The sequence below is a fragment of the Pragia fontium genome, assembly GCF_900638655.1.
Classification (GTDB): domain Bacteria; phylum Pseudomonadota; class Gammaproteobacteria; order Enterobacterales; family Enterobacteriaceae; genus Pragia; species Pragia fontium.
Window position 1 is genome coordinate 115,344 of record NZ_LR134531.1, and the last position, 57,671, is coordinate 173,014.

The following is a 57,671-nucleotide window of genomic DNA, read 5'->3' on the forward strand; positions in this document are numbered from 1 at the left end:
AGGATAATGCAGCAAAACAAAACACCACCGCCGCCAAACAACTGCTGGAGCTGAAGGCACAACTGACGGCTGAGAAAGCTCGAGCTGAGCAGCAACTTGCCCGAGCCGATCGGTTAGCGAAACAACATAGCGATGCGGAGCAGCAGCTAAAGGCTTTGGAGGCGCAGCAGAAGGATAATGCGGCAAAACAAAACACCACCGCTGCCAAACAACTGCTGGAACTGAAGGCGCAACTGGCGGCTGAGAAAACTCGAACTGAGCAGCAACTTGCCCGAGCCGATCGATTAGCGAAACAGCATAGCGATGCGGAGCAACAGCTAAAGGCTTTGGAGGCGCAGCAGAAGGATAATGCGGCAAAACAAAACACCACAGCTGCCAAACAACTGCTGGAACTGAAGGCACAACTGGCGGCTGAGAAAACTCTCAGTGAACAGCAGCAAAGCCGTATTGATAAGTTAGCTAAACAACATAGTGATGCCGTACAGCAGCAGGTAGATCTGAAGGCTCAATTGGCTATTGAGAAAACTCGCATTGGGCAGCAGCAAAGCCGGGCTGATAAGTTAGCTAAGCAACATAGCGATGCAGAGCAGCAGTTAAAAGCTTTGGAAACACAGAACAAGGAACAGGCGGCACAACAACATGCCGCGGCAGCCAAACAATTGGCAGAGCTGAATACACAGCTGACGGCGGAGAAAGCCCGTAGTGAGCAACAGCAAAGCCGAGCTAATCAGTTAGCCAAACAACATAGCGATGCAGAACAACAGCGGATCACGCTGGCGCAGCAGTTAAAAACTTTAGAGACGAAGCAAAAAGAACAGTCGTCGCAACAAAATGCCGCCGCAGCCAAACAACTGGCGGAGCTAAATACGCAGCTGACGGCTGAAAAAGCCCGTGCTGAGCAACTAGCTAAACGACACAATGATGCAAATCAACAGTTAAAAGTTTTAGAAGCGAAGCAAAAAGAACAGGCCGTACAACAACATGCCGCAGCAGCCAAGCAGTTGGCAGAGTTGAATACACAGCTGACCGCTGAAAAAGCGCGAGCTGAGCAGTTGGCTAAACAGAATGGTGATGCTGAGCAGCAGCGGATCACGCTGGCACAGCAGCTAACAGCTTTAGAGATGAAGCAAAAAGAACAGTCGGCACAACAACATGCCGCAGCAGCTAAGCAACTGGCGGAGCTAAATACACAACTGACGGCCGAGAAAGCCCGCGCTGAGCAGTTAGCCAAGCAAAAAGAACAGTCGTCGCAACAAAATACCGCAGCAGCCAAACAGCTGGCAGAATTGAATACACAGCTGACCGCTGAAAAAGCGCGAGCTGAACAGTTAGCCAAGCAGAATAGTGATGCCGAACAGCAGCGGGTCACGCTGGCGCAGCAGTTAAAAGCCTTAGAGGCGAAGCAAAAAGAACAAGCGGCACAACAAAATGCCGCGACAGCCAAGCAGCTGGCAGAATTGAATACACAGCTGACCGCTGAAAAAGCGCGAGCTGAACAGTTAGCTAAGCAGAATAGTGATGCCGAACAGCAGCGGGTCACGCTGGCGCAGCAGTTAAAAGCCTTAGAGGCGAAGCAAAAAGAACAAGCGGCACAACAAAATGCCGTAGCAGCCAAACAGCTGGCAGAATTGAATACACAACTGACCGCCGAGAAAGCGCGAGCTGAACAGTTAGCCAAGCAGAATAGTGATGCCGAACAGCAGCAGGTCACGCTGGCGCAGCAGTTAAAAGCCTTAGAGGCGAAGCAAAAAGAACAGGCCGCACAACAAAATGCCGCCGTCACCAAACAACTGGCAGAGCTAAATACGCAACTGACAGCCGAGAAAGCGCGAGCTGAACAGTTAGCCAAGCAGAGTAGCGATGCAAATCAACAGTTAAAAGCCTTAGAGGCGAAGCAAAAAGAACAGTCGGCACAACAACATGCCGCAGCAGCTAAGCAACTGGCGGAGCTAAATACACAGCTGACGGCCGAGAAAGCCCGCGCTGAGCAGTTAGCCAAGCAAAAAGAACAGTCGTCGCAACAAAATACCGCAGCAGCCAAACAACTGGCAGAGCTGAATACCCAGCTGACGGCTGAAAAAGCCCGAGCTGAACAGTTAGCCAAGCAGAATAGTGATGCCGAACAGCAGCGGGTCACGCTGGCACAGCAGTTAAAAGCCTTAGAGGCGAAGCAAAAAGAACAAGCGGCACAACAAAATGCCGCCGCCACCAAACAACTGGCAGAGCTGAATACCCAGCTGACGGCTGAAAAAGCCCGAGCTGAACAGTTAGCCAAGCAGAATAGTGATGCCGAACAGCAGCGGGTCACGCTGGCACAGCAGTTAAAAGCCTTAGAAGCGAAGCAAAAAGAACAAGCGGCACAACAAAATGCCGCGACAGCCAAGCAGTTGGCAGAATTGAATACACAGCTGACCGCTGAAAAAGCCCGTGCTGAACAGTTAGCCAAGCAGAATAGTGATGCCGAGCAGCAGCGAGTCACTCTGGCTCAGCAGTTAAAAGCCTTAGAGGCAAAGCAAAAAGAACAAGCGGCACAACAAAATGCCGCGACAGCCAAGCAGCTGGCAGAATTGAATACACAGCTGACCGCTGAAAAAGCGAGAGCTGAGCAGTTAGCCAAACAACACAGCGATGCAAATCAACAGCTAAAAGCTTTAGAGGCGAAGCAAAAAGAACAAGCGGCACAACAAAATGCCGCGACAGCCAAGCAACTGGCGGAGCTGAATACACAGCTGACGGCTGAAAAAGCGCGAGCTGAGCAGTTAGCCAAACAACACAGCGATGCAAATCAACAGCTAAAAGCTTTAGAGACGAAGCAAAAAGAGCAGGCGGCACAACAAAATGCCGCGACAGCCAAGCAACTGGCGGAGTTGAATACACAGCTGGCGGCCGAGAAAGCCCGCGCTGAGCAGTTAGCTAAGCAGAATAGTGATGCCGAACAGCAGCGGGTCACGCTGGCGCAGCAGTTAAAAGCCTTAGAGGCGAAGCAAAAAGAGCAGGCGGCACAACAAAATGCCACAGCAGCCAAGCAACTGGCGGAGCTGAATACACAGCTGACGGCTGAAAAAGCGCGAGCTGAGCAGTTAGCCAAGCAATATGGTGATGCCGAACAGCAGCGAGTTACGCTGGCACAGCAATTAAAAGCTTTAGAAGTGAAGGAAAAAGAACAGGCGACACAACAAAATACCGTGGCAGCTAAACAACTGGCGGAGCTGAATACACAGCTGACGGCGGAGAAAGAGCGCGCCGAGCAGCTAGCTAAACAGCGTAGCGATGTGGAGCAGCAACTAAAAGCTTTAGCAGAGAAGCAAAAAGAACAGGCGACACAACAACATGACGCAGCAGCCAAGCAACTGGCAGAGCTAAATACACAGCTAACGGCTGAGAAAGCCCGCGCTGAGCAGTTAGCCAAGCAACATAGCGATGCAGAACAACAGCGTAGTGAGCTGGCGCAGCAGCTAAAAGCCTTGGAAACTCAACACAGGGAGCAGTTGGCACGACACAATGCCGCCGCAGCCAAACAACGGGCGGAGTTGAATACACAATTGACGGCCGAGAAAGCCCAAGCCGTTTGGTTAACGGCTCGCACTGAGAAGTTATCTCAACAACATGGCGATACAGAGCAACAGCGAGGAGCGTTAGCACAGCAGATAAAAGCTTTGGAAACGCAGCACAAGGAGCAAACGGCACAACAACAGGCTGAGGCAGCTAAACAACAGGCAGAGCTGAATACACAGCTGGCAGCTGAGAAAACTCGAGCCGAGCAGTTAGCCAAGCAGCATAATGATGCGGAACAAAAGCTCAAAGCTCTGGCGATGCAGCACAAAGAGCAGGTGGCACAACAACAGGCAGAGGCAGCTAAACAACAGACAGAACTGAATACACAGCTGACGGCGGAGAAAACCCGAGCTGAGCAACTGGAAAAGCAGTTAGCTGAGGAAAAAACCAGCAGACAGCAGGAACAGTCACGCTCTGACGGCTTGGTTAAACGACAGGCTGAACGTGAACATCAGATAGATAAACTGGCTGAGCAACTTGAAGAAACTCAACAACAGTTGAAAACGACGGATGAACAATTAACCAAGTTGGAGAAAACCAAGGCTCAGTCTGGTGCAGTAGCCTCGGATCTTTCGATCGCTAAAGTACCGCACAAGGCTGTTGAAATTCGTGACTATGCCATTGGCACCCAGTTGGGTGAAAAAGTGCAGGCTAGTCTGTTAGAAAACCAATCTTTTGGCGTGCGTAGTGAATCAGAATGGGTATTGAGGGGTATTCACGATAGCGTTATGCAATCGTTGCAGGTTGAACGAGAAGTGTTACTCAAAAAATTGTATGAGACTTACTCCGAATTGCATCAGAAATCACAGAAGTTAAAAAGTGAAGCAGAGGCCGCCGGTAAACGTTATCAAATCGCGTTTTCCCGTAAGCCAGAAGTAAAGAAAGATCCGATGGGTTTCTATTACCAGGTAGATTATCAAGGTGATAATGCGATTGCTGAAAATAGCGACGTTATTCTTTCAGTAAAAGAGAGTTTGATAGATGGTACTGTCATTGATGATACGGATGTTTCGGGTCATTTTATTACTCAGCCATTAGCCAGTTATCCACCGGTATTTAAAGCGGCTCTGGCTAATTTGAAGAATCATGGCAGTATCACGCTGGTGGTACCACCAGCCTTGGCTTATGGTGAGCAAGGAAGACTGCCGGATATTTTACCGGGTTCAACCATTATTTATCATATCCGCGTTGTTGATGCCGTTACTCGGAATTAATCACCATTCAGCGTAGTTCCCTTTAGATAGCGAGAAATCCTTATGGGTTTCTCGCTATTATTGGCCGGAATTTAAAGCATCCCTTAGTCGGTTTAAATATCGGTGTGGATTCCTAATCTGAGACGGATTCAGCCGATATCGCTCATTGGATTATCTTAATATCAACGTTATGATGCCCTTAATCATGATTGAGCAAAGGGTATGCTATGTTACTGAAAACGGTTTATGTCACTACCAGAGATCGGGTTCGATTAAAGGAAATAGGGCAGGTGTTGTTGAGCTACGGCCTGCAAGACTTAATTCGTATTTTGGGACTAAGCACTTTACTGGGCAACCCGCTTAATCCACAAAAGCCGGTTGAAAATCAGCCTCAGCAGTTGCGTAGAGCGCTGGAATCGTTAGGGCCGACGTTTGTCAAACTAGGACAGATTCTGGCTACGCGCGCCGATCTTTTAGATGAACGCTGGACCAGCGAGCTTGAAAAGTTGCATAGCAATGTGGCAACTCTACCGTGGCAGGATATTTGCCAGCGGGTCTCTGATTCCCTTGGCGCATCTCCCGATGAAGTATTCGCAGAGTTTTGCACTACGCCGTTGGCTGCTGCATCAATGGCGCAGGTTTATCGTGCCCGGTTACATAGCGGCGAAGAGGTGGTGATCAAAGTTCTGCGCCCCGGGCTGGAGAAAACCATCAATGCCGATTTGCGTTTATTAGCTTGGCTGGCGGAGGTTATCGAACAGCAGAGTCCAGAGTTGGCGCGCTTTCATCCATTACAGCTGGTACGACAGCTCTCGACTGCGTTGCATCATGAGCTGGATCTCAATCACGAAGCTTCTAATACCCAATATTTTGCCCAGAATTTTGAGCAGCGTCCGAATATTGTCATTCCACGCATTTGGCCTGAATACTCTTCTTCCTGCCTATTGGTTCAGGAATATATTCCCGGTATCAAACCGAGCAGTGCTGAACAGTTGGCTCAGTCTGGTTTTGACGGCCCGCTTTTGGCTAAGCGAGGTGCTGAGGCGTTTATGCAGATGGTGTTTGAAGATAGGCTATACCACGCCGATCCTCATGCCGGTAATCTGATGGCTATTGGGGATAACCAAGTTGCTTTTATTGATTTTGGTATGGTGGGACAGCTGTCTGCCCGCCGGCGTAATCAACTGCTGATGATGCTACGGGCGCTGGCTGAACGCGAGAGTGAAGGATTGGTGAGTACGCTGATTGGCTGGAGTGATGAAGGCGTACCGGATGCGGCCGTGCTGGAACTGGCGGCTCAGGACTTTTTTGATCGGCTCGGCCCCGGCGAGCTGCAACTGGGGAAAGCGCTGCTGACTATGTTGTCCACGGCTCGAGAGTATCAGCTTAATCTGCCGCCGGATTTAGTGTTGTTGTTTAAAGCGTTGATTACTGCTGATGGCGTGCTACATCGCCTCGACCCAGACTTCGATATTATTCAGACGCTGGAACCGTTTTTGCGTAAAGAGATGGTGAAACATTACGGTTTAAAAGCTTCCCGTCAGCGAATGCGTAAAATCGGTCTGGGAATGATTGATGCCAGCGAAGACTTCCCTCAAACCTTAAGTTTACTGCTGCGTCGTTTACGACACGGTAAACCAAACGTTGATATTAACGTGAGTAATTTGCAGAGTTTGGCAAACTCGCTGGAGCGTAGTGCGATAACGTTAGCGATAGCCGTGGTGACGGGCGCTTTTGCGCTGGGAATTTCTCCGTGGCTGATTAGTTCATCGTGGACTATTTTTGGTATTCCGATATTTCAAACCGTGAGTATGCTGCTGGTGGCGGCGGGTATTTTTCTGCTGGTATTGAGGCTGCGGAAGTAGCATACCGATAACGGCATTTACCGTTATCGGTTAGTTTAATTAATCCACCAGAATGCGCTGATTGGTAGCGCCCCAAAGTATCGACATTTCGGTAAATAGTGCACCGCTAATGTCTTCGACTTCGGTTGCGGTGATTTCCGCTTGGTTCTGCTTGCCAAAAAATACTACTTCATCACCGGGCTGGACATTTTTTAGGTCGGTAACATCAACCATAACGGTATTCATCGAGGTTTTACCGACAACGGGTACCCGCTGGCCCTGAATAAGCACATGGCCTGCATTGCTAAAGACGCGACGATAGCCATCGGCATAGCCAACCGGGATATTCGCTAACACAGAATCACGCTTTAGGGTGTAAGTGCGATCGTAGCCAACGGTATTTCCTTTAGGGTAGTGATTCAGGGCGGCGATGTTGGACTTAAAGGTCATCACGCGCAGATAGTCGGTACTGGCAATAGTGTCACCATAGAACACCCCGCCGACGCGCACCGCATCAAGCCAGGATTCTGGCACAGTTAAAGTAGCAAACGTGTTAGCGACGTGTAGCGTCACGTCATTACGTTTAAGGCCGGTAATATCCAGAACCTGTTGCGCCTGAACCTTGAAGCGAGCGAGATCTTTACGCACTGCGGCCGGATCTTCCTCAGGGTAATGCGACATAATACCGACAATTTTCAAATGGCTTAACTGTGAGATAGTTCGGGATTGATTAAGTCCATTGGCGTTGCCGACCTCTAGTCCATTACGTGACATACCGCCGGAGTTGAGTGCCAAGTGAATGCGCAGCGTTTTGCCCTGTTGGGCGGCGATGGCATCCAGGCGTTTTGCCATATCCAGATTGCCGATCAGTTCTTCTACATCGTAGCTTGTTGCCTGCTTCATTTCTTCTTCGGTGGCAATTCTAACGCGCATCAGACGGCCGGTGAAACCCAGATCGCGTACGGTTTTCAGCTCCTGATTGCTCGCTACCCCAATACACTGCACATTGTTTTTCAGCATAATTGGCGTGACCAGTGAAATATCGTGTCCGTAGGCATCCCCTTTCAGAATGGCACACAGGGTCGATTTATTGCCCAGTAACTTTTGTACTTTCTGGATGTTGTATTCCAAAGCGCGCTGTGAAATTTCAATTCTGGCATTACTCACGACGGTGGAGGAGTCTTGAGTGCTTGCTGAAGATAACTGAGTGGGTGTGACGCTGGTGGTCTGATGACAGGCAACCAGCGTTAATAGCGGTATTAACGCTAAATGGCGTAAACGCAACGACATGCTAACTCCTTAGCAAAGATAAAAGTGGAACCAATAGTATTTTGAATCTCATTATTCAGTTTGGACTGATGATAGATGCTTGCGCCGACGGATGTTGTCGTGACGTTTTCATATGTCAGCGCCATTCAATAAATGATAAATGGATCGCATTGTCAATCAGCCGATAGTAATAATCGTGAGAGGGGATAACTTGCTGAATTGAGAGGATTCACCTTAGTTAATATCTTTATGCTGCGGCTTGAGATAACCGGCTCGGGCTTATGCTACCGGCCGGAAGAATCTCAGAAGATTACAGGGTTACCCCTGATTTAAAGATGGCGAGTTCACGGATATTATTTACTTCATTGCGAGCCGGTTCACCTCGTGCAATTCGACTCAGCAATAAGAAAAATGCCGCAACTTGTTGGTCCATGGTGACGTCTTGCTGCAATATTTTACCGGCATCAAAGTCAATCCAGTGTTTTTTTCTGCTTGCCAGATCGCTGTTGGTGGCAATTTTTACCGTTGGCACAAATCCACCGTAGGGTGTTCCTCTGCCGGTGGTAAACAGAACCATATGGCAGCCGGCTCCGGCTAAGGCACTGGTTGCAACTGCGTCATTCCCCGGTGCACTAAGAAGGTTTAATCCTTTTTTAGTTAAGCGTGCACCGTATGGTAAAACGTCGACCACCTGACTTTGACCCGCCTTTTGAGTACACCCTAACGATTTTTCCTCTAATGTGGTAATTCCGCCGACCTTATTTCCCGGAGAAGGGTTTTCATAGATAGGCTGGTTATGGGCAATAAAATATTGTTTGAACTGATTAATCATGGCGACGGTTTTATCAAAGGTCTGTTCATCCCGGCAGTGGCTCATTAATATTTGTTCCGCGCCAAACATTTCCGGGACTTCTGTTAATACCGTGGTTCCACCGTGCTTGATGATTTGATCTGAAAATACGCCCAGCAGAGGATTCGCCGTAATACCGGAAAAACCATCGGAGCCGCCGCATTCCAGACCAAAGCGTAATTCACTTAACTTTCCTGAGGTTCTTTTATCATGGCGCATCGCTTCATATAATTGGTGTAATAGCCTGACGCCTTCTTCAATTTCATCATCGAATTTCTGGCTAATCATAAAGGCAACCCGCTGGGGATCGTAATCTCCTAGCGTTGCCTGAAATTCTTCCACCTGATTATTTTCACAGCCGAGCCCAATCACCAAGACTGCGCCCGCATGGGGGTGATGTACCATATTTTGCAGCAGTGTGCGGGTGTTTTGGTGGTCTTGCCCTAACTGGGAGCAGCCGTAAGGGTGGGTAAAAAGGTGTACGCCATCAATATCCGTCGCGCCGTGACTTTCCTGTAAAAAACGCTGCAATATTTGTTGGGCGATGCCGTTGACGCATCCTACTGTGGGTAAAATCCAGAGTTCATTACGGATAGCAACGTCTCCATTCTCCCGTCGATAAAGCGTTATGGCGTAGTCATCTGAGCGCTGAGGGATTTCAGCCACGTTTGGCTGATATTGATAGTTATCGATTTCACCAAGGCCGGTAATCAGATTATGGCTATGGACGTGTTCTCCCGGATGGATTGTCTGGCGCGCATGTCCAATTGGGTGACCATATTTGAATACCGTATCGCCTTCGGCAAGTTCTTGCAGGGCAAATTTGTGACCAAGGGAAATCGCCTGTTTTAAGATCAGGTTGTTACCGTCTATCTCCAATTGCTCCCCTTCTACCAGATTGCACAGTGCGACAGCAACGCTGTCCTGCCGATGAATTTTCATAAAACGCTGCATATTCACTTTATTATTCCTTGATTATCAATAATACATCTGGTCATGACAGGTCGGCGCTACGGTTCCTATTTGATACATTTTCTGCTTATGTTGTTATACCAATTAAGTGAGTTTAGATCATGTGCATTGTGCTGGCAATGGCGTATATAACCTGTTTCTTTTTCTGTCAATGTCTTGGTATCAGCCTCTCCTTTGGTTATTAACGTCATTTTTATATTATTTCTATATCGAGAATTATATTGTGAGGTATGTCAACTTTATTATTGGTATGACAAGTTATGATGATTTTTCCGTTTGATGGTCGATGACTTTTTCATGGCAAGGGGAAAAGCGCGCTCATTGGTTAGGAACGGGACACTACATTCATTCTGAGTCTGTTTCAGCACAAGAAATGTCACCAATAGGGCGCTGTCCTACCTTTGAGGGAAGAGAAGATGGTAAGAAAAAAAAAGAGTAAGGTTCGGTTTCATATCGCCATCCTGATGTTAATGGCGACGGTAGTAAATTATCTGGATCGTACCGTTATGTCTGCCGCCGCTCCGGTTATTGAAAAAGATTTACAGCTCAGCGCTGAAGCGATGGGGTGGATTATGTCCGCTTTCTTTTTCAGCTACGCCTTGTTCCAGATTCCGTCTGGTTTTCTGGCAGACCGTATTGGACAAAGAAAAACGCTGGCGGCATCCGTTGTCTGGTGGTCACTGGCAACCATGGCAACAGGATTAGCCAGAACGCCGTTTGCGTTTATTTCCGCTCGAATTTTTATGGGGATTGGTGAAGCAGGTGCTTATCCTTGTAACAGCGGGATTACGGCTAAGTGGTTTCCCGATCGGGAACGAGGCCGCGTTACGGCGCTGTTTGATAGTGGCTCCAAATTTGGTACCGCGTTCGCGATGCCGATCGTTGTCTGGGCTATCGCCACTTGGGGTTGGCATGCCGCTTTTTACATTTGTGGCGGATTGGGACTACTGTGGACCGTTTGGTGGTTAGCGGTATACCGTGAGCCGGAAGACCATCCGACCATTAGCGAGGAAGAACTTAACTATATTCGTGACGGTCAGGCGAAGAAAGAGGGTATCGATAAGAGTATGCCAATGAAGTGGTATAAGCTGTTCGGCTACCGCAACGTTATTGCAATGTGCTCCGGTTTCTTTATGTTGAACTACGCCATCTTCTTTTTCATCACTTGGTTCCCGAGCTATTTGATGAACGAACGAGGGATGAGTCTGGCAGAAATGGGATTTGCCGCGATGTTACCGCCGTTGGCCGGTATCTTCGGTCAATATCTGGGTGGATGGTTTACCGATTTCGTGTACAACAAAACCAATAATCTCAATATGGCACGTAAAATTAATCTGGTCGGCGGAATGCTGTTAGCCACCAGTATTTCTTTTGCCGGTTTGGTTGAGTCCACCTCGGTCATGCTAGGGTTGCTGTGCCTTTCTTATGCGGCATTGGCGTTCGCCGCATCAGCACTATGGTGCCTGCCTGGTGATGTTGCTCCTCGTAATATGACTTCTCTGCTGGGTGGAATGCAAAATGCGGTCGCTAACTGCGGTGGTATTCTGGGGCCGATTGTGACCGGTTATATTATCTCCAGTACCGGTTCTTTTGTTCCTGCTCTGGTGGTGTCTGGCGGTGCTTGTTTATTGGGTGCCTTGATCTATCTCTTCGTCCTCAAAGACATTAAGCCTATCGTGGTTGAAGAGTAAACTTGCTGGGCAAAGTGGCTGCTCGCTGGAAAGAAGCCGCCACTTTTGCCACTGACCCGCCTTTTATTTCATCATTCCTTTGCCTAATGACCGTTAATTGTTTAATCATCAATACTATTTATTTTTACTGTAGCGTTCGGAAAACAGATATACTCCAGCTGTTAGTGTACCGTTTTAATTGGCGGTATTTGTCATCTGTATGGAGAGTTGTTGGTGGAAGTCAATGAGTCGCCCCGTCTGTATCAGCAAATTGCTGCGGAGTTAAAAAAGCGTCTGGAGCACGGAATTTATCACATTGGCGATAAGTTACCCGCAGAGCGCCTGCTTTCTGAAGAGATGAACGTCAGCAGAACCGTGGTTCGGGAAGCGCTCATTATGCTGGAAGTGGAAGGCTATGTGGATGTACGTAAAGGATCGGGCATTCATGTTATTGCTAATCAGCCGAAAAAGGTGCTTGAATCCGCCTCTCCTCTGGAATTTGCCCGTTTTGGCCCATTTGAACTGTTGCAGGCTCGTCAACTGATTGAGAGCAATATTGCCGAGTTTGCCGCTACTCAAGTGACTCGTCAGGACATTGTGGATTTAGTCGAAATACAGCAACAGGCACAGAAAGAAGATCGCTTTCGTGATTCTGAGTGGGATTTTCAGTTTCACGTCAGAATTGCCAGGATTACCCACAATAATGCCTTGATCAGTATTGTTGAAAGGATGTGGAGTCAGCGCTTACAGAATCCTTATTGGTTAAAACTCCATGAGCATGTTCAGGTTGATGCAATCAACAGCTGGTGTGAAGACCATGAAAAAATTTTGCAGGCGTTAATCAATCAAAATCCGGCAGAATGTAAGCTGGCCATGTGGCAACATTTGGAAAATACCAAGCAGATGTTGTTTGATGCCACGGCAAATGATTTTGAGTTTAATGTCGATCGCTTTATGTTTGCTGAAAACCCAGTGGTTTATCGAGATTTTTCCCCGCTGAAAAAATAAGCGCGATGTTTTTTAACTGCACCTTGTATAGCATCTGAAAACGTTGCGTTTAACTTATGGGCAAGGCAGTAACCGAATGGCTGACGTTGATGGATTAAGTTCCAGCCGTTTAAGGGATTATTTGAGCTAGTTTGCGTCTGTCTTCCGTTAACCCTGACGGGCGCTTTACTTTCAAAACTTGGGCGGAACTCAATCGCGCCTATTTACATTCAGCTCAGGTTTATCATCAGCTGAATAGCGTTAGTCGGCTTTCTGTCACACTCTAGTCATACATCACTTATAATCGCTTATGATGTCGAATGATCTCATTAAATATCCATGTATTATAACCATTTATGGTGTATTCCAGATAACCCTCATCGGTTTTATATTTGCTAAATATTTTCCCCTGCATGTAAATATTGACATTAAAACTGAATATTTTGGTTTTAATCGGATTATTGATTTTATTGATAATATTGGTTATCTCAATCGATTCATTAGAGTTAAACCAGCAGGTTGATATGATTTTACTCTGTAGTTTTTCTAGTGTGATGCGGCCATCATAGAGGGTACGCGATCGCGGTAGCTCTATTTTTTGTAAATTCAGGTTATCAATAAAAAATTCAATAAGGGGAAGATTGCGCCATTGGTCGCTGATCAGCGTTAATTCTATATTTGTTTCTCTTTCCGGGGATTTTATAATAAACGTTCGGTCAGATTTTAGGTACTGAGTAAACATATTCGACGGCGTATCTTGGCTATTCGGACCAGACCGCTTTTGGTTGATAATATGTTCATCGTTGGTCAGTTCTATGACGTTTGAGTGTCGTAGAGAGACTTGAGCATGCTCAAAGTCTCTATAACCTGATTGTTGGGCTGCTTTATCTAATGCGTCATATTGTGGAGTATGACAATCGGTTTCGATGGTTTGGGCCAAGCGCTGAATGCCGGCCAATGTCGTCAGTTTGCTGGATATCATAGTTTTTTCCTTTACTTTAACGAATATCAGCTTTCTTTTGATCCCAAGTATGTGCTGGCATAACAATGGGTTGTTGGTTTAGTGCATTCATGCTTGGCGGTGAATCAATATTGGGTTAACTGTTCATGTTCATACGAGAAAAGCCCTCATCTAAGTCTTTTTTCAGATCGTCCATATCTTCTAATCCAATTTGCAGACGTAAGCTAAAGCCCTCCGGTTTCCATTGAGTGACTGTTCGATAGTCCGTGCAGTTAAATGGAATAATTAAACTTTCATATCCGCCCCATGAGAATCCCATGCTGAAAACGGACATGTTATCTAACATGTTAGCGACATCTGATTTAGTGAACTGCTCGTTGAGGATGATGGAAAATAGGCCGGAGGAGCCAAGAAAATCCCGTTTCCAGTTCTGGTGTCCGGGGCAATCTTCAAAAGCCGGGTGGAGCACTTTTTGGACTTCTGGCCGAGCTTTCAGCCAAGCTGCCATTTCGAGGCCGCGTCTCTCTGCTTCTTTTAAGCGCAAATGCATGGTACGCAGGCCGCGCAGAGCGAGAATACAGTCGTCAGCGCCGGGTAACATCGCCATATAGTCATAGGTGGCACGTAAGTCTGGCCAGCTCGCCTCATTAGCAGAAACCATGCCTAATAGGATGTCGGAATGTCCACCGAGATATTTTGTGCCAGCTTCCACAGAGAGGTCGATACCGTGCTCGTGTGCTTTGAAAAAGATCGGCGTTGCCCAGGTATTATCAATAATGGTTTTAATGCCGTGCTTTTTCGCGACTTTGACAATCGCGGGAACATCCTGTACTTCAAAACTCTGTGAGCCGGGGGCTTCCAGGAAGATAGTACTGGTATTGGGCTTAATCAGTTTTTCAATATCGGCACCTATCATCGGGTCGTAGTAGGTTGTTTCAACACCATATTTTGCCAGCATGTTGTTACAAAAATTACGGGTTGGGCGGTAGGTGCAGTCAGGCATCAGCAGATGATCCCCGGCTTTGGTGGTGGTAAAGATCGCAAGTGTGATGGCACCAAGTCCTGATGGTGACATCACTGTACCGGCCGCGCCTGCCAGTTGAGTCCAGGCGTTTTCCAGATTGGCAATCGTTGGTGAGCCGGTGGTGCCATAGGAAAAGCGGGCGCGTTTCTGTTCAATATCTTCCAGCGTATTATAAATAATGGTTGAGCCTTTATAGAGCGGAGCATTGACGAATCCATATTGCTCAGCGGGATCTCTTCCTAGCTGAGTGAGCTGGGTGCTGATGTTAAACTTAGAAATATCCTTATTAGATGTCATGATCTTCTCCAAAACTCAGGGTTATTGTTATTTTCGAGTTAAACTTTTTCGGGATAACATTTTGCTATCCCGTAGTTGCTAGGACTTGCCGATACTATTCGAAAAATTTAAAGAACGGGGATGCACACAGCATTAAACCGATCAGTATGATGTAGTAGATACCAAGACCTTTATATTTTCGCAGAGCGGGTACCCGGTACACCAGGTAACATGGGATAAGGCAAGATACGATGCCGTATACCGGCGCACCAATCTGCTGGAGCAGTAAAATTGGGAAGCGGGTCGACACCCAAGCCCATAACAGCAGAATAATAAAGATAGATACGCCGATGGTCAGAACTTTTGCATTAATCTTTTCTTTCGCAATAAAGCGGGTAGCAATGTTGACGATAATGCCTTTAATAGCTTCCTGAAAGCCGAGGAAAATGCCAAAGAATGCAGTCAGAATAGCGAAGATGTTAAGCACCGCCGTCATGATTTTTACCACATTGCCAGGAATGACCTGAGCAGCAATTGCCATTGCTGAAATATTATTACGCGCTGCTTCAACGGCCTGTTCATGGCTCAGAGAGAAAGTGAATGAAAAAGCAAAAAAGATCACCGAGACGGCTAAAATTATGTAAGCAATTCGATTGGTACGAATAGCGCGATAGGTGGCTCGTCGTGGGTCAGATTCTACCTTACGATAAGCAATATTCATTGGGCTAAGTATCTGAACAAACAAAATAGAGAACAGGGTAAATGGTAGCGTTAATACCGCATCCCTGAGTAGTGGCAATATATCAGGGAAAGCGCCAATATTGTTAAAGTCCCAATAGGGGATCATGACAAATCCAAGCAGAACAACAATGGCAAGCTTAACGATGACCATTGGCCCGGAGATTCTAAACAGCAGTTTTTCGCCTTGTGAAGCGATAATCACCAAGATGGTGAGTACCAGAAGTCCATACCAAAGGTAGTCTGATAGCAGAACGGAGCTTAAGCCGTAGGTTTGAAAGTAGGAGGCACTATCAAAGGTGACGGCGAGCGAATAGGTCAGCATTCCTTTCAATAGCATAATGAAGTAGGCAATGCCGAGAAACACCCCCCAGTTGGCACCTAAATACTGCGTAATAACGCTTGAGTAATCTTCACATTCAGGACTTTCAGATAACGTTTTTAAATATAATTCTTGTAGTAAATAAATTGCTGGATAGGCAAGAATTAGCGATAAGGTAAATACCCAAATTCCTTTTAGGCCAATTTGTACAGGTAAAAAAACAATTCCTCCACCTATAGCCATACCAATACATAAAATAACCCATCCCATATCATATTTAGTAAAGGGAATAGTGCGAAAATCATTATTATTATTGTTGTGTTGTTCCTGCCTTGTAATATTTTTATCCATGATTCATCCCTAATTTTACAACTAAGTTTTATTTTTATAGTTGTATTGAAATCGCGATAGTTTCTATATTGCTTGTGTTATTAATAGAATAATATGAACATTTTAATCATGATGTATGACGTAATTCACAAAAGCAGCGAAAATTGCGCTGCTTTATAGTGATAGTATCTATTTTACTTTGATTACAACGTGATCTCTATGCATTGCCAAAGGATATTTATTAAAAACAGTTGTGAGGGAAAGTAAAATATGAATCCGAATATTTCTTTAAAGCAGCTGCAAATTTTCACCAAGGTGGTCTATTACGGTGGAATATCTGAAGCGGCAGCGAAAATGAATTTATCGGCCTCAGCCGTCAGTAAAAGCTTGAGCTTGCTGGAGGCTAATCTGGGGGTACAGCTAATACAGAGAACCACCAGGAATACCAGCACCACAAAGGTCGGTGATGAATTTTATGCAAAAATAGTAAAAATACTGGCAGATCTGGAAGATTCAGTCGACACCGTGAGTTACGACAATAATGAACCTCGTGGTGAGATAAGGGTAACCTGTTCTTTGGCGTTGGGTACGGCTCATTTGATGCATATATTCTCTGAATATCGTAAGAAATATTCGAAAGTCAGGCTGATTGTTGATTTGAGCGATAAGTTCGTTAACCTGAATGAAGGCCAGTTCGATTTGGCATTAAGAATAGTTAAAAGACCGCCAGAAAACTATGCTATGCGTGAATTAGCGCCAATTAATTGGGTGTATTGCGCCAGCGCTGAGTATTTGAAAAAACGAGGGGTTCCGGCCAGTATCAGAGATTTAAAAGACCATGATTGTCTGGTTTATCCAGGGATTGAGTCTGCTTGGTATTATCTTGATGATAACGGCGAAAAACAGCTGGTAAAGAGCCAGCAGGAGCCAATACAGGCTAATAGTAGCCTGGTATTGCTTGAAGCGGCGTTACGTTCACAAGGCATTGCCTATTTGCCCACTTATTTATTGGGTAAACATATTGAAAATGGTGATTTAATTCCGCTACTTAAACCTAATTTAGGGAATGGGGGGCATCATCTTTATGCACTTTATGTCCCATGTCGATATGTGGATTATAATATCAGAACGTTCGTTGATTTTATTTACGATTGGGTGAACCCCGTTCCTTGGGATAACTGGACATCGGTAAATAAGAGATAGGCGTGTCTTTTTAATGGCTTTCTAAATTAATTATTAGGTATTACTTTGTTTTTTCTTGTTTTATATAAATAGAGACTGTGGATGCTCCTAATTTTATAGGGAGAATAATAATCGGGGGCTGGTGTTAATTTTCTAACACCTGATTTTCTTTTAAAATATGATACTAAAGTATTAAATTAGTCGTTGAGTTGAGTTTTAAAATGGGTGGGTGGTTGTTATTTTTATCTCCAGTTGGTTAAGTTGGCTATCCAGTTAATCAAATTAAAATTTTTGATTGTTGATTAATTATTGGCTATCCAATTTAATGAATGTGAATGATGCTTTATAAGCGTGTTATTGTCGATAAAGGAGTTAATTTTCGTGCTTACTATTTAATTTAATATGAAATCTATTCTTATATTTCATCATCCAATGTCAGATATTTTTTAATATCACCGACTTTTCGCAGATTCTTGGTTAGGCTCAGCCAGAATAACGCTTCTGGGGACATGATGTTGTGATGTCTTTTAAATCGACCAACTGCATTTTCTCTTGCATAAGTATTGCCCTATGTTTCGATCTCAACATCACCAACACTTTTTATCTGATTTATTTCGTTCGCCGAAAAAGTTACTCTGGCTATCAAATTGGGCAGATATCGTTTTTACCCGTCGCGGTACGGCCAATTTCTGGTATCGTAAATTGACTGGCACGACGGTTTTATTCCTACTTTTCACCCTTTCTCTGATGTTTTGTGTTGATTTTGCATGATAAAAAAATTTCAGCAGAGGTGGTTAGAAAAAAACGGGCAGTTATCGTTATAATATTTTAATTATGATGGTAAATTTGAATGTATTGCTTATTTAATTAGCTAATCCGGAGATAAAAGTTTGCTGGTAAAGCGTTCGCTAACAATTAAACAGATGTCGTTGGTAACGATTGTTGCCATGGCGACAATCTGTATTTTTGTTGTAATACAAATGTTTGATTTTGTTCAGCAACGCAAACAGGATTACTTGACTCAGTTGGATAATATCGGTTATTCGGTTGCAGAGCCGCTGGAAAGAGACCTGTGGAATCGCAATCTGCAAGAGATACAGAACACACTGGATGGCTTGATTGATATTGGCTGGCTTAGTAAAGCGAATCTGCTAGTCAACGGAGAGATCATTCATTTATATAGTTTTCGAAAGTCGAATGACCGTGTTCCCACGTTCTTTGCCTCGATGTTGGGATTACCCATTAGCGCGCGGATGCCTCTTTATTCCTCTGAATATCACTCGATAAATCCCAAACCCATGGGGTATTTGATATTAGAGGCGGATTCTTACCAGCTGTATCAAGCTTCTCTGCATAAATTTGCTACCGTATTGGTGACCTATTTATTACTTGCTCTGATGCTTTCCATTGCGATTAGCTGGTGCCTCAATCGCTTATTGGTCTATCCACTACGGGCCATTGCCGGAGACTTACGTACTTTGCCATCCGGCGTTCTCCAGTACCACCAACTGACATTACCTCTGCGGCATCAGGATGATGAATTGGGGATGCTGGTGCGAAATTATAATCGTAATCAGCAGGCGTTGGCTAAAGCGCATAATCAGTTAAGCCGTCTAAGTACTCGAGATCCAGTCACGGATTTACCTAATTACACGCTGTTTCAAGAACTACTTAAACAACAGATAGCCAATAGCGGCCTGACTAAAACCTCATTCAGCCTGTTGTTTATTAATCTGGATTCTCTTAAGGATATATTTCAGGCATTAGGCCCGGAGCGGGCTAACCAGCATCTGGTGGAGATTATTGGGCGTATCCAGCCATTGTTAAGTCATCACACAGTATTGGCAAGACTGCATGGTGAAGAACTGGCGATATTAAGTAAATTCAGTACAGCGCCTATGCAGGCGATGCAACTGGCTAAACGTCTGGTAGAGTTTATTACGTTACCCATTGATATTGAAGAGTTTCACTTATTACCACAGATTAGTATTGGTATTGTTCAATATCCGAGTGATGGTGAAGATGCGGATGAACTGCTTAGCCATGCTCAGTCGGCAATGTTATTGGCTCAGCGGCGAGGGAAAAACCAAATTCAGTTCTTTGAACCTAATATGACCAATGAGGTTCAGCAGCGTTTAAAGATGAAAGGGGAAATTCTTCGCGGCCTTAAGGAGAATCAGTTTCAGCTTTATTTACAACCTCAGGTTGATATTGCTACTGGCATTCCCTATGGTGCCGAAGCATTACTTCGCTGGCATTATTCTGCGGATGAGATCCGTTATCCGTTGGAGTTTATTCCTCTGGCAGAAGAGGCTGAATTGATCTTACCTTTAGGGCGATGGGTGCTGGAAGAGGCCTGTAGCATATTGAGCCGTTGGACGCAGCAGGGTATTTCTCTGAGCTTGTCGGTTAATCTCTCGGCTCTTCAATTGCAACAGACCGATCTTATTGAACAACTGAAAGCGTTAATTGAGCGTTACGATTTTGAACCAGCTAAGCTCACGCTGGAATTAACGGAAACCGCGCATATTTACGATTTAGCGGAAGTGCTGCCAACGTTGATGAAAATACGTGAGTTAGGCATATCTATCGCACTGGATGATTTTGGTACTGGCTACAGTAATTTGAATTACTTGCGGCATTTACCGGTCGATGAGCTTAAAATTGATAAAAGTTTTATTGATGCCCTGCCTGAAGAGGGTGAGCTGGTTAAAATTGTCAGTTCTGTTGCTCAGGTTCTATCCCTAAAGCTGGTGGTCGAGGGCGTAGAAACTCAGGCTCAAGCTGATTGGTTATTGGCTCATGATATTCATATTGCTCAAGGATATCTATTTTCCCCAGCTATACCCTATACAAAGTTTCAGGAAAAATACCTGTCAGCTTACGCTGAGTCTCCGACCGATATTCTCTGAATCAAGCGGTATATCAGCGATTCCCCAGTAAATAGCCTGGAAGTTAATCGATTGCTTATGTGGTAATGAAATAACCAAGTTTTGGTCATAAAGTACCTAAAGCCCGCGTCTGTGATGCGATCCAGTTCATATTTCTGATTTTTCCCTATTGTTTCTTTAATAATTTAATATCCATAGTGTTAATTGGGTGTTATTTTCCTGCGCCTGTACCGTGTTGCTAATAAAAATAAGGAAGCATCATGAAATTGAGTATTTTTAAATCGCTATATATTCAGGTTTTATTTGCAATAACGGTTGGGGTACTGTTGGGGCACTTTTATCCTGAGATTGGCGCATCAATGAAGCCGTTAGGTGATGGTTTCATTAAATTAATTAAAATGATTATCGCACCAATTATCTTTTGTACCGTGGTGACGGGTATTGCGGGTATGGAGAACATGAAAGCGGTCGGTCGTACCGGCGGCATCGCGTTACTCTATTTTGAGATTGTCAGTACATTAGCGTTGCTGATTGGTTTAATCGTGGTTAACGTGGTGAAGCCTGGGGCAGGCATGAACGTTGACGCAAGCCAGTTAGATGCTAGTGCGGTAGCGGCTTATGCCGATGCGGCTAAGTCTCAGGGCATTATACCGTTCTTACTGGATATCATTCCCGGTAGCGTGATCGGTGCGTTTGCCAGCGGCAATATTCTTCAGGTGTTGCTGTTTGCTGTGCTGTTTGGTTTTGCTCTGCATCGTTTGGGTGAGAAAGGCCAAATGGTGTTTAACGTGATCGATAGCTTCTCCCGCGTCATTTTCGGCATTATCAATATGATTATGCGTTTGGCGCCTATTGGTGCATTCGGGGCAATGGCCTTTACCATCGGTAAATATGGTGTCGGTTCTCTGGTGCAGTTAGGGCAACTGATTCTGTGCTTCTACTTAACCTGCGTGTTGTTTATTGTGTTTGTGGTGGGCGCTATCGCCAGAGGCTTCGGTTTCAATATCTTTAAATTTATCCGCTATATCAAAGAAGAGTTGCTCATCGTTCTGGGAACCTCTTCTTCTGAGTCCGTTCTGCCAAGAATGTTGGATAAGATGGAGCGTTTAGGCTGTAAGAAATCTGTTGTGGGTCTGGTTATTCCAACCGGCTACTCTTTCAACCTTGATGGCACGTCGATTTATTTGACCATGGCCGCGATATTTATCGCGCAGGCGACCAATACAGAGATGAGCATACTCAACCAGATTACGCTGCTGGTGGTGTTATTGCTGTCATCGAAAGGGGCTGCTGGCGTTACAGGAAGTGGCTTTATCGTTCTGGCAGCAACCATTTCCGCGGTGGGCCATCTGCCATTAGCCGGATTGGCATTAATCTTGGGTATTGACCGCTTTATGTCAGAAGCTCGGGCATTAACCAATCTGATTGGTAATGGTGTAGCAACTGTTGTTGTAGCTAAGTGGTGTCGTCAGTTGGATGAAGAGAAACTCCAGTCCGAACTGAATAATCCAGGAAAAGAGGCTTAATAGACCGTTGTATAACTAGAATCGTTCAATTTATAACCATCTGTTCCTCCATTATATCCCGGTAGCTTGCCGCTGCCGGGATTCTCTGCATAATGTCACTATTGCAAGTTAGCCATCAGTTTTATCATTAAAATAGTAGTAGCATCACGTGATATCTCGACAGCCTGCTTTTTCAATAAAAAAACGTACAAAGATGCAAATATTCGCTGTCAGGCAATCATCATGATTCCCGTCCGGCTGATTTAAGCAGTAAATGAGGTTCCATTATGCAGTTTAAGTATTTACTCTCCGCGTTGAGCGGAGTCATGTTTATGTGGGTGGGGAGCGCGGCGCAAGCCGAAGCGTTAAAAGCCGATCCTGCCTGGCAGGAAGGGAAACTGGAAAACGGTTTCAAGTGGCAGATTCTGGCTACGCCGCATCGCCCGAGTGATAAAATTGAAGTTCGGTTAGAGGTTCATGCCGGTTCTTTACAGGAAGGCATACAGCAGACGGGGTTCTCCTATTTGCTTCCTCATCTCGCGATGGAAAAAACCGACAGTTATGAGTCGGACGAAATTCAAAGCTTACTACCGCTGATCACACCAGAAACCGAGCCTAAATCGCTGGTTGAGGTTTCTTACGATTACACCCGCTACAACCTGAGTTTACCGACCAACAAACCAGAACTATTAAAAGAGGCATTCGGTTGGTTATCTGAGGCGGTCAGTCCTCCGACGGCAAGCAATGGTTTAATTCAGCTGATGAGTAACGATCCGCTTTCTCCACTGATTACCTTTCCGGCAGGCGTTAATGATGCCTGGTGGCACTATCGGATTAAAAATTCCCCATTGGTGGGTCATGAACCAGGAAGAGCTGTCGCAGAAGGTGCAACGGCTGAGCGGCTTAACGAATTCTACCTGAAATGGTATACCCCTGATTCAATGACGCTATATGTGGTGGGTAATGTTGACCGCCGTGCGATGGTTGAACAAATTAATAAGTCATTTGGTGGATTAAGCGGTAAGCGATTGACGCCAGCCACCATTGCAGCATTGAGCGCATTGCCCGCAACGCCGGTCAATTTTTTATCTCAGGGCGTGGAAAAAGATCGCCTGAAGCTGGTCTGGGACGATCCATGGCATCCGATAGTCACGAAATTATCTCTGGAACGTCAGTGGCTGAGTATGATAGCTAACGATATGATCGCAAATCGACTGAACCAGAAGATGGGCCGCGGCTCAGCAAAAAATGCGGCTCTGGATTTCGCATGCCAGATCCAGTTCCAGCGCTATCATTGCGATCTGACAATAGATACTCCGCTGGCAGCGATGAAAAATAATCTGAAGTTGGTTGCCGCTGAACTGGTGAAACTGGAGAAGGAAGGCGTTACTGACGCTGAGTTTAATACGCTGTTAGCAGAGCAGAAAGAACAGCTGGCTCAGATCATTTCTACTTATGCCAAGACGGATACTGCTCAAATTATGGCACAGCGACTGCTGGCTGAGAAAAGTGGTTCGATTACGGTTTCTCCCGAATCTTATCAGGAGTTACGCCAAAAGTTTCTTGATGGCTTAGACCTGATGACGGTGAATACGCGCATTAATCGGTTATTAACGATTAAGCCAACGTTGGTTCTGACTCAGCCTGCCGGGGAGCCGGAAGAGAATGTGCGGGTGTTGTCCGAACAGCTCGAGGCGATTATGGCACCTAAGGCTGACGAAGCTAAGTAAGCGCTAGTCTGGTGGATAAAAAATACCCCGGCCTGTTTTCAGCATCGGGGTATTTTTATTGAAGGGCTTTATACGACAGGCATGGCTGCGAGAGGAATAATTGCGCCACGGTATTGAATCACGGTGCTGGCGGTTAGATGACCGCGGATTGCTGCATCAACCACACTTCCCCCCTGTAAACGCACTGACAGATAGCCGGCGCTGAATGAGTCACCGGCGGCGGTGGTATCCACCACTTTTTCTTTTGGCAGTTTGACTGCCGGAATGACTTCCAACCCTTCATCGGTAGCAACAAGGCAAGAATCTGCCCCGCGCTTAATGACAATTTCACTAACGCCCAGCGCCTTGGTACGGGCAATTACGTTCTCATAAGGCTCTTCACCCCAGAGTAAGTCTTCATCATCCAGCGTCAGGAAGGCGATATCAGTGCAGGATAATACGTCATGATAAACCTGCTGAGTTTCTTCACGGCTTTGCCACAGGCGTGGACGATAGTTGTTATCAAAAATAACTTTACCGCCGTTTTTACGACATTCCATCAGTAGCTTTATCAGCTTTTCACGGCTTTGTTTATCGAGAATAGCCACGCTGATACCGCTTAAATAAAGGTAATCAAACTGAGCCAACTGCTGGCAAATGTGTGCAGAATCTTCACGCAGTAGCCAATAGCGGGCTGCCGCGTCATTACGCCAGTAATAGAATTGACGCTCGCCGGTATCATCAGTTTCTATGTAGTAAAGGCCCGGCATTTTATCGGCAAATTGTTGAATCAGATCGGTGTTGAGGTGTTCTTGTTGCCAGGATGCCAGCATTTGCTCACTAAAGGAATCGGTTCCCAGCGCGGTGACATAGTGCACGGCTAAGTTGTTAGTCGGCACCTGACGAGCAATATAAACGGAAGTATTTAAAGTATCACCGCCAAATCCGCGGCTGACGTTATTTCCTTTTTCCGACAGTTCAATCATGCACTCGCCAATAATGGCAATTCTTTTTGTTGTCATGATACGGCATCCCAATCTTAACTCGATAGATAATTGGGATTAGTTTTATAACTTACGGAACGATAGTCAAGGTAAAATAAAACATTGTTTCAATTATTTTACGGTAAGCATTATTAAGCTGACGATTTGTTTTGGTTTTCATCTGCGGTGGCAATCCATGCGGCGCAGAACAACGTTAGGCGGGCGAAGAAATAGAAGAAAGCCAGCAACCCGATAATAGAACCAAAGGCCGCCCCGGAAGGTGATTTTGCCAGCTGCGGTAGGGTGATAGTCATAATGAATTTGATAATTTCAAAACCGATAGCCGCCAGAAGTGTGCCTTTCATCAGTGCTTTTATATTGGAGCGTTGTTTTGGCAGCGCCCAGAAAATCCACAGGAACATAAAGTAATTAGCGGTAATGGATACCGCCAGAGCAATGGATGTCATTACCGGTCTTAACCAAGTGATATCATTTAAACCCAAAGCATCGATAATAGCCTGTTGAGCTGAACCGGCAACGGAGGTTAAGGCTATGGTGAACAACAGAGCCAGTATCAAGCCAGTTAGGGAAATGAAGTCTTTAATATATTTGAAATAGATTTTTTCCTGATCTTCCGGATTACGTTCCCAGACGTCGCGAGTTTGTGCCCGCACGGCTTCCCGCAGATTACCCATCCAGCTAATGCCGGAATAGAGGGCAACCAACAGGCCAGTAAGGCCAACGGTGGTACGCTGCTTGATGGCGGTGTTCACGGTATTTTCAAGGGTAATGGCCAGATTGGGATCGGAAACGCTGGTAACGATTTTATTGATCAGTCCGGCCAGCAGTTCAGGGTTAGAAGCTAGAATAAAACCGGCTGCCGCAAAAGAGACCATCAAAATAGGAATCAGGGATAAGAATGAAAAGTAAGTAATCGCTGCCCCAAACTGACTCCCCATACGATCGTTAAAACGTTCGGTTGCTCGCAATAAATGGGCAACGCTGGGAATAGCTTTAATTCTTTGTACTAGTCGGGAGGCAGTTTTTACGGTGTTCTTCATCAGAAAATTCTTTTGTTGTTGATCCGGATGGGCGATGGGAGAAAGTGGAAATCAAATCGCTCGCGGGTATACCGGTAATAGTAACAAAGTTTGTTGTTATGACCAAAAGGGGTAAGGGGAGTACTTATCCGCGAAGTTTTATGCCCGCGAAAGTTTCGTCCACTATGTATTGATGGTGGACGAAACTTTCACTGTTATTAAACTCAACTGACAAACATTAGCCAGATCGATTCCTTACCGTAAATCTTCACATAATAAAAAACCCGAATACCTAAACAGTACCCGGGTTTAAGATGACTGATAACCGTTATGCTTAACGCATGGTCACAAACTCTTCCGCAGCGGTTGGGTGGATAGCCACGGTGTTGTCGAAGTCTTTCTTGGTTGCGCCCATTTTAACGGCCACCGCGAAGCCCTGAAGGATTTCATCCATACCAAAGCCAATACCGTGGATACCGACAACTTTTTCCTCTTTACCCGCGCAAACCAGCTTCATGCGGCATGGCTGGCGATGAGAGGTGACTGCGGTATACATCGCGGTAAAAGATGATTTGTACACCTTCACTTGGTCGTCACCGTACTGCTGACGAGCCTGATCTTCCGTCAGACCGATGGTGCCGATAGGTGGATGGCTGAATACCACGGTAGGAATATTGCTGTAGTCCAGATGTTCATCAGGTTTGTTGTTAAACAGACGCTCGGATAAACGGCGGCCTGCGGCAACGGCAACCGGGGTGAGCTCTACTGCGCCGGTGTTATCACCAACAGCATAGATGCCCGCAACGTTAGTATTCTGGAATTTATCAACCGGGATATACCCTTTCTCATTGGTTTTTACGCCAGCAGCGGCCAGATTAATATTATCCGTTGCTGGTTCACGGCCGATAGCCCAAATCAGGCAGTCAGTGGTGTGTTCTGTACCGTCTTCCAGCGCCAGCGTCAGGCTGCCATCTGCATTTTTACTGATGGCTTTTGGTATGGCATGGGTGTGTAACGTAGGGCCTTCTGCTGCCATAACTTCCAGCAAGGTTTCCACAATCATCGGATCAAACGTGCGTAATGGCGCATGTTGACGTACAAACAGATGTGCATCAGCACCCAAACCATTCATTACGCCAGCAATTTCTACCGCGATATAACCTGCACCAACAATGGCAACGCGTTTAGGCATGGCATCCAGTGCGAAGAAACCATCGGAATTGATACCATACTCAGCACCGGGAATTGATGGCACTGAAGGACGACCGCCGGTGGCGATCAGAATATGGTCGGCGGTGATTTTTTCACCATTGACTTCAACGGTATGTGCATCGACAAAACGAGCGAAGCCATGAATGACGTCAACCTTGTTGTTGCCTAATACCCGATCGTAAGACTGATGGATACGATCGATATACGCGGTACGGCTCTCGATGAGTTTCTGCCAGTCGAAATGGTTTACCGTAGTATCAAAGCCATAGTCAGAACCATAAAGATGGATGGCCTCGGCGATTTGTGCCGCATGCCACATCACTTTTTTAGGCACACAGCCAACGTTTACACAGGTTCCACCGAGATATTTAGCTTCGATAATGGCACATTTTTTGCCATAGGATGCTGCACGGTTAATTGAAGCGATGCCGCCGCTACCACCACCGATAGCGATATAGTCGTAATGTTTAGTCATGATAATGCCTACTGCTCTCTGATAGCCTAGAGGGGATTATGAAAGGTTCTCATAACCCGGTGGAGAATAAAAGATCCGTGGTCAGCTGAACGATTACATTTCCGCATAGACTGACTGGCAGGGATCGCTGTTGGTATTTAACCACTGATCGGGGATAGGTACCGATAATGTATCGGACATATCCTGTAAATTTTCACTTAGCCACTCGTTAGCCTGACGCATCAGTTCGAGTTCTTCTTTACTGTTTTTATTGGCATCTATTGCCGGTAAATCATCCAGCTGTTTAGATTCAACCACTTTGCCGTTCTGATACTTTTCATAAGACCAGCGACGGTTGGGGAGGAGTTTGTACTGAGTGCCATCAATCATTTTTTGATGGCGATAGCGAACCGGTACGGCTTTGCCCGCCAGATTATCAAATTTCCAGCCAATAAAATCACCGGGTACCGCAGGATCGGCATAAGTCCAGAAGCTGATGCCGCGACCAAGCTGTACATTCAACTCTGCCGGTGTACCGCCTTCATCAATATATTGCACCTGAACGCTTTGCGGATTGCTGTCTTGAAACCGGGTAATGCTGATTTTTTCGTTCCCTGATTTTACTACCAAGGAACATTGTCTAGCGCCGCTCCAAAACGTGAGTAAGGCTCCATCACCTTTAGGAATCGCGGGTTTGTTTTCAGGCTTACCGGTCGCACTATCTTTGGCTGGAGAATAGGTATAGCCCCGAACTTCAGAAGGTTTTTCACCATAGAAAACCCACTGAGCAATCGGAGATGGGAAGATAAATTGCCAGACCAGCCAGCCGCCCAGAACTACTACGGCGACAGCTGAAAGGCTAATGCCAATCAACTTGTCTTTTTTCATCACAATTCCCAATGATAGCTATTCATAAATGAGCGCTTACTCCGGCGTAATCCAGCTCACTTTGGTATGTCCGATGCCCTCAGGCACTAAGACTTTATGTATCCATGGTAAAACCGCATTCATCTGCTGTTCCAGTTTCCACGGTGGATTAATCACAATCATTCCCGATGCCGTCATGCCACGGCGCTCGTTATCAGGCTGAACTGCCAGCTCAATTTGTAGTATGCGGCGAATGCCGGTTTCTTCCAGTTCTTTGACCATACGTTTGATTTGCTGACGAAGCACCACAGGATACCACAAGGCATAAACTCCGGTAGCGAAGCGTTTGTAACCTTCCTGAATTCCCTGAACCACTGCCTGATAATCGGTTTTCATTTCATATGGAGGATCAATCAAAACCAAACCGCGGCGTGAAGCGGGAGGAAGCTGAGACTTCAGCTGTTGATAACCGTCGGCGCGCAGAACTTTACAGCGCGGATCTTTTAGAAATTCATGGCGCAGCAGAGGGTAATCCGTTGGATGTAGCTCGGTAACGTGCAGGCGGTCATATTCACGCAGCAATTGAGCGGCAATCAGTGGTGAACCGGGATAGTATTTTAGCTGCCCACTCTTATTATAGGCGCGGACCGCGGAAAGATAGGGTTCAAGTTCAGCAGGAATATCATCACGTTGCCAGATACGGGCAATACCTTCCAGATATTCACCGGTTTTTTCCGCGTGTTCGCTACCTAAAAAATAGCGACCGGCTCCGGCATGCGTATCAAGATAAAGAAAAGGTTTCTCTTTTTCTTTCAGCGCTTCAATGATCAGGCTCTGGACCGTGTGTTTCACAACATCGGCATGGTTGCCGGCATGGAAGCTGTGGCGATAACTTAACATAATGTTTTAGACTTTCCTGTGAATAAATTATTCTTAATTAACTGAATTAATTAAAAATTAAGATGATTATCGTCTCAGTGTTATCCGCCAGAGAACCAACTAAAAAGCGTTTGTCCTGAAAACGGGCGGCACGTTGCGTTATGGGGCACAGTATAAACTGTCTGGTTGATAAAAAGTGAAAATCATTGTTGGCTTTATTCTATCAATGGAATTGAAGAAGCCGATAGTGTTGCTGTCAGTATAAGGCTGAGGTTATCCCTTAGTGAGTTAATGGATCGAACCATTGGAGTAAGAAGTAAAGAGAATATCTATTAATAGGATTTGTATCACCAGCCATTGATTTCGACCATAATAGTCCTCATGTTAGTTTTATCGCCAAATTTAAGGACCGTTTTTTATGACTAACCCATTGTTAGCTTTTCAAGGTTTACCACCATTCTCTTCCATTACGCCTGCTGACGTTGTTCCGGCAGTCAAATCAGCGCTGGCGGACTGTCAGGCTGAGGTCGAGAAAGTTGTTGCTCAACCGGGCCCGTTTACCTGGGAAAATCTGTGCCAGCCTCTGGCAGAAGTTGACGATCGGTTAGGCAGAATTTGGTCACCGGTCAGTCATCTGAATTCGGTTAAGAACAGTGCGGAACTGCGTGAGGCTTACGAACAGTCGTTACCGCTGCTGTCTGAATACGGTACTTGGGTTGGTCAGCATAAAGGGTTATATGAGGCTTACCGCAATTTAAGAAACGGTGAAGCGTTTAATCAACTGACTAAAGCACAGAAAAAATCGGTAGAAAATGCGCTGCGTGATTTCGAACTGTCCGGGATTGGTCTGGATGCGGAAAAACAAAAGCGTTATGGCGAAATCGTCTCTCGCCTGTCTGAACTGGGTTCAACCTACAGCAATAATGTGTTGGATGCCACCATGGGCTGGAGCAAATTAATTACCGATAAATCTGAACTGGCAGGTTTGCCGGAGAGCGCGCTAGACGCGGCTCACGAAATGGCAAAAGCCAAAGAACAAGATGGCTGGTTATTAACGCTGGATATGCCAAGTTATTTACCGGTTATGACCTATGCCGATAACCGCGAACTGCGCCACGAAATGTATCAGGCATTTACCACACGTGCTTCCGATCAGGGGCCGAATGCCGGTAAGTGGGATAATAGCGACATCATGGCTGAAACGCTGGCGCTGCGCTACGAGCTGGCTCAATTACTCGGGTTCAACACTTACGCGGATAAATCTCTGGCAACCAAGATGGCGGAAAACCCGCAGCAGGTGCTGGATTTCCTTAACGATCTGGCTAAACGTGCTCGTCATCAGGGGGAGCAGGAGCTGGCGGATTTACGTACCTTTGCCGAGCAGAACTTTGGCAAAACCGAGTTTGAACCTTGGGATGTTAGCTACTACAGCGAAAAACAGAAGCAGCATCTGTATTCCATCAGCGATGAGCAGTTAAGACCGTATTTTCCTGAGCAGCGTGTAGTAGAAGGGCTGTTTGAGGTGGTTAAGCGGGTATTCGGTATTACCGCCAAAGAGCGCAAGGATATAGATGTTTGGCATCCGGAAGTGCGTTTCTTTGAACTGTATGACGCCAGCGGTGAATTACGCGGTAGTTTCTATCTGGACTTATACGCCCGTGAACATAAACGCGGTGGAGCCTGGATGGATGATTGCATTGGCAGCCTGCGTTATGCCGATGGTCATTTACAAAAACCTGTGGCTTATCTGACCTGTAACTTTAACCGTCCGATCGGTGATAAACCGGCGCTGTTTACTCATGATGAAGTGACGACCCTGTTCCATGAATTTGGTCACGGTATTCACCATATGTTGACCAAAATCGATGCGGCGGGCGTATCCGGAATTAATGGCGTACCGTGGGATGCAGTGGAGTTACCGAGCCAGTTCTTGGAAAACTGGTGCTGGCAGCCTGAGGCATTAGCCTTTATCTCTGGTCATTATCAAACCGGCGAGCCGCTGCCTCAGGAGATGCTGGATAAACTTCTGGCGGCTAAAAACTATCAGGCGGCGCTGTTTATTCTGCGTCAACTTGAATTCGGTCTGTTTGATTTCCGTTTGCACTATGAATATCAGCCTTCAGAAGGCGCGAAGATTATGCAAACCTTGGCGGAAGTGAAAAAACTGGTGGCGGTTATGCCTGCGCCATCTTGGGGACGCTTCCCGCATGCCTTTAGCCATATTTTTGCTGGTGGCTATGCCGCTGGCTACTACAGCTACCTGTGGGCAGAAGTTCTGTCTGCGGACGCGTTCTCGCGTTTTGAAGAGGAAGGTATCTTTAACCCGCAAACCGGTCGTTCATTCCTCGATAATATCCTGTCTCAGGGTGGTTCAGATGAGCCTATGACGTTGTTTAAAAACTTCCGTGGCCGTGCGCCTCAGTTGGATGCGATGCTGCGTCATTATGGCATTAAAGGATAACGCTGAGGGTGTCAGTCTATTTAATCTGTGAAACAGGCGCCGATTCCGGCGCCTTATCCGTTTTAGCCGAACGCTGGGGCTTGGTTAGTGATGAGCAGTCGGTGATGGCACTGGTGTTAACGCCGGAACGTCTGGAGCTGCGAAAACGAGATGAGCCTAAGCTAGGGGCGATTTACGTTGATTTTGTTGCCGGAGCAATGGCACACCGGCGCAAGTTTGGCGGTGGTCGCGGTGAGGCAGTGGCTAAAGCGGTTGGCATCAAGGGCAGTTATTTGCCCGATGTGGTTGATGCTACCGCCGGTTTAGGCCGAGACGCGTTTGTATTGGCCTCCGTGGGATGCAAAGTGCGGATGCTGGAGCGCAATCCCGTGGTTGCTGCTTTATTGGATGATGGCTTACAGCGGGCTTATGCGGATGCCGAGATAGGTGGCTGGCTGAAGGAGCGTTTGACGTTGCTGCACGCGTCGAGTTTGACCGCGCTATCAGACATTCAACCAGCGCCTGACGTGGTATATCTGGATCCTATGTTTCCTCACCGGCAAAAAAGCGCACTGGTCAAAAAGGAAATGCGGGTATTCCAGTCATTGGTTGGTGAAGACTTAGATGCGGATGGATTGTTGGAACCAGCTTGTCAGATAGCCAAAAAGCGCGTGGTGGTTAAGCGACCTGATTATGCTCCACCATTGGCAAATCGCCAGCCTCAGGCATCAATCAATACCAAAAATCACCGTTTCGATTTGTACGTCACGCTATAAATCATACCCGTTTAGTTTCCGCGGGTTGATGCGGATCCTGCCATTAAATCTAGCGATAGCGCAGCTTGCACTATCGCCGTCAGCCTATTTTTATAACACGCCTTGACCTAACATGGCATCTGCGACTTTGACAAAGCCGGCAATATTGGCACCGCTGACGTAGTCCGTCTGGGCTTTGTTGCCGCCATAGTTTACGCAAGCCTCATGGATATCATGCATGATGTGCTGTAAGCGTAGATCGACTTTCTCTGCTCTCCAGCTAACGCGACCGGCGTTTTGCGCCATTTCCAGACCGGAAGTGGCTACGCCACCGGCGTTGGCTGCTTTACCTGGTGCAAACAGCACGTTAGCCGCCATTAGCGCTTCGGTTGCATCAATGGTGGTTGGCATGTTGGCCCCTTCAGCGACCGCTTGAACGCCATTTTGAATAAGCAGTTTGGCATCGGCTAACTCTAATTCATTCTGGGTAGCGCAAGGCAGGGCGATATCGGTCGGTACGCCCCATGGACGCTGACCTTCAAGATAGGTTAAACCACGCTCGCTCGCGTAGTCCTTCATGCGGCCATAGCGGCTGTTTTTAATATCGATCAGGTGAGCGAGTTTATCGGTGGTGAAGCCTTCCTCATCAACGATAGAACCGCCGGAGTCGGAAGCGGTAATGACTTTTGCTCCCAGTTCCATAGCCTTCTCAATGGTGTATTGAGCCACGTTACCTGAACCAGAAACCGCAACGCGTTTGCCTTCAAAACCTGAACCATGACGTTTTAGCATGGCTTCAGTGAAATAAACCAGACCATAACCAGTGGCTTCCGGGCGGATAAGACTACCGCCAAACGAAATGCCTTTACCGGTGAAAACACAAGCGGTGTTGTTCGACAGTTTCTTCATCATACCGGCCATATAGCCGACTTCACGACCGCCAACGCCGATATCACCTGCCGGAACATCGGTATCTGAACCTAAATGACGATATAATTCGGTCATTAACGCTTGGCAGAAACGCATGATTTCAGCGTTACTTTTGCCTTTCGGATCGAAATCAGAACCGCCTTTACCGCCGCCCATTGGCAGAGTAGTCAGCGCATTTTTAAAGGTTTGTTCAAATCCCAGAAATTTAAGAATAGACAGGTTTACTGAAGGGTGAAAACGCATACCGCCTTTGAACGGACCAATGGCTGAGCTGAATTGAACCCGCCATGCACGGTTAACTTGAACGATGCCTTGGTCATTCATCCAGGAAACGCGAAATTGAATAACGCGCTCAGGTTCGACTAAACGTTCCAGCAGCCCTAGTTCGGTATAACGCGGGTTTTCCTGTAGGAAAGGCCAAAGGGAAGTAAATACTTCGCGAACGGCCTGCAGAAATTCTGGCTGATGGCCGTCGCGTTTTTGCAGCATGACGAGAAAATCGTCCACAGTGGCATAATGATTCATTGATGTGATTCCTGTTGTCTTTTTTATTTTTTCCACGAAAAAACGCTATTCAGCATGGTGAATATTAGCGGGCTTCATGATCTGTGATGTATGTTCTTTCTGACTATAACACTAAATTATAGTGACAAAGCAAGCCGTTTTTTTAAGAGAATTAATAGAATGAAACGATAGAGGCGGGAATATTAGAATCAATCATTATGCAATTTCAACAATTAATAAATCTAATTCGGATTTAATTCGACCTCTCTAATCTACTGATTTATATTTAAATTATAATTAATAAAATAGACTCGTTACGGATTTTGGCGTGATTGAATCTATAATATTCGAAGAAACCAGTATATTTCTCTTATTCTTAATCACAGATTAGCGCTAATAGTTAGGCGGAGATTTATCTTTTATTGGGGAAGGGCGGAGGAATAATTTATTTCTATTGGTATTTTTATTAAACAAACGTCCGCATAAGCGGACGTTATATTATTTAAGCGAGAAATTATTCTTCGTCTCGCAAAGGAACAATCAGCATATCAATGTGCACGGTATTAATCAGCTGGCGGGCAGAAGACATCAGCTTGCTCCAAAAATCCTGATGATGGCCGCACAGCACAAGATCTATATCATACTTTTTAATTGCATCGACGAGCACTTGGCCGAGGTCGCCGCTACCGCTGAGCGTTTCGGCAATAGGATAACCGGCATTGGTTGCCAATTCGGTCAGTGCATTGTGGGTTTCTTCAGAGATGCGTTTTTGCATGTCACCCATATTGACATCGATTAACCCGGTATACAGATCGGAGTAATTGACATCTACGTGGATCAACGAAACTTTAGCGTTATACGGCCTAGCCATAGACACTGCTTTTTCTACCAGTACGCTGCTTTCCGGAGATAGGTCAACTGCAATCAAAATGTGTTTATATGACATAGGATAACTCCTTCTATAGGATCCGCTAACTTAGTTAAATAATAGCACTAATACGTGTAACTAAAGTGGTATATCGATCACATGATGTAAGCTTTTATCGCCGAATAATCTTGCTCTCGATTCTGGTTAAGCATCATTACCTTAATGACTATAAAATAACGACAGGCTATTGGCTATAGTCCAATTTTATTCAGACCTTAATCATAGTGTGTTATTAGGGCTTCGGGTAATAAAAAACCCGTGGTGTTCATCACACCACGGGTTTTTATTCACCATTGACTGATGATTAGATAAGTTTAAGCGCAATCCAATACAGAGAACCGGACAGCAACACCGCAACAGGTAGGGTTAGCGCCCATGCCAGAAAGATGTTCTTAACCGTTTTGCTCTGCACACCGCCACCGTCAACCAACATGGTACCTGCAACGGCAGAAGACAGAACTTGTGTGGTGGAAACCGGCATGCCGGTATAGCTGGCTACCCCGATGGACAGTGCGGCAGTAATTTGAGCAGAAACGCCTTGGGCGTAGGTCATGCCTTTTTTACCGATCTTTTCACCGATGGTCACCGCAACGCGTCTCCAGCCCACCATGGTGCCTAATGCTAAGGCTAAGGCGACCGAGATAATAATCCAGATAGGTGCATACTCAACGGTGATTAACAGATCTTCACGCAGCTCTTTGATATAGCGCTTATCTTGTGATGACGTTTCCGGTAGCTTGGTGACTTTAGCGGCCGTATCAGCAACGCATAAGAGTAAACGACGCAGTTGGCCACGTTGCTCTGGTGCCAGTTGATCATAGCTGGTTAAACCCGCCAGCATTTGCTGTGAGTGACCAATAGCGACCAAGGCTCGGGAGTTATCGCAGTGATACTCGCTGTTGGAGCTGATCATTGGCAGCGGATCCGCATTGTTTTGCCCAACGATATGAGGAATGGCTTCACGGTGATTTTGATAATACTGCTCAAGGTGGCCAATCGCATCACGAGTACGCGCGATATCATAACCGCTGGCACTCATATCGACGACGAAACCAGCAGGAGCCACGCCAATCAGCACCAACATTAACAAACCAATGCCTTTCTGGCCGTCGTTGGCGCCGTGAGAGAAGCTAACGCCAATCGCGGACAAAATCAGCATGATACGCGTCCAGAATGGCGGTTTACGTTTACCGTCTTTCTTTTCACGTTCTGCTGGTGTTAAGTGAATTCGCTGACGCTTTTTGCTGCCGCTCCAGAAACGACGCAGCATAAAAATCATCGCGCCGGCCAGAATCAGGCCAACTAACGGTGACAAAATCAGCGACAGGAAGATTTGAATCATCTTCGGCAGATTGAGCGCATCGACGATAGATGAATCGGTAACGATAGCGTTAGTCAGGCCGACACCAATGATAGAACCGATTAGCGTATGTGAACTGGAGGCTGGAATACCAAAATACCAGGTTCCCAAGTTCCAAATAATCGCCGCCAATAGGACTGAGAACATCATCGCTAAACCATGGGTTGAGCTGATATTGAGCAGTAAATCAGTGGGAAGTAGATGCACGATCGCATAGGCAACGCTTAGGCCGCCTAGCAAAACGCCCAAAAAGTTGAATACACCCGCCATAACAACAGCAAGCTGTTCACGCATGGCGCGGGTATAAATAACGGTAGCTACTGCGTTGGCTGTATCGTGGAAGCCATTAATTGCTTCGTAAAACAGCACGAACAGTAACGCGAGACCCAGCATTAGGGCAGTATGAAATTCTAGTCCTGCAAATATGTTTAGCATAAACCTTACTGTCAGTAATGGAGGTGGACGGGCGCATTATCAGCACAATTCTCCTGTTGGAAAAGGGGTAATTCACTTTTTTTTTGTTTCTGCAAAGTTGTTTACACTCTTTTACAAATCTAACTAATTGTTATTTAATGAATAAATCGCCATATAAAATTAATATCATTCTGATAATAAAAATGGAATTCTCTGGTAGTAACTGGCGATGAACAATACAATCCGCTCATAAAGTGTAGATTAGCCGTAACAATATCGTCGGCAAATTTCAGAGGTTGGTGTGCTAGAACAAAAAGATGTGGTGATTATAGGTGCCGGAGCAGCAGGATTATTTTGTGCCGCTCAGGCCGGACAGCTAGGTTTGGAAGTGCTGGTTCTCGATAATGGTAAAAAGCCGGGACGGAAGATATTGATGTCCGGTGGCGGGCGCTGTAATTTTACCAATATGTACACCGATCATGGCGCTTATCTCTCTGATAACCCACATTTTTGTAAGTCAGCATTAGCGCGTTATACCCAGTGGGATTTTATTGATTTGGTTAGCCGACACGGTATTGACTACCATGAAAAAACCTTGGGTCAGCTTTTTTGTGATAATTCAGCACAGGATATTATTGATTTACTGCTGAAAGAGTGCGAACAAGGTGGCGTTGAGCTGCGCATGCGTAGCGAAGTATTGAGCGTAGAACCCAACGAACGGGGTTTTCTGCTTCAACTGCCAGCGGGCGATATTCAGGCCAAATCGTTGGTAATAGCCAGCGGCGGTTTGTCTATGCCCGGATTAGGCGCGACCCCTTTCGGCTATAAAATTGCACAGCAATTTGGCATCAAGGTGTTACCGACCCGCGCTGGCTTGGTTCCTTTTACGCTGCATAAGCCTTTGCTGGAGATGCTGAATGTGTTATCGGGAATCGCGACACCGATAACCGTGACGGCCAATAATGGCACCAGCTTTAAGGAAAGCCTGTTATTTACTCACCGTGGGCTTTCTGGCCCGGCAATCTTGCAAATTTCCAGTTACTGGCAGGCCGGTGAAACGATAGCCATCAATTTGTTTCCTGAATTAGATATCGACGGCTTTCTGAACAGCGAACGGCTGGAGCATCCAAATCAAAGCCTGAAGAATAGTTTAGCTCGTCATTTGCCCAAGCGATTAGTGGAGTGCTTGCAAACGTTGAATATTGTTCCTGATGTGACGCTAAAGCAGCTTTCAGTGCCACAACAACAGCGGTTAATTGAGGAACTCCAAAACTGGCAAATACAGCCTAATGGCACGGAAGGTTATCGGACTGCTGAGGTGACATTAGGGGGAATAGACACCAAAGCCTTGTCATCCAAGACCATGGAATCGAATCAGGTTCCCGGCCTCTATTTTATTGGTGAGGTGGTTGATGTCACTGGTTGGTTGGGGGGATATAACTTTCAATGGGCGTGGAGTTCTGCCTGGGCTTGTGCGCAGGCGTTGGCTCAGCTGGAGTAGCGTGCTCGTGCCACGGGTCCCTTGTTTTTACGTTATTCCGAGGCTTGATTATCTAATATCATTTTTGCAGGTTGTTTGTTTACTACGACAAGTAGATGAATACCAAAATATAAAATAATGTTTGGATAATTTAGTCTCTCGCTTCTGATAAATTCATCATTGGATACTCTGATTTTATATAAGCCTGCCACCTGATCTATTGATGCATCACAGAAAGGTTATCGAATAATATACGCTGGCTCTTGCTCTTTAAACGGAAATAAATAGCAATAAACACTGATTGGTTAAGGCTATATTTATTAATTTTATTCATAGGGTGACTGTGTCCGTTCTTTATTGTTGTGCATATAACTTCAATCTGTTCATAGAATATCTCAATAAATCATAAAATTATTAATTAACATCAATATAATAATAGGGTTATCTCTATCGTGATATGCTTTTTGCTTAATTCAGGCGCGCTAATACAACAAATAACGTTTAAAAATTTAAACAGTGAGTGCTGACGGTATGCCTCTCAGGGAATCACGTAGTTAACGGATGATGAATAGAAAACGTATTTTCCGCCAAGAGGCGATAAATAATCAAAGGCAACAGTGGGTAGGTAAAGTCTTGTTGCTATCCGGCATTCCACCATGGTTAATATCATTACTATCAACGCTGTTTATTTTGGCTTTGTTTTGTTCTCTCTATTTTTTTCACTATACCCGAAGAATAGATGTAGAAGGCGAGATTATTACTATTCCCCATTCCATCAACGTTTATTCTCCCCAGCAAGGCTATATTATCAAGACCTATATAAAAGTAGGGGATATGGTTAATAAGGGCGATCCGCTGTATGAAATCGATGTCTCTCGTACCACTAATTTAGGCAATGTGAGCGCCGGGACAAAAACCTTAATTAAAAGCCAAATTGAAAATATCGACGCAATAACCGTCAAGCTGGAAGGAAATAAACAAACAACAATAGCCAGTTTACAAAGTCAGTTGGAACAGTACCTTTCATCCCATAAAGAAACCGAGAAGCTGATTGCCAGTGCCAGAGAAGGCGTGGAGAAAATGCGTCAGGGCATGGTTAATTATGAAAGGTATCTACGCAGTGGCTTGATTAATAAAGATCAGTTGAATAATCAGTCTTATCTCTTTTATCAGCAGCAAAATGCCTATCAGGGATTGAAAAGTCAGGGCATTCAAGAGGATCTGCGGATCTCTGAATTGAGAAGCCAGATATTAACGCAGTCTGCCGACTTTGATAATCAGATCTTACAGAATGAGTATCAGCGTAACGATCTACAGCGCAAAATGATCGAATCGGATGCCGGAGACACCATTATTATCAGTGCTCAATCATCAGGTCAGGTTGAATCATTAAGCGTGACCATCGGGCAGATGGTCAATGCGGGTAGCAGCCTGGCTCAGGTTAGCCCAACCCAAAATAAACAATATTACTTGCTGCTCTGGCTACCTAATAACAGTCTGCCTTACATCAAAAATGGCGATGGAATTAATATTCGCTACGATGCGTTTCCGTCTGAAAAGTTTGGCCAGTTTCCCGGTCAAATCGATACCATCTCCTATATACCGGCATCCCGCGAGGAATTAGCCCTGTATACCAGTAGTCCGGTTAAAAATCCTAATGAACCTACAGAAAACTTCTATAAGGTTTTGGTTGCCATCAAAGACACCAGCTTTAGTGACAAAGGAAAGCAGATGCAGCTCTCTAGCGGACTGAAAGCCAGAGCCATCGTGTTTCTGGATAAAAGACCGCTTTATGAATGGATGTTTATTCCTTTTTACGGCATCAAAAATAGTGTGGTTGGACCGATAAATGAATAACTCTCTATTCGAGTACATCAATAAGCGACTCAGCTTTAGTTTATGTAAAAAGGTACCGCAAATATTACAAACGGAATCATCCGAATGTGGACTTGCCTGTTTGGCTATGGTGTCCGGGTATTATGGTCTGAATATTGATTTATTTAATTTACGCCAGCAGTTTGGTATTTCGACTCAGGGAGCCACCCTTAACCTGATTAATCAAATAGCGGCTGAACTGGGGTTAAAAACCCGGTCGTTGGCGCTGGATATTGATGAAATCAAACAGCTAAAAAGGCCCTGTATATTACACTGGAATATGAACCACTTCGTGGTATTGGTGGCGGTCAGAAGGTCATCATTTATTATTCACGATCCGGCTTTTGGTCGACGCGTTATCGGGATTCAGGAGTTATCAAACAGCTTTACCGGCGTGGCGCTTGAACTATGGCCGGACAATAAATTTGAGAAGAAAACCCAAACCACTCGGGTGAAGTTGATCGAGCTGTTAAAAAACATAGCCGGTTTGAAAGGGGCGTTAACTAAAATATTTTTCCTGTCGGTGGTGGTTGAGGCAATCAATCTATTGCTACCGGTCGGTACTCAGTTGGTGACCGACCATGTTATTCAAGCCAGAGATCATAGCTTGCTGTCGGTTATCTGTATTGGCCTGCTGCTCTTTCTACTATTTCGAACCTTTGTCAGTATGATTCGCGCCTGGATATCATTGGTTATTGGGACATTAATTGATATCCAATGGAAAAGTTCTCTGTTCGATCATCTGATGAAATTGCCGCTGGAGTTTTTTGAGAAAAGAAAGCTGGGGGATATTCAATCTCGTTTCGGTTCCCTTGATTCAATCAGAAGTACCTTTACCAACAGTCTGGTGGGGGGAATGATTGATAGCATCATGGTTGTTGGTCTGATTACGATGATGTCGTTTTATGGCGGCTGGTTGGTTTGGGTGGTTATCGGCTTTACCGTAGTGTACTCCATTTTGCGTTTTGCGACCTATAACTATTACCGGCAGCTATCTGAAGAACAGATCGTGAAAGGAGCCAAATCTAGCTCTCATTTTATGGAAACCCTGTATGGTATTTCAACGATAAAAGCGCTGGGTATCGATAAAAAACGGTCTAACTTTTGGTTGAATCTGAATATTGATAAAGCCAACTCCAATATAAAACTCACTCGTTTTGATATGCTGTTTTCCGGTATCAATACTTTTCTGTCGACGCTCGATCAAATTACCATGCTTTGGTTAGGTGCATTGATGGTGATTGAGAATAGTATGACGCTGGGGATGTTTATGGCGTTTAATGCTTATCGCGGCCAGTTTTCCGATCGTTCCAGCAATTTGATTAACCTAATAATGCAGCTCAGAATGTTGTCTCTGCACAATGAGCGTATTTCCGATATTGTGTTCACCGAAGCGGAGAAAGAGATGCCGGAACGGCAGGTTTTCCAGACCGGTGAGGCGATCCCTTTCGAAATTAGAAACCTGTCTTTTCAGTATGACTCCTTATCCAAGCCGATATTTGAAGATTTCAACCTAAAGGTGGAACCTGGTGAAAGCGTGGCTATTGTTGGGCAGTCCGGTGTAGGGAAGACCACTTTGCTTAAGGTCATGTCTGGCCTGTTAAATCCCGTCTGCGGTGAGATATTCATTGGTGGACTGGATATTCATAAGATTGGTTTGAATAACTATAGAAATGCTATCTCCTGCGTCTTACAAGAGGATAAGCTGTTTTCTGGTTCGATAGCCGATAACATTTCTGGCTTTGACCTGCAATTAGATCGAGAGCTGCTGATTGATTGTGCAGTGTATAGCAATATACATGAAGAAATCATGAGTATGTCGATGGGATATGAGACGTTAATTGGTGAACTGGGTACCGGTCTGTCTGGCGGACAAAAGCAGCGGTTATTTATTGCCAGAGCGCTTTACCGCAAACCTAATATTATCTTTATGGACGAAGCCACCAGCCATTTGGATTTAGATAACGAAGCGTTTATCAATAATTCCATATCGCAGCTTAATATTACCCGTATTATTGTTGCCCACCGTCCTTCGACCATTGCTTCCGCTGATAGGGTGGTGACTTTGGGCAATAGCATGATGGATACAGAGCCCTTAGAAGGGGAATAGTGCCGGTATTATCTTAGCTGACTGTCTTTACTTCCCCGGCGGTTATAGCCAGCTTGCGGCAGGCTTTTCTTATCCAGTTGATTCTGGCAGGCAAGGCAATATCTGACGCCCGGTAGCGCCTGGCGTCTTGCTTCCGCAATGGGTTCTCCGCACTCGGCACAGTGAGTTGCGCTTTCGCCATGATTAAGCTGCGAGCGGGCTTTGGCCACCGCATCAGAAATGGTGCTGTCAATTTGATCCTGAACCGCCCCGTCAGCCGCCCATCCACTTGCCATGATAAAACCTCCTACAGAGCTGATGGTGGAAATGATGATGTGCTCTTATTAATACTATGGAGGCTATTTATTGGCATGCAAGAATTATGGTTATTTATTCATCTAATATGGATTTAATTTATTGATATTTAAAAACAAATAAAATAATTCGATTTTTATCCAAATTTTGATAAAAAAGAGCTTTACAGATGGTATTGATAATGATTATTATTTACATGTTTTCAAGGGGCGGTCATTCATGCCCACCTCGGGAAAGCACGACATTGCTCACATTGCTTCCAGTGTTTATTTTAGCCAGCCTTGCGCTGGCTTTTTTTTATTCCGGTTTTGAACGTCCGTCGCTGATTCGATTGAAACAGGGCATTGCTATCGCTAAATGTGGGAAATTTGCTGGAATATAGGCGGATAGTGGTAGAATAGCGGCGGTATTACGCCATCAGCAACCCAGAGAAACATTCGTCATGGACATCAAACAGATCGACCTCATTTTTTCGTTATTACAGCAAATGTGCGTCTATTTGGTGATTGCTTATCTGTTAAGTAAAACCCCGCTGTTTATTCCATTGATGCAGATTACTATTCGTTTACCTCACAAATTACTGTGTTACTTCACCTTTTCCATGTTCTGTATTATGGGCACCTATTTTGGTTTGCAAATCGATGACTCGATTGCCAATACTCGAGCGATGGGAGCGGTATTAGGGGGAGTGCTGGGTGGGCCGTCTGTCGGCTTCTTTGTTGGTTTGACCGGGGGGATACATCGTTATTCTCTTGGCGGGATGACCGCCATGGCATGTATGCTGTCAACCATCGTTGAAGGATTGGTTGGCGGATTACTGCACCGTTATCTGGTTCGCCATAATCGCATGGATTTACTGTTTCAGCCTTTAACGGTGGGCGCTATTACGCTGTTTGCCGAAGCCCTGCAAATGCTGATTATTTTATTAGTTGCCCGGCCATTCTCTCAGGCTTTGCATTTGGTTAATGATATTGCTTTACCCATGATGATTGCTAATACCGTAGGGGCGGCAATGTTTATGCGCATTTTGCTGGATCGGCGGGCAATTTTTGAAAAATATACCACCGCCTTTTCAGCTAAAGCCTTGCAGATAGCAGCCCGCTCGGAGGGGGTATTAAGGCAGGGCTTTGACCAGAAAAACAGTATGCGGGTGGCGCGAATACTGTATGAGGAATTAGGCGTTGGCGCGGTTGCGATCACCGATCGTGAGAAACTGCTGGCCTTTATCGGCATTGGTGACGATCACCATTTAGCGGGTGCGCCGATCACTTCACACCATACCCATAAAGCGATTGAAAACAATCAGGTGGTGTATGCGGATGGTAACGAAGTGCATTATGCCTGTTCAATCACGCCTAATTGTAAGTTAGGTTCGACGTTGGTTATCCCCTTACGCGGAGCGGAACGAACGGTTATTGGTACCATTAAACTCTATGAGCCAAAGACCCGTTTGTTTTCATCCATTAATCGCACTCTGGGAGAAGGGATTGCCCATTTGCTATCGGCACAGATTCTGACTGGTACGCTGGATCAGCAAAAACAATTGTTATCCCAGTCGGAAATAAAATTGCTGCATGCACAGGTTAATCCCCACTTTCTGTTTAATACATTGAATACGTTGTCGGCAGTGATTCGAAAAGACCCTGGTCACGCTCGACGGCTGGTTCTTTCGTTATCTACCTTCTTTCGTAAGAACCTGAAGCGTAGCAATGATGTGGTTAGCCTAAGTGATGAGTTGGAGCATATTAACGCCTATTTGGAAATAGAGAAGGCGCGCTTTGCTGACCGATTAACCGTTGAAATTGATATTCCTGATGTTTTATTACCTTTATCTCTACCGGCATTTTCACTACAGCCGATTGTAGAAAATGCCATTAAGCATGGGACTTCCCAGATGTTGACGACAGGGTGTATCACGATTAAAGGCCATCATGAAGTTTCAGATATGGCTCATCAGTCATTGGTTCTGACGGTAGAAGATAATGCCGGACTTTACCAGCCTCGCCCCAATGGCGATGGATTAGGGATGAGTCTGGTCGACCGGCGCATCAAAGGCCGATATGGCTATGATTACGGTATCAAGGTTGAAAGTGAGTTTGAGAGTTTCACCAGAGTCGTGATTCGGGTACCTATTATTACCGCCGGAAATGATGAGCTTTTTGAAAGTCGCCCAACCGCTTAAGTAACATTTTTGACCGCTTAACGGGCTAAGCAACCGCTTATATATAATTAACTGTATCGTTTTTTACAAACGGGTATGGTGGTGCTCTGGAAACTCTCCCTGGGAGTGGCAGCATAAAGTTAATGGTTACTGCTGATCGGTGGAATAGCTATTCCACGCCTGATGAAAAGGTATCGATATGTAGACCTCTATCGTGCTGTCGGCATTGCTTTTTGCCATCCTGTTTTTTCTGCTCCGTTAAAATATCGCTATCCTTTACATCATCAAGATGAAAGGGCTATCGATGGGAATGTAACGGCTAATGCTTAATCCTATATAAGTTAGTCGGTCTTCGAGTGGTAAAGCCGGGCAATATGCCCGGCTTTTTTATGGTTCTTAAGTAAAGTATCAGTGAGCTTTTGCTATTTTTTATTATTGCGGGGCGTTTTAATCCTACAATGTATAAAAATCAAAAGAGTATTGATTTTAGCGTGGGTTCTCTTGCTAAATGTATCAATTGCACGGGGGAACATTAGCATGACACTTGACCATATCATTAGCCTTACCATGAATTTTGTCCGTAACCATCAAGTATGGGGGCCACCAATTGTCTTTTTTTTGGCATTTGGCGAATCCATTGCTTTCCTCTCCCTATTAATTCCGGCCACGGTGATCTTGATTGGCATCGGTGCGATTATCGGTGAAAGTGGTATTACTTTTTGGCCCCTGTGGGTGGCGGCTTCAGCCGGTGCATTTTTTGGCGATTGGATTTCCTACTGGTTTGGTCGGCACTACAAAGAAAAGGTGGCGGAAATGTGGCCGTTATCGCGCAATCCGCAGATGCTGGTGCGCGGCCAGCACTTTTTTGATCGTTGGGGAACCGTTGGGGTCTTTATCGGGCGTTTCTTTGGTCCGTTGCGTGCAACCGTCCCTTTGGTGGCCGGCATCTGTGATATGCCCTCCAAGCCGTTTCAAGCAGTTAACCTCTCTTCGGCAATTCTATGGGGTTTTCTGATGTTAGCGCCCGGCGCCTTTGGTTTGCAGTGGATCACCCATTATTTGAGTTTTTAAACCGGACTTGTTTGATGATTATGCGAACAGTCAGGCAAAGCGCGATAAAACGGTCTGGACATTTATACAGTATTCTCTTACTTTTAACGCTTATTGAATAGCAACGCCAACATCCGGAGGCGCGGTGGATAGCAGCTTAATAATGATTATGGCCGCAGGTGTCGCAGGGCTAATCGTGGGCGGACTGGTTTCGGTGCTTTATAGCCAACGGCATAATCTGCAACAGGAAAGCCAAATTACATTATTAAAGTCTCAGCTTGATCAAGCCTGGTCTGAGAATGATGAGCTAGTGGCTGAGCGACAAAAACAGCGTCAGGAACTCCAACAGGGGCAACTGGAACAGCGTGATACGCTTGCTCGTTTAGCCGCGCTACAGGAAAAGTCGCAGCAGCAGCTATTGTGGCATGAAGAGTGTGAACGTTTAAATCAGGAACTACGTAGTCTGCAAGGCATTAATAATGCATTGGAAGTTGAACTACGTGAAATGTCGACCCGCCTTGAAGAAACGCGTTTTGCCGCAGAAGAAAAACAGCGCCTGCTGATTAACAGTGAGCAGCGTTTAACCGTGCAGTTTGAAAATTTAGCTAACCGCATTTTTGACCAAAGCGGCCGCAAGGTTGACGAGCAAAATAGACAAAGTTTGGATCGACTATTGGTTCCTTTGTGTGAGCAACTGGACGGGTTTCGCCGTCAGGTTCAGGATAGCTATGGGCAGGAAGCGCGGGAGCGTCATACCTTGACCCATGAGATTCGCAATTTGCAGCAGTTGAATGCCCAAATGGCTCGCGAAGCCCTGAACTTAACCAAAGCCTTGAAAGGGGATAATAAAACCCAAGGTAACTGGGGCGAAGTGGTGCTCAGTCGGGTGCTTGAAGCATCGGGGCTGCGTGAAGGCTACGAATATCGGACCCAAGTGAATATTCGTGGCGAAGAGGGAAATCGGCAACAGCCGGACGTGATTGTTAATCTTCCACAGGGAAAAGATGTGGTTATTGACGCTAAAATGTCGCTGGTGAGCTACGAGCGTTATTTTAACAGTGAAGATGAGCAAGAACGGGCCCAAGCGATTAATGAACACGTTGCCTCTGTCCGATCGCATATTCGCCTGCTGGGGCGTAAAGACTATCAGCAACTGCCAGGATTACGCTCTTTAGATTATGTGTTGATGTTTATTCCGGTAGAACCGGCATTTTTATTGGCTATCGATCGCCAGCCAGAATTAATCAGCGAAGCGCTACAGCAAAATATTATGTTAGTGAGTCCGACGACGCTATTAGTGGCGTTGAGAACGATCAGTAACTTATGGCGTTATGAACATCAGAGCCAGAACGCTCAGCAAATTGCCGATCGCGCTGCGCGGCTTTATGACAAACTAAGACTGTTTATTGATGATATGATGTCACTCGGCCTTAGTTTGGATAAGGCCCATGATAATTACCGGCAGGCGATGAATAAGCTATCTCAAGGAAGGGGTAACGTTATCGGTCAAGTGGAGGGCTTCCGCGCGTTAGGGGTTGAAGTCAAACGGCCGATAAATCCGACGATATCGGAGCCAGCTGTCGCTGAATCGTTATCAGAAATACCGAATAATATTACCTTGTCAGAGCATTCTGCTGATATTCCCAAAGAATAGCAAAAAAGAGTTAGTGGGTGGGTATGTTTCAAGGGGTTTCTGGTAAACTGAGCCGATTTTAATTCTTATTACCAACTATTGAACCAGGCTATAAAAATGATGAAGGATTCGCAGGAAACAACACATTTTGGTTTCCGCACGATCGAAAAAGATGAAAAAGTGGCGATGGTTGCGGAAGTTTTCCACTCTGTGGCGTCTAAATATGATTTGATGAACGATCTAATGTCATTTGGTATCCATCGTATATGGAAGCGTTTTACTATTGATTGCAGCGCCGTTCGTGAAGGGCAAAAAGTGCTCGATTTAGCCGGTGGTACCGGTGACCTGACGGCTAAGTTTTCGCGTTTAGTTGGCGAAAAAGGCGAAGTGGTACTGGCTGACATTAACGATTCTATGCTGAAAATGGGGCGTTCTAAACTGCGTGACATGGGCATTGTTGGTAATGTGAACTATGTACAAGCGAATGCTGAAGCGTTGCCTTTCCCGGATGATTACTTTGATTGCATTACCATTTCCTTTGGACTGCGTAATGTCACCGATAAAGATAAAGCCTTAAGATCGATGTTCCGAGTCTTAAAGCCAGGCGGTCGCCTACTGGTATTAGAGTTTTCTAAGCCGGTGGTTAAGCTACTGAATACCGCTTATGACGCATACTCTTTCCACGTATTACCGAAAATCGGTGAAATGATCACCCGCGATGCGGATAGCTATCGCTATTTGGCCGAGTCTATCCGTATGCATCCCGATCAGGATACCTTAAAAGGGATGATGGAAGAGGCGGGTTTTGACAATGTTAACTACTTTAACCTGACCGGCGGTATTGTCGCATTGCACCGTGGTTTTAAGTTTTAACAAAGGATTGCTATGTTGTTTGTTCCCTTGATTGCCGGCGTGATTGAGACTTCGCTTAACAGTTTGCTCTTTCGCGATCGCAGTATGCAGTCGGTTAGCCACAGGCTGGCAGGTAAGACGTTAAAGTTGAGTCTGCAAGAGCTGTCGACGTCTTTGACGCTGGTGTTTAGCATTAATCATATTGATGTTGTCAGTCAGTGGGAACAACCGGCTGATTGTACTCTGCTCACTCGCTTGCCGATTCTGTTTTCTCTGCGCGATCGCCAGCGCCTTTCGGCGCTGCTTCGAGACGGAGAGGTGGTGGTTGATGGTGATATGCAGGTCATACAGCAGTTTGTCACGCTTATCGATCTCGCTGAATGGGATCCCGCTGAGTGGCTGTCACCGTATATTGGTGATGTTGCAGCAGAGACGCTAAGCCAAGGGGTTCAGTCCGGTGTTCGAAAAATTCAGCAATGGACTCATCACCAACAGGATTATCTGGCTCAGGCAGTGACTGAAGAATGGCGTTTGGCTCCGAGCAAGTTGGAAGTGCTGCACTTTAGCGATCAAGCGGAAATGTTAAATCAACAGGTCGAATCTCTGGCCAAAAGAATAGAGAAGCTGGAGAAAGCCTGATGACCCCGTCTGAATTATTTCGTCTGTATGCCATTATTCGCGTTTTCCTGACCCATGGTCTGGATGAGTTAATCCCTAAGATGCGCTTAACCTGGCCGCTGAGAATGTGGTGCCGCTCACTGTTCTGGATGAAAAATAAATACCCGGATAAACCATTAGGCGAACGTTTGCGCTTGGCATTACAGTCTTTAGGCCCGGTATGGATTAAGTTTGGCCAGATGATGTCTACGCGCCGAGACCTTTTTCCACCGGTGATTGCAGACCAATTAGCGCTATTGCAGGATCAGGTTGCACCGTTTGACGGTGAACTGGCTCGTCAGCAGATCGAAACCGCGATGGGCGGTAAGCTGGAGCAGTGGTTTGATGATTTTGAACCACAAGCTTTGGCGTCGGCTTCTATTGCTCAGGTACATACCGCCGTGCTTAAAAGCAACGGCCGGGAAGTGGTGCTGAAAGTGATTCGCCCGGATATCAAACCGGTTATGGAAGCGGATATCCGCCTGATGTATCGCATTGCTGGCTGGGTGCCGAAACTGTTGCCCGATGGCCGCCGTCTGCGCCCGCGTGAAGTAGTACGTGAGTATGAAAAGACCCTGTTAGACGAGTTAAATCTGCTGCGTGAAGCGGCGAATACCATCCAACTGCGCCGTAATTTTGATGGCAGCCCGATGCTTTATGTGCCTGAAATTTTCACCGATTATTGTCGTGAAAACGTGCTGGTAATGGAGCGTATTTATGGCATTCCGGTATCGGATATTGAAGCGCTGGAAGCTAACGGCACCAACATGAAAATGTTGGCTGAACGCGGTGTTCAGGTGTTTTTTACGCAGGTATTCCGCGACAGCTTTTTCCATGCGGATATGCATCCCGGCAATATTTTTGTTAGCTATTCCACCCCTGAAAATCCACAATATATCGGTATCGACTGTGGTATCGTCGGTTCCCTAAGTAAAGATGATAAACGCTATTTAGCCGAGAATTTCATCGCCTTCTTTAACCGGGATTACCGTAAAGTTGCTGAACTACACGTGGATTCAGGCTGGGTACCGCCGGATACTAACGTTGAAGATTTTGAGTTTGCTATCCGTACCGTATGTGAACCTATTTTTGAAAAACCGCTGGAGGAGATATCCTTTGGTCACGTGCTGTTGAATCTGTTTAATACCGCTCGTCGGTTTAATATGGAGGTTCAGCCACAGCTGGTTCTGCTACAAAAAACGTTGCTGTATATCGAAGGTCTGGGGCGTCAGCTGTACCCGCAGTTAGATCTGTGGACCACCGCGAAACCGTTCCTTGAATCATGGATGCGCGATCAGGTTGGTATTCCTGCGCTATTCCGTACCCTGAAGGAAAAAGCGCCTTACTGGATAGAAAAATTACCGGAATTACCGGAATTGTTTTATGACAGTTTGCGGCAGCACAAAGAATTACAGAGCAGTATTGATAAACTGAGAACTCAGCTTTATACCCGACAGGGGAAGCAAAATCAGTCACGTTACCTTTTTGGGGTAGGTGCTACACTGTTGGTAAGTGCTACAATTTTGTTCGTTAGCCATATTCCCGTTTGGCCAGCATGTTTGGCTGGTGCCGGAATCGCTTCTTGGCTGATTGGCTGGATTAAAGCGGCTTAAACAAATTTATTACTACAGCTTGATGAAACTGCCGTATACTTGTCGGCGATCACAAAATTAACCCGCTATCTAATGAAGAGGCATATCACATGGGTGGAATTAGCATTTGGCAATTACTGATTATTGTAGCGATTGTCGTATTGTTGTTTGGAACGAAGAAGCTACGTACCCTCGGTTCCGATCTTGGCGCATCCGTCAAAGGCTTCAAGAAAGCCATGAGCGACGATGAGACCACTTCTGCAAACACTGCAAATAAAGAAGAAACTCAGAAAGACGCTGATTTTGAAGTGAAATCTATTCCAGAGCAGCAACAGCCTGAAGCTAAAGCTGAAGAACAAAAGAGTCAGAATAAAGAGCAGGTATAATCCGTGTTCGATATTGGATTTGGTGAAATTGTACTGGTATTGATCATCGGACTGATTGTTCTCGGCCCGGAGCGGTTACCGGTAGCGGTAAGAACGGTGACTGGCTGGATTAGAGCAATGCGTTCTCTGGCTTCATCGGTACAAAATGAGCTTACTCAGGAACTGAAGCTACAAGAGCTAAAAGAAAGCCTGAAGAAAGCTGAACAAGCGGGTCTGCAAAATTTGTCTCCGGAGCTTAAGGCTTCTATGGATGAATTAAAAGAGATGGCCAGCGGGATGAAACGCAACATCCAAAGCGATCTTAATAGTGCTGCTGAGTCTTTTGACAAGCCACCATCTTCCTCTCCAGACTCCGCAGCATCAGTGACTGATACGGCAGATAAGATAGCTAATGATACCGTGGCGAATAACAGCAAAGTACCTCCTGTTAACGCTGTTGCAGACGTTACTGCACCGACTGTTGATGTGGCCGTTAAGCCAGTACAACCGGAATCGGTCTCCGTACCCTCTAATAAACCTGATAGCGAAAAATAATCCATGGCAGTAGAAGATACCCAACCGCTTATCAGCCATTTGATTGAATTACGTTCCCGCCTGTTACGTTCGATGGTGTGTATCATCACGATTTTTCTGGCGCTGCTCTATTTTTCAAATGATATTTATCACATGGTGTCGGCACCATTGATGGATCAATTGCCGAAAGGCGCAAGCATGATTGCTACTGATGTGGCATCGCCATTTCTGACGCCTATCAAGCTAACGTTAATTGTGTCGGTCTTTATCTCTGCACCATATATTCTGTATCAAGTATGGTCGTTTATTGCGCCAGCGCTGTATAAGCACGAACGTCGTTTGATGATGCCCCTGTTGTTCTCCAGTACGGGGTTGTTCTATCTGGGAATGGCCTTTGCTTATTTCGTGGTCTTTCCGCTGGCGTTTGGCTTCTTTGTCAAAACGGCACCGGAAGGGATATTGATTTCCACCGATATCAATAATTACCTGAACTTTGTGATGGCGCTATTTTTTGCTTTTGGCGTATCGTTTGAAGTACCCGTTGCCATTATCCTGCTGTGTTGGAGTGGGGTCACTACGCCAGATGACTTGAAGAAAAAGCGTCCTTATATCATCGTCGGCGCTTTTGTGGTCGGGATGTTATTAACGCCACCGGATGTGTTCTCACAGACGTTATTGGCGATACCCATGTGCATCCTGTTTGAGATCGGCGTGTTCTTTGCCCGCTTCTACGTTGGTAAAGGCCGTAAAAAACAGAGCGATCAGGATGACGATGATGATGAAACTCGCTCGGATGAAGGTGACGAAAAGCCTTCAGCCTGATGGGTAATCCATAATTCTGATTTAAGCCGCCTTTCCTGGCGGCTTATGTTTTTATATAACACCAAAGGATAGCGGTGTTTTATCAGCAGGAGAAAAGTGATGTTTGATATTGGCGTCAACTTGACTAACCGACAGTTTGCTCTGGATCGGCATGAAGTCGTGAGTCGAGCAAAAGTGGCGGGTGTTAACGGTATGCTGATTACGGGGACGTCTTTAAAAGAGAGTTTGGCGGCCAATCAGTTATCCGATCACTATCCTGATTACTGCTGGAGTACGGCCGGCGTTCACCCCCATGACGCTTCTGGCTGGTCTGAATCATGCGCTCAGCAAATTTATCAGTTAGCGGCGAAAACCAATGTGGTTGCTATTGGTGAATGCGGTCTAGATTTTAATCGTAATTTTTCAACGCCTGAGCAGCAGGAACTGGCGTTTAACGCCCAGTTAGCCATGGCTGCCGAGCTGGGTATGCCGCTGTTTTTACATTGCCGAGATGCCTATCCGCGTTTTATTGAACTGCTTCGTCCTTGGTTACCGAAAATACCGGCGGCGGTGGTTCATTGTTTTACCGATAATCGTCAGGCTCTTGAAGCGTATTTAGCATTAGATTTATACATCGGTGTGACGGGTTGGGTCTGTGATGAACGGCGCGGTCAGGAATTACGCGAACTGGTGCCGTTGATCCCGGCGGATAAATTATTGCTGGAAACCGATGCGCCTTATCTGTTACCGCGTGATTTAACGCCAAAGCCCACTTCACGGCGTAACGAACCAGCTTATCTGGCTCATGTATTGCAGCAGGTGGCTATTCTGCGTGGTGACGATGCGGTTGAGTTAGGTGAAACAACGCAGAAAAATGCCTATCGGCTGTTGGGATTACGTTGAGTCATCGCTGTTGAAGCGTATGATAGGTTTGAGAGATAAAATTGTCGGGCCAAGTTCCCGTCAAGAGCACAGAACAGAGGAGAACTTTTGTGAGCTATATTATTCCGGGTGCTTTTCCTGAACGCCGACTGCGTCGGGTTCGTTACCATGATTTTAGCCGTCGCTTGGTTTCTGAGAATCAGTTGACGGTTAACGATTTGATTTATCCAGTATTTATCATGGAAGGCGAAAATCGCCGTCAGGATGTCCCTTCTATGCCGGGCGTTAGTCGAATGACTATCGATATTTTGGTTAAAGAAGCGGAAGAGTTGGCTAAGTTGGGCGTGCCGGTTCTTTCTCTGTTCCCGGTTATTGAAGCCGATCTTAAAACCCTGCATGCTGAAGAAGCTTATAATTCGCAGGGTCTGGTTCCTCGCGCGATTCGAGCTTTAAAGCAGGCAGTACCTGAGTTGGGTATCTTAACCGACGTAGCCCTTGACCCGTATACGGTACACGGTCAGGACGGTATTATCGACGAAGATGGCTATGTGATTAACGATATTACCAAAGAGATTCTGGTGCGTCAGGCCATGTGCCATGCCGCTGCCGGTGCAGATATTGTTGCCCCAAGCGATATGATGGATGGGCGTATTAGCGCGATTCGTCAGCAGCTGGAAGCGCAAAATCTGGTGAATACCCAGATTATGGCTTACTCCGCAAAATATGCCTCTTGCTACTATGGTCCTTTCCGCGATGCGGTAGGTTCCAGCGGTAATCTGAAAGGGGGCAATAAGAAAACCTATCAGATGGATCCGGCAAACAGTAATGAAGCCTTGCAGGAAGTGGCTCAGGATCTGCAAGAAGGGGCGGATATGGTGATGGTTAAACCGGGAATGCCTTATCTGGATGTGGTTCGTCAGGTAAAAGATACCTTTGGTGTGCCGACTTTTGCCTATCAGGTTTCTGGCGAATACGCGATGCATATGGCAGCTTTCCAGAACGGCTGGCTACAGGAAAAACCTGCGGTGATGGAATCCTTACTCTGCTTTAAACGTGCTGGCGCAGATGGCGTACTAACCTACTTTGCTAAGCGTGTGGCTCAATGGCTGCATGATGATGCTATGCGTCGTTAATAGTGGATGCCTGAAAAGTTATATGATTGCCATGAAACGGTTGGCAACTTCAAGGATGTTAATCGGAGGGAGAGACGGGCTGGGGGTCGTAGCAGCTTTAGCTGCCGGAGTGCCCGTAGCCCGGCTAGGCCCGACGCACGTCTAAGCTAATACAGGTGCCCTCCCGGCCGAACATGAGGGCGATGTGAGCATAGGGCTTTTTACGGCCGGAATATCCACTGGTATCGAAAAACACGTTTGGTATTGATCTCATGGCCGCGAATATCGCGGCCACTATTTTATTAACTCGTTCTAAACTACGCTAAACATCAATCGCGTTTCTCAAACTGTGTATTACTGATCTTATGTTCAACTTTCTGATTGATTAGGTTCAACAGCAGAATAGAGCGGGTTTCGCCATCGGGTTCGGCGTAAATCGCCTCCAGCCCTTCGAAAATCCCTTCGGTAATAATCACCGTGTCGCCGCTTTTTGGTAGGCTAGGATCGCTGACCTGTTGCTTAGGTTGCATCATCAGGCTTTTAATCAAACTGAATGGCACGGTAACCGGCATTTTACCAAAGCGAATAAAATGGCTAACCCCGCGGGTGGCGCTGATGGTGGTGGTATGAATTCTTTCCGGATCCAACTCAATAAACAGATAATTCGGGAACAGAGGCTCATCAAGGATGACCTTTTTACCACGAACAATTTTTTCTACCTGATAGGTAGGACTAAAGCTGGGAACATCCTGTCGTTGGAGATGCTCTTGAGCGCGCGTAAGCTGTCCGCGTTTACAGTAGAGTAGATACCAAGATTCCATTAATTATACGCCTAGTAATAATTCGCATTAAGGATAGCAAAACCGTTTAGCAATAAACATAAGCATCGGGGATTTAGTCGATTAATCTGAATATTAGGATTATGCTGGGAATCATTATCAATAATTGTTTCAATCTAAATAGTAATCGATCACAGTAAACGTGAGCGTTTTCCTGTATAAATAGCGTGTTAATAACTAAATAAAGAAACAGAGGTGGTTGAAATGGAAGCAATATTGTTGAGCAACGGTAAAACATCCGGTGACGCAGAATTGTTAGGTTACGCTAAAAAACAGATCCTGACAGTATTGGCGTCTCGGAAGGTTTCCAAAGCAATATTAATTCCTTATGCCCTGATTCGTAGTGATTATGACGATCGCGCTCGTGATCTGGAAAAGAGTTTAGGTATTTCCGTCACCAGCATCCATCATTTTGATAAACCAGCAGAAGCCATTGCACAGGCAGAATGCATTATCATCAGTGGTGGTAATACCTGGATGTTGAATCAGATGCTGCATGAGAAAGATTTAATTGTGCCTATCCAGCGCGCAGTACGTGAACGCGAAGTTCCCTATATTGGTTGGAGCGCAGGCTGTAACGTAGCATGTCCATCGATCAGAACAACCAACGATATGCCAGTACGTAGCAGCGTAGTATTACCGTCGCTGGGATTGTTCCCGGTACAGATTAACCCTCACTATATCGACGCGCACCTGAGCGGTCATATGGGCGAGAGCCGTGACGAACGTATTGCCGAATTTTGTGCGGTTAACCCAACAGAGTCCGTGGTTGCGTTACGTGAAGGAAGCTTGCTGCAAATTTCGGGTAACACACTGAGTTATTTCAGCGCCAAAGATCAGGGGTTCAAAATCTTTCGTCACGGTCAGGAAATCACTGAGCATTTTGACACCACTGCACTGAATTCATTAGTGCCTTTTACCTGCAGCTAAGCGCAAAGTTAGGGAAACCTTTCTATAATGACATCTTAACCGGCCACAGATAACAACTATGAAATACCGAGACCTACGGGAATTCCTCGATCTGCTCGAGAAGCAGGGGGAATTGAAACGCATAAAACAACCGATTGACCCTTATCTTGAAATGACGGAGATCGCCGATCGCACACTGCGCGCGAACGGGCCTGCGCTATTATTCGAAAATCCTAAGGGGTATCAAATACCCGTATTATGTAACCTGTTTGGCACGGCGAAACGCGTTGCTATGGGAATGGGGCAGGATGATGTCGGTGCGCTGCGCGATGTGGGTAAGCTGCTGGCATTTCTTAAAGAGCCGGAGCCACCAAAGGGCTTTCGCGATCTGGTGGATAAGCTACCGCAGTTTAAACAGGTATTGAATATGCCGACTAAGCGGTTGGCGTCGGCACCTTGTCAGGAGCAAATCTGGCAGGGTGATGATGTTGATCTTAGCCAACTGCCGGTCATGCATTGCTGGCCTGAAGATGCCGCTCCGCTGATTTCATGGGGGCTGACGGTAACTCGGGGGCCACATAAAGAGCGGCAGAACTTGGGTATTTACCGCCAACAGGTATTAGGTAAGAATAAGGTCATCATGCGATGGTTGTCCCATCGTGGCGGTGCGCTGGACTTTCAGGAGTGGTGCCAGCAAAATCCCGGGCAGCGTTTTCCGGTGGCTGTTGCACTAGGTGCCGATCCGGCAACGATTTTGGCTGCCGTTACGCCAGTGCCGGATACCCTTTCTGAATATGCGTTTGCCGGATTATTGCGCGGCTATAAAACGGAAGTGGTTAAGTGTATCTCGAACGATCTTGAAGTACCCGCTAGCGCTGAGATTGTGTTGGAAGGGTATATTGAGCCGGGGGAAATGGCGCCGGAAGGGCCGTATGGCGATCACACTGGCTATTATAATGAGATTGATCATTTCCCGGTGCTGACGGTTACCCATATTACTCGCCGAGCGGATGCTATTTATCACTCGACTTATACCGGTCGTCCACCGGATGAGCCTGCGGTGATGGGCGTGGCGCTTAATGAGGTTTTCGTCCCTATTTTGCAGAAACAATTCCCGGAAATTGTTGATTTCTACTTGCCACCTGAGGGATGTTCCTATCGGATGGCGGTTGTGACCATGAAAAAGCAGTACGCCGGGCACGCTAAACGTGTGATGATGGGCGTTTGGTCCTTCCTGCGGCAGTTTATGTACACTAAGTTTGTTATTGTCTGCGATGATGATATCAACGCCAGAGACTGGAATGATGTGATATGGGCGATTACTACCCGTATGGATCCCGCCAGAGATACGGTGTTGATGGAGAATACTCCGATAGACTATTTAGACTTTGCTTCGCCGGTTTCAGGGTTGGGTTCCAAAATGGGTATGGATGCCACCAATAAATGGCCTGGAGAAACTCAGCGGGAATGGGGGCGTCCAATTACTATGGATCCGGCCGTTCGTACTCGCATTGATGAGATCTGGGATGAACTGGCAATATTTGACGATAAAAAAATGCCTGAATAATTGCCGTGTAATCGGCAATGGCTTGAATTTAATGACTCTGTAGAGGGAGTACATGGCTATATTGAACTGCAAGATCGCTTCTGTAGAGTCGATCACTGACACGGTTTTTCGCGTACGTTTAGTTCCGGACGTACCGGTTTCATTTCAGGCCGGTCAGTATTTGATGGTGGTGATGGACGAACGGGATAAGCGCCCGTTCTCTATGGCATCAACACCGATGGAAAATAACCTGATTGAATTACATATCGGCGCCTCTGAAATTAACCTTTACGCAATGGCGGTGATGGACAGGTTACTGGCTGAGGATACCATTAGCATCGATATCCCACACGGTGATGCCTGGTTACGTCAGGACTCTCAACGGCCGATTCTGTTAATTGCTGGCGGTACCGGTTTCTCCTATGTGAATTCTATTCTGATGACGGTATTGGCGCAGCAGCCTGAGCGTCAGATTTCCCTGTATTGGGGAGGAAGAGAAGAAGCTCATCTGTATGACTTAACTCGTCTTGAGTCTTTGACGGTTCAATACCCAAACCTGAATGTGGTTTCGGTAGTCGAGCAGCCTGATGAGCTGTGGCGTGGGCGCAATGGAACCGTACTGGCCGCTGTGTTGTCTGATTTTGGTTCTTTGTCTGAGCATGATATCTATATTGCCGGACGTTTTGAGATGGTAAAAATTGCCAGAGAACGTTTCTGTAATGAACGCGGTGCCGATGAAACCCGAATGTTTGGTGACGCTTTCTCTTTTATCTGACCATCAGACAACGTTAACCGCAGGGTGTATTAACCCGGATCGTTTGTACATACCGCTGCACACACATCTTTGACAACTTGTCATTTGGAGATCGGCCACGGTCTCCAAAATGGCAGGTTTTATTTCAGATAGCTGAACTAAGAGGGACTCATGACAACTA

At 46.0% G+C, this 57,671-nt stretch carries 43 protein-coding genes (2 of these 43 cut by a window edge); 28 read left to right on the forward strand and 15 right to left on the reverse strand.

What is annotated here, in order from left to right:
* Positions 1 to 4,769: the 3' portion of an FKBP-type peptidyl-prolyl cis-trans isomerase N-terminal domain-containing protein gene (locus EL341_RS00455; RefSeq protein ID WP_126466744.1), read on the forward strand. The gene continues 172 nt to the left of window position 1, outside the view; the window shows 4,769 of its 4,941 coding nt (coding positions 173-4,941); its start codon lies off the left edge, out of view; its stop codon occupies positions 4,767 to 4,769.
* Between the two features lie 206 nt (positions 4,770 to 4,975).
* A complete protein-coding gene (locus EL341_RS00460; RefSeq protein ID WP_047779554.1) occupies positions 4,976 to 6,613 on the forward strand; it encodes an ABC1 kinase family protein in 1,638 nt (545 codons plus the stop codon).
* Between the two features lie 39 nt (positions 6,614 to 6,652).
* Here EL341_RS00460 and alr read toward each other — a convergent pair whose 3' ends face one another.
* Positions 6,653 to 7,882 carry an alanine racemase gene (alr, locus tag EL341_RS00465; protein WP_126466746.1) on the reverse strand — a complete coding sequence of 410 codons (1,230 nt, stop codon included), beginning with the start codon at positions 7,880 to 7,882 and terminating at the stop codon, positions 6,653 to 6,655.
* Between the two features lie 289 nt (positions 7,883 to 8,171).
* Positions 8,172 to 9,665 carry a UxaA family hydrolase gene (locus EL341_RS00470; RefSeq protein ID WP_126468224.1) on the reverse strand — a complete coding sequence of 498 codons (1,494 nt, stop codon included), beginning with the start codon at positions 9,663 to 9,665 and terminating at the stop codon, positions 8,172 to 8,174.
* A 434-nt stretch (positions 9,666 to 10,099) separates the two neighbouring features.
* Here EL341_RS00470 and EL341_RS00475 point away from each other — a divergent pair, with 434 nt between their 5' ends.
* Both EL341_RS00475 and exuR read left to right on the forward strand, forming a co-directional pair.
* Positions 10,100 to 11,374, forward strand: a complete 1,275-nt coding sequence (locus EL341_RS00475) for an MFS transporter (RefSeq protein WP_114986029.1) — start codon at positions 10,100 to 10,102, stop codon at positions 11,372 to 11,374.
* A gap of 213 nt (positions 11,375 to 11,587) precedes the next feature.
* Positions 11,588 to 12,361, forward strand: a complete 774-nt coding sequence (gene exuR, locus EL341_RS00480) for a transcriptional regulator ExuR (RefSeq protein ID WP_074823811.1) — start codon at positions 11,588 to 11,590, stop codon at positions 12,359 to 12,361.
* 277 nt (positions 12,362 to 12,638) lie between these two features.
* Here the strand turns inward: exuR and EL341_RS00485 are convergent, their stop codons facing one another.
* From EL341_RS00485 to EL341_RS00495, 3 genes are all read right to left on the reverse strand, one after another.
* Entirely contained in the window at positions 12,639 to 13,322 is a 684-nt protein-coding gene (locus EL341_RS00485) for a hypothetical protein (RefSeq protein WP_126466748.1), read from the reverse strand.
* A 115-nt stretch (positions 13,323 to 13,437) separates the two neighbouring features.
* Entirely contained in the window at positions 13,438 to 14,622 is a 1,185-nt protein-coding gene (gene metC, locus EL341_RS00490) for a cystathionine beta-lyase (protein WP_126466750.1), read from the reverse strand.
* A 94-nt stretch (positions 14,623 to 14,716) separates the two neighbouring features.
* A complete protein-coding gene (locus EL341_RS00495; RefSeq protein ID WP_408634907.1) occupies positions 14,717 to 15,904 on the reverse strand; it encodes an amino acid permease in 1,188 nt (395 codons plus the stop codon).
* A gap of 357 nt (positions 15,905 to 16,261) precedes the next feature.
* Here EL341_RS00495 and EL341_RS00500 point away from each other — a divergent pair, with 357 nt between their 5' ends.
* From EL341_RS00500 to EL341_RS00515, 4 genes are all read left to right on the forward strand, one after another.
* Positions 16,262 to 17,194, forward strand: coding sequence for a LysR family transcriptional regulator (locus EL341_RS00500; RefSeq protein ID WP_126466755.1), 933 nt, complete (start codon positions 16,262 to 16,264; stop codon positions 17,192 to 17,194).
* A gap of 869 nt (positions 17,195 to 18,063) precedes the next feature.
* Positions 18,064 to 20,085, forward strand: a complete 2,022-nt coding sequence (gene hmsP, locus EL341_RS00505; RefSeq protein ID WP_126466757.1) for a biofilm formation regulator HmsP — start codon at positions 18,064 to 18,066, stop codon at positions 20,083 to 20,085.
* Positions 20,086 to 20,324: 239 nt separating this feature from the next.
* Positions 20,325 to 21,590: a dicarboxylate/amino acid:cation symporter gene (locus EL341_RS00510; RefSeq protein WP_047779566.1), complete on the forward strand. Its 1,266-nt coding sequence runs from the start codon at positions 20,325 to 20,327 to the stop codon at positions 21,588 to 21,590.
* 266 nt (positions 21,591 to 21,856) lie between these two features.
* Positions 21,857 to 23,299 (forward strand): M16 family metallopeptidase, encoded by a 1,443-nt coding sequence (locus tag EL341_RS00515; RefSeq protein WP_126466759.1) that lies wholly within the window; start codon positions 21,857 to 21,859, stop codon positions 23,297 to 23,299.
* A 68-nt stretch (positions 23,300 to 23,367) separates the two neighbouring features.
* Here the strand turns inward: EL341_RS00515 and kdgK are convergent, their stop codons facing one another.
* From kdgK to EL341_RS00540, 5 genes are all read right to left on the reverse strand, one after another.
* On the reverse strand, positions 23,368 to 24,300 hold the full coding sequence (kdgK, locus tag EL341_RS00520) for a 2-dehydro-3-deoxygluconokinase (protein ID WP_074823828.1): 933 nt from the start codon (positions 24,298 to 24,300) through the stop codon (positions 23,368 to 23,370).
* 113 nt (positions 24,301 to 24,413) lie between these two features.
* On the reverse strand, positions 24,414 to 25,322 hold the full coding sequence (gene yhjD / locus EL341_RS00525) for an inner membrane protein YhjD (protein ID WP_082118916.1): 909 nt from the start codon (positions 25,320 to 25,322) through the stop codon (positions 24,414 to 24,416).
* A 313-nt stretch (positions 25,323 to 25,635) separates the two neighbouring features.
* On the reverse strand, positions 25,636 to 26,988 hold the full coding sequence (gene gorA, locus EL341_RS00530; protein ID WP_074823831.1) for a glutathione-disulfide reductase: 1,353 nt from the start codon (positions 26,986 to 26,988) through the stop codon (positions 25,636 to 25,638).
* A gap of 93 nt (positions 26,989 to 27,081) precedes the next feature.
* Positions 27,082 to 27,855, reverse strand: a complete 774-nt coding sequence (locus EL341_RS00535) for a hypothetical protein (RefSeq protein WP_126466761.1) — start codon at positions 27,853 to 27,855, stop codon at positions 27,082 to 27,084.
* Between the two features lie 36 nt (positions 27,856 to 27,891).
* Positions 27,892 to 28,734, reverse strand: coding sequence for a 23S rRNA (adenine(2030)-N(6))-methyltransferase RlmJ (locus tag EL341_RS00540; protein WP_047779572.1), 843 nt, complete (start codon positions 28,732 to 28,734; stop codon positions 27,892 to 27,894).
* 397 nt (positions 28,735 to 29,131) lie between these two features.
* On the opposite strand from EL341_RS00540, the gene prlC reads away from it, so the two are divergent.
* The gene (prlC, locus tag EL341_RS00545) at positions 29,132 to 31,174 is read left to right on the forward strand and encodes an oligopeptidase A (RefSeq protein WP_126466763.1); all 2,043 of its coding nucleotides are present in this window, start codon (positions 29,132 to 29,134) and stop codon (positions 31,172 to 31,174) included.
* 8 nt (positions 31,175 to 31,182) lie between these two features.
* Positions 31,183 to 31,929: a 16S rRNA (guanine(1516)-N(2))-methyltransferase RsmJ gene (rsmJ, locus tag EL341_RS00550; RefSeq protein ID WP_047779574.1), complete on the forward strand. Its 747-nt coding sequence runs from the start codon at positions 31,183 to 31,185 to the stop codon at positions 31,927 to 31,929.
* Positions 31,930 to 32,019: 90 nt separating this feature from the next.
* Here rsmJ and gdhA read toward each other — a convergent pair whose 3' ends face one another.
* The 3 genes from gdhA to pitA form a co-directional block, all read right to left on the reverse strand.
* Positions 32,020 to 33,363: an NADP-specific glutamate dehydrogenase gene (gdhA, locus tag EL341_RS00555; protein ID WP_126466765.1), complete on the reverse strand. Its 1,344-nt coding sequence runs from the start codon at positions 33,361 to 33,363 to the stop codon at positions 32,020 to 32,022.
* Between the two features lie 493 nt (positions 33,364 to 33,856).
* Positions 33,857 to 34,288, reverse strand: coding sequence for a universal stress protein UspA (gene uspA / locus EL341_RS00560; protein ID WP_047779576.1), 432 nt, complete (start codon positions 34,286 to 34,288; stop codon positions 33,857 to 33,859).
* Between the two features lie 286 nt (positions 34,289 to 34,574).
* Positions 34,575 to 36,065 (reverse strand): inorganic phosphate transporter PitA, encoded by a 1,491-nt coding sequence (pitA, locus tag EL341_RS00565; RefSeq protein ID WP_074823842.1) that lies wholly within the window; start codon positions 36,063 to 36,065, stop codon positions 34,575 to 34,577.
* Positions 36,066 to 36,345: 280 nt separating this feature from the next.
* Here pitA and EL341_RS00570 point away from each other — a divergent pair, with 280 nt between their 5' ends.
* From EL341_RS00570 to EL341_RS00580, 3 genes are all read left to right on the forward strand, one after another.
* Entirely contained in the window at positions 36,346 to 37,545 is a 1,200-nt protein-coding gene (locus EL341_RS00570; protein ID WP_126466767.1) for a BaiN/RdsA family NAD(P)/FAD-dependent oxidoreductase, read from the forward strand.
* Positions 37,546 to 38,088: 543 nt separating this feature from the next.
* Entirely contained in the window at positions 38,089 to 39,381 is a 1,293-nt protein-coding gene (locus EL341_RS00575) for an HlyD family secretion protein (protein ID WP_408634908.1), read from the forward strand.
* A complete protein-coding gene (locus EL341_RS00580) occupies positions 39,374 to 41,509 on the forward strand; it encodes a peptidase domain-containing ABC transporter (protein WP_047779580.1) in 2,136 nt (711 codons plus the stop codon). The genes EL341_RS00575 and EL341_RS00580 overlap by 8 nt, the downstream gene beginning before the upstream one ends.
* Before the next feature lie 8 nt (positions 41,510 to 41,517).
* Here EL341_RS00580 and EL341_RS00585 read toward each other — a convergent pair whose 3' ends face one another.
* Positions 41,518 to 41,784 (reverse strand): DksA/TraR family C4-type zinc finger protein, encoded by a 267-nt coding sequence (locus tag EL341_RS00585; RefSeq protein ID WP_047779581.1) that lies wholly within the window; start codon positions 41,782 to 41,784, stop codon positions 41,518 to 41,520.
* Between the two features lie 461 nt (positions 41,785 to 42,245).
* Between EL341_RS00585 and EL341_RS00590 the strand changes: the two genes are divergently transcribed.
* The 11 genes from EL341_RS00590 to hemB all read left to right on the forward strand — a co-directional run bounded on the left by EL341_RS00590 (position 42,246) and on the right by hemB (position 53,463).
* Positions 42,246 to 43,985, forward strand: coding sequence for a sensor histidine kinase (locus EL341_RS00590; RefSeq protein WP_047779583.1), 1,740 nt, complete (start codon positions 42,246 to 42,248; stop codon positions 43,983 to 43,985).
* Between the two features lie 516 nt (positions 43,986 to 44,501).
* Positions 44,502 to 45,035, forward strand: coding sequence for a DedA family protein (locus tag EL341_RS00595; RefSeq protein WP_047779584.1), 534 nt, complete (start codon positions 44,502 to 44,504; stop codon positions 45,033 to 45,035).
* Positions 45,036 to 45,159: 124 nt separating this feature from the next.
* Positions 45,160 to 46,668 carry a DNA recombination protein RmuC gene (gene rmuC / locus EL341_RS00600; protein ID WP_114986045.1) on the forward strand — a complete coding sequence of 503 codons (1,509 nt, stop codon included), beginning with the start codon at positions 45,160 to 45,162 and terminating at the stop codon, positions 46,666 to 46,668.
* 96 nt (positions 46,669 to 46,764) lie between these two features.
* Complete coding sequence (gene ubiE / locus EL341_RS00605) at positions 46,765 to 47,520, forward strand: bifunctional demethylmenaquinone methyltransferase/2-methoxy-6-polyprenyl-1,4-benzoquinol methylase UbiE (RefSeq protein ID WP_047779586.1); 756 nt, start codon at positions 46,765 to 46,767, stop codon at positions 47,518 to 47,520.
* Between the two features lie 12 nt (positions 47,521 to 47,532).
* Positions 47,533 to 48,138: a ubiquinone biosynthesis protein UbiJ gene (gene ubiJ / locus EL341_RS00610; protein ID WP_047779587.1), complete on the forward strand. Its 606-nt coding sequence runs from the start codon at positions 47,533 to 47,535 to the stop codon at positions 48,136 to 48,138.
* Positions 48,138 to 49,769 (forward strand): ubiquinone biosynthesis regulatory protein kinase UbiB, encoded by a 1,632-nt coding sequence (ubiB, locus tag EL341_RS00615; RefSeq protein WP_126466769.1) that lies wholly within the window; start codon positions 48,138 to 48,140, stop codon positions 49,767 to 49,769. The genes ubiJ and ubiB overlap by 1 nt, the downstream gene beginning before the upstream one ends.
* 89 nt (positions 49,770 to 49,858) lie before the next feature.
* Positions 49,859 to 50,134, forward strand: a complete 276-nt coding sequence (gene tatE / locus EL341_RS00620; protein WP_047779589.1) for a twin-arginine translocase subunit TatE — start codon at positions 49,859 to 49,861, stop codon at positions 50,132 to 50,134.
* Between the two features lie 3 nt (positions 50,135 to 50,137).
* Entirely contained in the window at positions 50,138 to 50,668 is a 531-nt protein-coding gene (gene tatB / locus EL341_RS00625) for a Sec-independent protein translocase protein TatB (RefSeq protein WP_126466771.1), read from the forward strand.
* Between the two features lie 3 nt (positions 50,669 to 50,671).
* Positions 50,672 to 51,469 carry a Sec-independent protein translocase subunit TatC gene (tatC, locus tag EL341_RS00630; protein WP_126466773.1) on the forward strand — a complete coding sequence of 266 codons (798 nt, stop codon included), beginning with the start codon at positions 50,672 to 50,674 and terminating at the stop codon, positions 51,467 to 51,469.
* Positions 51,470 to 51,568: 99 nt separating this feature from the next.
* The gene (tatD, locus tag EL341_RS00635; RefSeq protein ID WP_126466775.1) at positions 51,569 to 52,351 is read left to right on the forward strand and encodes a 3'-5' ssDNA/RNA exonuclease TatD; all 783 of its coding nucleotides are present in this window, start codon (positions 51,569 to 51,571) and stop codon (positions 52,349 to 52,351) included.
* Positions 52,352 to 52,440: 89 nt separating this feature from the next.
* On the forward strand, positions 52,441 to 53,463 hold the full coding sequence (hemB, locus tag EL341_RS00640; protein ID WP_074823860.1) for a porphobilinogen synthase: 1,023 nt from the start codon (positions 52,441 to 52,443) through the stop codon (positions 53,461 to 53,463).
* Positions 53,464 to 53,771: 308 nt separating this feature from the next.
* On the opposite strand, the gene rfaH is transcribed toward hemB, so the two are convergent.
* Positions 53,772 to 54,263, reverse strand: coding sequence for a transcription/translation regulatory transformer protein RfaH (rfaH, locus tag EL341_RS00645; protein ID WP_047779593.1), 492 nt, complete (start codon positions 54,261 to 54,263; stop codon positions 53,772 to 53,774).
* Between the two features lie 222 nt (positions 54,264 to 54,485).
* On the opposite strand from rfaH, the gene pepE reads away from it, so the two are divergent.
* From pepE to EL341_RS00665, 4 genes are all read left to right on the forward strand, one after another.
* Positions 54,486 to 55,211 (forward strand): dipeptidase PepE, encoded by a 726-nt coding sequence (gene pepE, locus EL341_RS00650; protein WP_047779594.1) that lies wholly within the window; start codon positions 54,486 to 54,488, stop codon positions 55,209 to 55,211.
* Positions 55,212 to 55,269: 58 nt separating this feature from the next.
* Complete coding sequence (ubiD, locus tag EL341_RS00655; protein ID WP_047779595.1) at positions 55,270 to 56,757, forward strand: 4-hydroxy-3-polyprenylbenzoate decarboxylase; 1,488 nt, start codon at positions 55,270 to 55,272, stop codon at positions 56,755 to 56,757.
* A gap of 52 nt (positions 56,758 to 56,809) precedes the next feature.
* Positions 56,810 to 57,511, forward strand: a complete 702-nt coding sequence (gene fre / locus EL341_RS00660; protein WP_047779596.1) for an NAD(P)H-flavin reductase — start codon at positions 56,810 to 56,812, stop codon at positions 57,509 to 57,511.
* A gap of 150 nt (positions 57,512 to 57,661) precedes the next feature.
* Positions 57,662 to 57,671: the start of a tyrosine-protein phosphatase gene (locus EL341_RS00665; RefSeq protein ID WP_126466777.1), read on the forward strand. 779 nt of this gene lie beyond the right edge of the window; the window shows 10 of its 789 coding nt (coding positions 1-10); the start codon lies at positions 57,662 to 57,664; the stop codon falls past the right edge of the window.

Coding starts and splice junctions, on each gene's coding strand:
- EL341_RS00460 (WP_047779554.1), top strand. CDS start 4,976: ATGTTACTGAAAACGGTTTATGTCACTACCAGAGATCGGGTTCGATTA.
- alr (WP_126466746.1), bottom strand. CDS start 7,882: ATGTCGTTGCGTTTACGCCATTTAGCGTTAATACCGCTATTAACGCTG.
- EL341_RS00470 (WP_126468224.1), bottom strand. CDS start 9,665: ATGCAGCGTTTTATGAAAATTCATCGGCAGGACAGCGTTGCTGTCGCA.
- EL341_RS00475 (WP_114986029.1), top strand. CDS start 10,100: ATGGTAAGAAAAAAAAAGAGTAAGGTTCGGTTTCATATCGCCATCCTG.
- EL341_RS00485 (WP_126466748.1), bottom strand. CDS start 13,322: ATGATATCCAGCAAACTGACGACATTGGCCGGCATTCAGCGCTTGGCC.
- metC (WP_126466750.1), bottom strand. CDS start 14,622: ATGACATCTAATAAGGATATTTCTAAGTTTAACATCAGCACCCAGCTC.
- EL341_RS00495 (WP_408634907.1), bottom strand. CDS start 15,904: ATGGCTATAGGTGGAGGAATTGTTTTTTTACCTGTACAAATTGGCCTA.
- EL341_RS00500 (WP_126466755.1), top strand. CDS start 16,262: ATGAATCCGAATATTTCTTTAAAGCAGCTGCAAATTTTCACCAAGGTG.
- EL341_RS00510 (WP_047779566.1), top strand. CDS start 20,325: ATGAAATTGAGTATTTTTAAATCGCTATATATTCAGGTTTTATTTGCA.
- EL341_RS00515 (WP_126466759.1), top strand. CDS start 21,857: ATGCAGTTTAAGTATTTACTCTCCGCGTTGAGCGGAGTCATGTTTATG.
- kdgK (WP_074823828.1), bottom strand. CDS start 24,300: ATGACAACAAAAAGAATTGCCATTATTGGCGAGTGCATGATTGAACTG.
- yhjD (WP_082118916.1), bottom strand. CDS start 25,322: ATGAAGAACACCGTAAAAACTGCCTCCCGACTAGTACAAAGAATTAAA.
- gorA (WP_074823831.1), bottom strand. CDS start 26,988: ATGACTAAACATTACGACTATATCGCTATCGGTGGTGGTAGCGGCGGC.
- EL341_RS00535 (WP_126466761.1), bottom strand. CDS start 27,855: ATGAAAAAAGACAAGTTGATTGGCATTAGCCTTTCAGCTGTCGCCGTA.
- EL341_RS00540 (WP_047779572.1), bottom strand. CDS start 28,734: ATGTTAAGTTATCGCCACAGCTTCCATGCCGGCAACCATGCCGATGTT.
- prlC (WP_126466763.1), top strand. CDS start 29,132: ATGACTAACCCATTGTTAGCTTTTCAAGGTTTACCACCATTCTCTTCC.
- gdhA (WP_126466765.1), bottom strand. CDS start 33,363: ATGAATCATTATGCCACTGTGGACGATTTTCTCGTCATGCTGCAAAAA.
- uspA (WP_047779576.1), bottom strand. CDS start 34,288: ATGTCATATAAACACATTTTGATTGCAGTTGACCTATCTCCGGAAAGC.
- pitA (WP_074823842.1), bottom strand. CDS start 36,065: ATGCTAAACATATTTGCAGGACTAGAATTTCATACTGCCCTAATGCTG.
- EL341_RS00575 (WP_408634908.1), top strand. CDS start 38,089: ATGAATAGAAAACGTATTTTCCGCCAAGAGGCGATAAATAATCAAAGG.
- EL341_RS00580 (WP_047779580.1), top strand. CDS start 39,374: ATGAATAACTCTCTATTCGAGTACATCAATAAGCGACTCAGCTTTAGT.
- EL341_RS00585 (WP_047779581.1), bottom strand. CDS start 41,784: ATGGCAAGTGGATGGGCGGCTGACGGGGCGGTTCAGGATCAAATTGAC.
- EL341_RS00590 (WP_047779583.1), top strand. CDS start 42,246: ATGGACATCAAACAGATCGACCTCATTTTTTCGTTATTACAGCAAATG.
- EL341_RS00595 (WP_047779584.1), top strand. CDS start 44,502: ATGACACTTGACCATATCATTAGCCTTACCATGAATTTTGTCCGTAAC.
- ubiE (WP_047779586.1), top strand. CDS start 46,765: ATGATGAAGGATTCGCAGGAAACAACACATTTTGGTTTCCGCACGATC.
- ubiJ (WP_047779587.1), top strand. CDS start 47,533: ATGTTGTTTGTTCCCTTGATTGCCGGCGTGATTGAGACTTCGCTTAAC.
- ubiB (WP_126466769.1), top strand. CDS start 48,138: ATGACCCCGTCTGAATTATTTCGTCTGTATGCCATTATTCGCGTTTTC.
- tatE (WP_047779589.1), top strand. CDS start 49,859: ATGGGTGGAATTAGCATTTGGCAATTACTGATTATTGTAGCGATTGTC.
- tatC (WP_126466773.1), top strand. CDS start 50,672: ATGGCAGTAGAAGATACCCAACCGCTTATCAGCCATTTGATTGAATTA.
- tatD (WP_126466775.1), top strand. CDS start 51,569: ATGTTTGATATTGGCGTCAACTTGACTAACCGACAGTTTGCTCTGGAT.
- rfaH (WP_047779593.1), bottom strand. CDS start 54,263: ATGGAATCTTGGTATCTACTCTACTGTAAACGCGGACAGCTTACGCGC.
- pepE (WP_047779594.1), top strand. CDS start 54,486: ATGGAAGCAATATTGTTGAGCAACGGTAAAACATCCGGTGACGCAGAA.
- ubiD (WP_047779595.1), top strand. CDS start 55,270: ATGAAATACCGAGACCTACGGGAATTCCTCGATCTGCTCGAGAAGCAG.
- fre (WP_047779596.1), top strand. CDS start 56,810: ATGGCTATATTGAACTGCAAGATCGCTTCTGTAGAGTCGATCACTGAC.